This window comes from Corynebacterium sp. HMSC076G08, from assembly GCF_001811515.1.
Classification (GTDB): Bacteria; Actinomycetota; Actinomycetes; order Mycobacteriales; family Mycobacteriaceae; genus Corynebacterium; species Corynebacterium hiratae.
Genome location: NZ_KV805079.1, coordinates 1 through 54,925, shown reverse-complemented (window position 1 = coordinate 54,925; position 54,925 = coordinate 1). Strand labels below are relative to the sequence as shown.

Below are 54,925 nucleotides of genomic sequence, written 5' to 3'. Positions count from 1 at the left end.
CCGGCACCAGCTGATAGGCCACGAGCACCGAGATCGAGATGATGTTATTGACCACCGGCGCCCACGCACCCGGCCCGAAGATGTTCTTGGTGTTGAGCACCGCTTGGAAGAGCGCGAAGAGCCCGTAGAAGAAGATCTGCGGCAGCAGCAAATAGGCAAAGGAGGTGGCCTGCACGGCGTTGACCTTGCCGTCCTCCGGCAACATCATGCGCGTGAGCTGCGGGGCAAAGATGCAGGAGAGCACCGTGATCGTCGCCAGCAGGGAGAAGGCCAGCGTGAAGAGGCGGCGGACGAAGGCCTCGCCGCGGTCGGAGTCTTCCTTCTCCGCGCGCACGAGCACGGGCACGACGAGCGAGGTGAGCACCGCGCCCAGCACGATCTCCGTGATGAGGTTGGGCAGCTGGTTCGCAGTGGTGAAAGCGGAAGAAATGGCCGGGCCCAGCGAAGAGCCAATGAGCACGTTGCGGATGAAACCCGTGATGCGGGAGATCATCGTCGCGATGGCCATCGAACCGGTGGCGCGCACAACGGCGCGGTCGGAGTTCTCTTCGCCGGGGGACTCACTCGGGGCGGAGGCGGCCGAGCCTTTCAGCCCCGAACGGTCCTCGAGTTCGTCATCGACAGCAACGACGCCGCTCGGCGCGCGCTTTTCCGGGACCGGTGCCGGCGGCGAGGGCGTGATAATGCGTCGACGGGCACCGGACTTAGGTTCATGTGTCATTGAGAAAACTATCCGTGAGACTTCTTTTTCTTCCTCTTACCCAGCCGGAACAGTGCGGCAAGGACGAGGGCGAGCGCGGCGATTGCGCCGACTCCATAGACGCTAACGATACCGGCACGCGTCTGCACCGTAATATCGATGGGATCCGAAATGAGGTGCTCAGATGGTGTTGCTAGCCACAGGCGCAGCGACATCTGGTCAGCGTTGCTGGGCAGGTCAGCGGTCATGGACACGGTAATGGATCCCTTGGCCGGAATGTGAATCAAGTCCTGCGTGTTCAAGGTGGCGCCCTCGGGGGCGTCGTAGGCTAGGTGGGCGTCGACAGGCAGCGGTAGGCCATTCTCCGCCACGATGAGCAGCGGCGATGACTCCGAAACACGGGTGTAGACGTTGCCCGGCGGGATGAGGGAGACGGAGGCGCGGAGCTCACGCAGCATATCCGCGTTCTTCTCCAGCCGCGTGCGGCTCTGCTTCACCGAGGGCGTAAAGCCATGCAGGCTGGAGCGGTCGGTAGCGCTCAGCGCCGTGAGCAGATCGCGGCGCAGGGGTGCCGTGAAGTCGTAGCGCGTCATGGCGATGCCCGGATCGTTGACCATGATGGACATCAGTTCGTCGGTATAGCGCGCTTGCTGTGTCACCTGCGTGATTTCGGCGTCGTGAAAGGCCGCGGGATCCGGGTAGGGGCTGCCGGGAGTACCGCTGCCCTCCCCCACGTCTAGCGCGGTGACGGGGCGCGGCTGCAGGCGCCCAGAATCGAGGAGCCTCTGCGCGGTCTCCATCACCGCGCGCGCGGCGGCAGGGTCTTGGTAATTCGGCAGCTTGGCCACGGTCTCCTCTTGCGCAGACGCCACGCTTATCGACGCTCCCGCCGTCAGCGCCCGCGCCTGCTCGGAATCCATGGAAAAGTCATAGCGCAGCTCCGGGTTGGAGTACCCGGTGGTCTGCGGCTTCGAACCGGTCTGGGCCAACAGCGCGCCGAGGGAGGCATCAAAGGTGGCGGCCTCACCCGCCCACTCGGAATTATCGGCCACCAACAGCGGGACGGGTACTGCATGTTCGCTCGTTCCGGAAGCCGGCGCGGTCAGCTTGGTGCTGAGCGGTGCATCGAGAACGCGCTCGACGGTCGCCGCGCCCTGCTCGAAGGCCTCGTGCGTGAGCCACTCATTGCCCACTTTGGCCACAGCGTCGGTATCCGCGTTGGCCCATGGCATGAGCATGCGGCAGTCCACCTTCTTGAGCTTCTCTAGCCACGCGGCGGCGTCTTGGGCACCCGCGCCCGGTTCACCGCGATCGGAATCGGACTGGGTGAACCAGGAGTCGCGCAGGCGGGTGGGGCGTTTGGCGATAGATGGGCGGGTCTCGTTGACGGTGTAGCCGGCGGACATGCGGTCGGCGGCGTCGACAAGCGCGGGGTCCAAGGCCACGCAGCCGGAGCCGTGCAGATCATGCTTCAGGTAGGCATCGAGCAGCTGATCGAGGCGCCCGCCCGGCGAGAGCTGCTCTGCCAGCTGCTCGCTTTCTAAGATGAGCTCCTCGCCGCCGGTATCACCTGGAACCACGTCCACTTGGGCGGTGATGGGATAGACCAGGGAAAAGGAATGCTCGCCCTCCTCTTCGGCATCCGGCTCTTCTCCTTGGAAATCCAGGATCGTCCGCTCCTCCGCGAAACTGGCCGCTTGGCCGTCGCGGGTGCCGGTCAAGGTAAACAGGAGCGGGTACGCGCCGGGCTCCGTGATGGCCAGGGTCGAGTCCTCCCCCAGAGCGGTGGGCACCTTGACGGTGACGTCGCGGCTCTCCCCCGGTTGGAGCGTCCCTGCGCCGAGCGAGGCCCCATAATAAGGAAAGGATCCTGCGGCCAGCTCTTGGCGGGCCTGCGTAGTGGAGGTCACGGCAGTGCTGCGGCGGGAGGTGATCTGAAGATCATCAACGGCGCTCTCGGTTGGGTTGTGGATGCGCAGCTGCAGCTCCAGCGTCTCCCCTACCCGCGCCTCGCTCGCGCTGAGCAGGCTCAGCTCCAGCTCATCAGGTCCGCGGGAGCCGAGCCAGTAGTGGGAGTCGGTGATCCCAGTATCGAGGGTTTCCGCCTGGGCCACGGGGACGGTGCAGCCCACCGCCAAGGCCGCGATGGCCGCCGCTGCGCGCCAGCTCACCGCGGGGTCGCCTTTCCTTCGGCAGCTTCCTTTCGCGCGAGATCCGGAAGAAGGTCGTGGGCGATGCGCGCCAGCTTGCGCTCGTCGGCATAGGCCAGGTGCTCGATGAGCTCGGAGACCGGGATCCAGGACACCTCCGTGACCTCCGGGTCCTCGTCGTTCATGATGCCATCGACAAAACGCAGCAGGTGATGGTGCACGGTCTTGTGAATGCGCACGCCATCGGAGACGAACCAATAATCAATCATGCCCAGGTCCGCGAAGACCTCGCCGTGGATGCCGGTCTCCTCCCAGACCTCGCGCTCGGCGGTCAGCTCCTTAGCCTCGCCGTTTTCCACATGTCCCTTCGGCATGGACCACAGCAGGCGCCCGCGGCGGTCCAACCTGCCGATGAGCGCCACATAGATCTGTGAGAGGTCTACGTTGCCGTCCTCGTCGACGGCCTCCGCCAATCCGGACACGACGAGTCCGCCCGCGGACGTCTCATCCCGCGTGGTCATGCGGTTGGTGGACGTGCGCTGGGGGCGTCCCGTGCGGTGGTTCCGGTGGCCCGCGCCCCGCCGGCGGCGGCGCTTGGACCCTGGCGTGTTCTTAGTCATCCCTGCTAATCGTAGTAGACTTCGATCCGTGAATTTTCAGGACACTCAGCTAATCGGCGTTCTCGCCCGCGCGGACGCCACCGTCGCCCGGCTCAGTGGCCTCTTAAGCGGCCTGGTGGAACGCTTTGCGCTTCACGACGCCCCCCTCTACCTCGTCGGCGGCTCCGTCCGCGACGCGCTGCTCGGCCGCCTGGGCAACGACCTCGACTTCACCACTCCGGCCCGGCCCGACGTGGTCTATTCCATTCTTGAGGAGTGGGCGGAGACGGTGTGGGATACCGGCATTGACTTCGGCACGGTCTCGGCGGCCTATAAGGGCCAGCAGATCGAGATCACTACGTTCCGCTCAGATAGCTATGACGGGCAGTCCCGCAACCCCGAGGTCATGTACGGCGATACCCTCGAGGGCGATCTCGTGCGCCGCGATTTCAAGGTCAACGCCATGGCCATCGAGCTGCGGCCCGACGGCACCCGCGAATTCCACGATCCGATGGGCGGTCTCGAGGACTTGGCGAATCGCATCCTCGATACCCCGGATGCGCCGGAGATTTCCTTCCACGATGATCCTCTCCGCATGCTCCGTGCTGCGCGTTTTGCGGCGCAGTTGGAGTTTGACGTCGCCCAGCGCGTGCGCGATGCCATGACCAACATGGCGGGCGAAATCCAGCGCATCACCGTGGAGCGCGTGCAGGTGGAGCTCAACAAGCTCATCTGCGGTGTCGCGCCGTGGAAGGGTATTGACCTGCTCGTTGACTCCGGGATTGCTGATTATGTTTTTCCGGAGATCCCGGCGTTGCGCATGGCTCCCGACGAGCACGCGCAGCACAAGGACGTGTACGCGCACTCGCTGACCGTACTGCGCCAAGCCATGGAGCAGGAGGAAGACGGTCCCGATCTCATTCTTCGGTGGGCCGCCCTGCTCCATGACATTGGCAAGCCGGATACCCGCGATACCACCGACGGCAAGGTGAGCTTCCACCACCACGAGGTGGTGGGCGCGAAGCTCACCCGTAAGCGCCTGCGCAAGTTGAAGTTCCCCAAGGCCACGACCGAGGACATCGGCCAGCTGGTCTACCTCCACATGCGCTTTCATGGATTCGGGGATGGCCAGTGGACCGATTCCGCTGTGCGCCGCTACGTCACCGATGCCGGCGATCTCCTTCCGCGCCTGCACAAGCTCGTTCGCGCTGACTGCACCACCCGCAACGAACGCAAGGCCCGCCGCCTGCAGCGCACCTACGATCAGTTGGAGGAGCGCATCGCGGATATCGCCGCCAAGGAGGATCTCGCTCGCGTACGTCCCGACCTCGACGGCAATGAGATCATGGAGATCCTCGGCCTTGAGCCCGGCCCCGAGGTAGGCAAGGCCTGGTCTTATCTCAAGGAGCTGCGCCTGGAAGAAGGCCCGCTGGAGCGCGAGGTTGCTATTGCGAAGCTGCGCGAGTGGTGGAATTCTAGATAGGGATGTACGCAGACAGACTTTTCAACGCCCTCGAGCGCAACGATCCCGCCCCTGGCCAGCTCCTTGTGGCGGCGCCCGACACTCTCACGCCCCACTACAACCGTTCCGTCATTCTGATCACGGAGCAGCACGCCGGGCGTACGTATGGCGTGGATCTAACCAACCGCTCCGAGGTCGCCCTCTTCAACGTCATGCCGGAGTGGGTACCCGTAGCGGCCAAGCCGCAGGCCCTCTACATCGGCGGCCCGCACAACCAGCAAGCGGCCATCGGTGTGGCGCTGACCCGCCAGGGCGTGGACATTGAGAAAGAGCCTTCGCTGAATCGCCTCGCCCCGCGCGTGGCGCTCGTCGATCTGCGCGTGAGCCCGGAGGACGTCACCGATCTGGTGGAGGGCATGCGTTTCTTCGCCGGTTTCTTTGAGTGGGGCCCGGGCGAGCTGGATGAGGAAATTGACCGCGGCGAGTGGTACGTGGCCCCCGCCCTGCCCCAGGACGTGGTCTCCTCAGGCTCGACCGATACGTGGTCGGACGTGATGCGTCGCCAAGCCATGCCCTTGCCGCTGTTTGCGACCTTCCCGCGCTACATCGATGAAGATAATTAGAGCTCTTCGCCTCTCCCTGCGCTAACATCTCTGCCATGCGCGCGGAGATCATCAAGGCTATACGGACTTGCATCCCTATCGCCGTGGGGGTGGTGCCGCTGGGCCTCGCCTTCGGCGTGCTCATGGTTCAGACCGGCTTCGACTGGTGGTGGACCCCTATCTTTTCCATCGTTATTTACGCTGGCTCGATGGAGTTTCTTGCTATTTCCATGGTGACCGGCGGCGTGACGCCCGCCGTGGCTGCGCTCACTGGTTTCATGGTCAATTTCCGCCACATTTTTTATGGATTGACCTTCCCGCGTGATCAGATTTCTAGTCCCCTCGGCCGCGCCTATTCCACCTACGCGCTTACCGACGAATCCTATGCCGTCCTCTCCGCCTTTCCCCGAGACTCTCGCCCAAGCGGCGCCTTCGTCTTCACGGTGCAGTTTTACTGCCAAGTGCTGTGGGTCGGTTCCGGCATCATTGGCGCGGTGGCCGGTCAGGCAATCCCGCCCTCTGTGAAGGGACTGGAGTTCGCCCTCGTCGCGCTGTTCATCGTCCTTGCCATCGATTCCTTCCAGAACAACAAGGACTACTCGCTTCCGCTGTCTGCCGCGGTGCTCGGGATTCTCGCGGGCTTCTTGTTTCCTGGTCAGCTTCTTATGGTGGCGCTGTCCGCCTACTTTGTGTTGCTCGTGGTGCGCTACCTCTCCCCTCGCGTCGATAGCGCACTGATTCTGCGGAGGGAGGCGTCATGCCAGCCGGAGTAACCCTAGCCAGCATCTTCGCCGTGCTGATCCCCGTCGGGATTGTGACCGTCGTGCTGCGTTGGCTTCCCTTCGCCTTCGTGAAGGCCCTGAAGGGTAGCCAGTTCATCAGCATGCTCGGGTTCACCATGCCGGTCGGCGTGATGACAGTTCTGGTGGTCTATACCTTATTCGGTCAAGCCCGCGATACGGGAAGCATTGTTGCTCCCTTCGTAGCCGCCGCTGTGACCGCCGCGTTGCACCTTTGGCGCCGCAATTCCGGTCTTTCCATCTTCGGCGGGACGGCCTTCTACATGGTGCTGGTGAATCTCGTACTGTAGCGCGGGTGCTCTAAAAGTCGCCGAATAGCGCGATGGCCTCGGTCCACAGGGAGTGGAACTGGAAGGCGTCGATAAGCTCGGCGTCGATGTCGGGGAACGTGTCGTAGGTGTCAGGGTGCGGCACCACTTGCTGTGGGATGTTGGCGTCACCCACCGAGGCGGTCGGCGTTGCGGCGCCGACGATGGCGTCATTCGGCGCGAGGGCAATCATACGCAACATGGAGCAAGCCTCGTTGCTGATTTCCTCGAGTTCCGCGATGTGGATGGCGGTGCCGACCTCCGGGACAGTCATGGTGGTGCGAACGTAAAGCTTTTTCATGTGGTCTCACTCTACCCGCGAATAGCGAGCCGCCATAGACGCGCAGATCATCAATTGCACCTGGTGGTAGATCATGAGCGGGAGGATAAGGAGCCCCAAAGACGTGCCACCAGAGGCGAAGATCACCGAGGCCATGGGCAGACCCGTGGCGAGGGACTTTTTCGAACCGCAGAACTGGATGGCGATGGTGTCCTCCCTGTCGAAGCCCAGCTTTCTGCTCACCACTTTGGTCAGCCAGAGCATGAAGAAGACGAATGCAGTTGAGAACACAATCTGGAACAGAATCTGCCAGACGCTAATTGACGCCCATATCCCGTCCACCATTCCCTTCGAAAAGGCGGCATACACCACCATCGCGATGGAGCCGCGATCCACCACTTTGGTGGCTTTGCTGGCTGCGACTTTTCCTACCCATTTTCTGGTGAGTTGGCCGAGCATGAAAGGCAGAAGCAGAAGCACGGAAATCTCGAGGAAGACGGAGCTATCGATGTGGATGCCGTCGCCGGCCCCCATGAGGGTCATGACGAGTAACGGTGTGAGGACAACGCCGGCGAGGTTAGACACTGATGCGGAGACGATCGCTCCAGGAACGTTGCCGCGCGCGATGGACGTGAAGGCTACCGATGACTGGACCGTTGATGGAACTAGGGTGAGGTAAAGAATGCCCAGGTATAGATCGGTTGGGATGAAAGCCGTGAGTGGACGGAGTGCGAGACCGATGATCGGATACACCACGAAGGTAAAGACCAAAATGGTCAGATGGAGTTTCCAATGCTTGACGCCGTTGATTGCCTCGCGCGTCGACAGCCGGGCTCCGTAGAGAAAGAAGAGGACGGCAATTGCGATGTTCGTGAGGACGTCGAAGGTATCCGCAAAGCTGCCTCGCGCGGGAAGAACGATGGCGACCGCAACGGCGCAGAGGATGAGGACAATGAGGGGATCGAGTCTTTTGAGGCGCTCAAGCATATAACAGAGTGTAGACGCACCCCCACCGTTTCACGTGAAACATCGGTTTGAGCGAAGCGGCCCGAAGCTTCGACCGTGCGTTAGGCGGTGACGTTGCGTACCGTTCCCCCGTCATTCTCCACGCCGTACTCCGTGAGCGGTTTGGCGCTGGGACCGCCGGTCACTTCGCCGGTGCCGAGGTCAAAGCTGGAATAGTGGCTGGTGCAGGTGGCGGTCATGCCCTCGATTTTTGTAATGAGGGATCCCTGGTGCGGGCAGGTTTGGGAGTAAGCTTTGAACTCCCCTTCCGTGGGTTGAGCAAAGATCACTTTGTCCACGATGATGGCTGATCCAACGGGTATATCCGTCGCGGCTATTTCGGCGGTAGGTTCTTTGCCGCAGGCGGCGAGATAGGCACCAGCGAAGGTGGTGGCAGTACCGAGGAGGAAGAGGCGGCGGGAACACGTAGTCATGGTGCTTACTCTATCTGATCGGCGTGTTCCATAGTGTGAGGTATAGCGTTCTTAACTGAGTTTGCCATCCCACACAGGTAACTCTTCTTCCCTACTGCCGCTGAAATCGTAGGATCCGTACGATGTACCGACATCGCTATAGATGGTCCCTGGCGAAGCTACGTGTCGTCCGCCCCGTGAATCATTCGTGAAGGCATAGGTTGCCCCAGCGCCCAGAACGCTAATGCTGAGTGCGGCTGCGGCGATGATTCGGATTGCTCGGGTGTTAACGCTTTTCTTCATGCCATCCATAGTGCGCCGTAGGTTAAAGGTTGTCACGAGACGATGCCGGCTTCCCACGAAGTTGGCGTCGAGTTCCCAGTCATCTTTCAGACTGGGGTCTGCACACAAAGGGCCATTCCAATGGTGAGTATCGCCCACCATTGGAATGGCCTTTGGAATAATAATGTTAGTGACGAAACGCGAGCAATCAAGATGTCACTATAATAACGTCACTGTACGTTATTGATTGCTAGCGAGGATTGCTGTTATCGGCACGTTTTGCGGCAGCACGGGCCGCGGAGACGTCGACAGTCGGTGCCTCTCCCCCGCACCCACCGTCGCCACAGTTGCAGGATTCACCGCAACCCTCATCCTCTTTGTGGGCTTGATCCCAGAGATACGCCGCGCGGGCGCCCATATTGGAACCGACCGAGAGTGCGAGAACAGCTACGACGAACGTGAGTGCTGGGATCAACCACATCCAACCCTCGGCCCGCAGCGCGATGATTCCGCCAAACACTAAAGCGACGCCGGCGAGGAACCAGAACGGTCCTGCAACGGCGTGGGCATTATCCCAAGCTTCCTTAGTCTTGCGGATCTCCGCGAGGCGCAAACCGACGACGCTATTACCCGGGAGCTTCCGGAGCGAGGCTAGGCCGCCGACGACGATAAAGATGGCGGCCACGATGAGGAAGATGATTCCGACTACGAGCATGCCCATAGTCTATCCCGCCCCGTAGTTAGGGAGAAAGTCAGTTCAATTTATTCGCATGCTGCTGTAATATACATTTCGTGTCGCTTGGTAGATATTAAAGACTTTATTATCGAGCGAACTGATCAGCGTGGTAGCAACCATAGAAAAGATTCAATCATGACATTTAAGAGTGTTCTCGACTCTCTGTTGTTCAAGATTATCGTCGCGATAGTCTTGGGCATCATCGTTAGCCAGTTTGCCCCGGAATGGTTTGGCAGGGCTTTCGCAACCTATAACGGCCTGTTTTCAAACTTCCTCGGCTTCTTCATTCCAGTCCTTATCCTTGCGCTCGTGGCCCCGGCAATCGCAGGCCTTGGGCGTGGTGCCGGTAAGTGGTTGGGCATTACTGCGGGAATTGCCTACGGCTCGACTATCGTGGCAGGGCTTATCGCATACGGCTTGACCCAGGTCCTCTACCCCACTTTGCTGGCCGGACAAACGCTCAATACCGAGGTTTCTGACATCGATGCGGGAGCTCTCGAGCCGTACTTTACGGTTGAGATGCCAGCGCCTTTCGAAGTGATGACGGCGCTGCTGCTGTCCTTCTGTATCGGCGTAGCCATGACGACTGTGAAGTCGGACAATCTTTACACACTTACGAAGGAATTTGAGAACGTCGTTATCAAGGTCATTTGGGGTTTCGTGATCCCCCTTCTGCCGATCTACATCTTCGGTATGTTCCTCTCCTTGGGTATGAATGGAAATATCGGTACCGTGCTGATCGCCTTCACTAAGGTGCTTCTGCTCGCGGTTGTGATGACCTTGGTCTACCTGGTGCTGCAGTACATTATCGCTGGCGCGATTGCGGCCAAGAATCCATTCTCTGCACTGAAGAACATGGCTCCGGCGTACTTTACTGCGTTGGGTACGTCTTCCTCTGCGGCTACTATTCCGGTCACTCTCGACGCCGCACTGAAGAATGGAATCTCCAAGCCGGTGGCAGGTTTCGTGATTCCGCTTTGCGCGACGATTCACCTTTCTGGTTCGATGATCAAGCTCACCCTGTACGCTTTCGCGATCGTGTACATGGCTGATGGTATGGAAGCTGACCTTGGGAAGGCCCTTGGCTTCATCTTGCTGTTGGGCATCATGATGGTCGCTGCTCCTGGCGTTCCGGGTGGCGCGGTGATGGTCGCGGTCGGACTTCTGCAAGCGAATATGGGCTTTGATAACTCGATGGTCGCATTGATGATTGCCGCCTACATCGCTATTGACTCCGTGGGTACCGCCGCAAACGTTACAGGGGACGGCGCCATCGCCATGATCGTCGACCGCTTCGCGCGCGATAAGATTGAGGGCCTAGAGGCCGAGGCAGATGCCGAGGCTGCTGACGAAGAGCTCAGCAAGGCCTAAGTTTCACGTGAAACCCTGAAGCTTCTACTCCCCCTTTTCCGACATGATACCCGCGATGGATAGTTGGGCGAAGGGGGATTTTTCTTGCCCTAATTTCGGAGAGTGTGCGCAGCCGTGTAGGGGGCTAGTGGCCCGATGCGTAGACTGCGGTTCTGGCCGTGGCGGTTCGGGCCTAAGCCCCATTTTCTTGGGAGAGGGCTTGCGCTTTATTGTTAGAACAGGTATTCTATAGCTGGGTGTGGGGGAACGAATTGTTCCGCAAATTTAGGGGTGCAGCTACCCATGGCAACCACAGCACAATCATCTACGTCACTTCCCACTGCATACTTTTCCCACTCAAATCCGCGTGATCCTGAATGCATGGCTGGTCAGCTCATGCGCAGAATCGAGTACGAATTCTGGTCAGGCGTCCAACCACCACTCGATGAGGACTCCGATACCGCCTTTATGCGCATCGGGCAAAAGACCGGAAAATCTCCGGCTCACGTTGCGCGCAATGTCATGGCGCTGATCCGTCTTGATGAAATGCCGAAGCTGCGTGCCCTGCAGAAGGCGGACTGTTTACTGGACATGCAGATGCTAGTTGCTATCGATCAGGTGATGGCAAAGCTTGGCAATCCGACGGCGGCTGTTATAGCGGAAGTGGATGAGAAGCTATCCGTCTGGTTAACGCCGACCAAGCCGAATCAAGTCTTTCCCTCAGTAGAGAAGATACGGCGCAAGGTTCGAGACATCTGCAAGGTGCTCGATGACTCCGTATCCTTCCGTGACAAGCGCAAGAAGAATCGCTACTCTCTTCTCACCCGCGGGGAACGTGGGTTAATCGAGCTAGAAGTGGATAGCAACGTGGGTGTCGTCATCCACGAAACCATCAAGTTGGCAGCAAAGGAACATGGCGTCTCCATGGCCGATGCGCTGGTACTGCTCATTACCGGCAAGATCGAGCCAGAGGCGGGTAAGGTCGTCGTCCACGAATACAAGGCAAAAGACGTCGAGGGTGCGCCGGTCTATGTCCAAGGACATGGGTGGAACGGCGAGGGCGTTCCGGCTTCGAAGACCGTGAGGCGCGATTTCACCACTGCCCCGGAAGCTTGTCAGGGCTATCAGCCTTCAGAATTCACGCGAAAGTATGTCGAGGGCCGCGACGGTACGTGCCGGGCACCTGGTTGTAATCGTCCTGCATGGGCCTGCCAGTTGGATCACCGGATTAACTACGCGGATGGAGGCCCGACGCATCCGGATAACATGGTGGCCCTGTGCCAGCACCATCACAATATGAAGACCGACGGGCGGGCCTTTTACATCCTGGATCCCGTAACCGGCGATGTCGTGTGGCTGTACGAGGACGGAACCTGGGCGGTCACGGAAGCGACCGGCCCATTGGCACCAGCCTCGAAGGTGTGGGCCCGGACCATTGCGGAAGACGTCGTTGCTCACCGTCGCAAGATGCACGAAGCCGCGCAGGCTCTGAAGGTGGAAATGGATAACGGAACCATGGTCGAAGTATTCGACATGACTGATCCGACAGATCGCTACACGAATGGCGGAGAGGAGATTCCCTTCTAGGGAAGCGTTTCACGTGAAACGGCCCCCTTCCGCCCTGCCGCGCGTAGGCGCGGATTTTGACGGAAAGAGGCCGTTGTGATTTGAACTTAGCTAGGACTGCTTCTGCCTGGTGGCTGCCTTCATGGTGGAGACGAAGTCGGTGACCGCAGCGGCGAGAGTGTCGTTCGGGCGGTTGTCATCGTCGAGGTGGGCATCAACGACATTGGCCAGAGCGGAACCGGTGATTGCTCCCGCAGCGCCGGCAGCAATGGCGTCGGCAACGTGTTGCGGGGTGGAGATTCCAAAGCCAAGGAGAATCGGTGCACCTCCGAAACGTTTCACGTTTCCCACTACGTCAGCGAGCCCGCGGGTCTCCGACTCCTTCTCGGTGCCGGTAACACCGTCGCGGGAAATCGCGTAGATATAGCCCTTGGAATACTTCGCTACGCCCTCGAGGGTTTTCTCGGAGGCTTGTGCTGGTGCGATGAAAATAGGATCGATTCCTGCTTTGTCGGCTGCGGCGACGAAGGGGGCGCCTTCGCGAACAGGGATATCGGGAAGCAGGATGCTATCGGCGCCGGCCTCGTGAAACTCGGAATAGAAGGTCTCTAGCCCGCGGGTGAAGGGCACGTTGCCGTAGATAAGCATGCCGATGGGCAGGTCCGGGAATTCACTGCGGATCTGACGGATCTGCTCGATAGCGGAATCCACCGTTGCACCGCCGGCGAGCGCGCGAATGTGGGAGGCCTGGATCGTGGGACCGTCGGCGACAGGATCCGAGAACGGGACACCTAGCTCGAGAGCGTCGGCGCCACCGGCGACAGCCGCGCGGACGATGGTGAGGGCGGTCTCGGGATCGGGATCGCTGAGCATGATGAAAGGAACGAAAGCGCCTTCACCGCGTGCGGCGAGGGTGGAGAAGAGTTTCTCGTAACGGCTCATTACTTGTCCTCCGTGATCTTGAGTTCGGGGTGCTCGCTAAGGGTTCGGCGGACGTGGTCGATGTCCTTGTCGCCACGCCCAGACAGGGAAACGAGAATGGTGATGTCTTCATCCTTGCGCTTGAGGGCATAGGCCAATGCGTGCGAGGACTCGAGGGCGGGGATGATGCCCTCGCGGCGGCTGAGGAGCTGGAAGGCTTCGAGAGCTTCGGCGTCGGTGATGCCGACGTAGGTTGCGCGCCCCGTCTGAGCGAGGTGTGCGTGCTGTGGACCGACGCCCGGGTAGTCGAGGCCAGCGGAGATGGAATAGGATTCCTCAACCTGGCCGTCGGCATTGCGCATGAGATATGAGCGGGCGCCGTGGAGGATGCCGATGGTGCCGTTGTTGATGGTCGCGCCGTGGTGTCCGGAATCGAGTCCCTCTCCCCCGGGTTCCGCTCCAACGAGTTCGACGGATTCCTCATCGATGAAGTCAGCGAACATACCAATGGCGTTCGAGCCGCCGCCGACGCACGCGACGACGAGATCCGGCAAACCGCCGGTGCGCTCGATCATCTGGGCCTTGGCCTCTTCGGAAATCACCTTGTGGAACTCGCGAACGATCGTTGGGAAAGGATGCGGACCAGCCGCTGTGCCGAGGAGGTAGTGAGATTCGTGGAAGGTGGCGGTCCAGTCACGGAGAGCTTCGTTGACGGCATCCTTGAGCGTGCCGGAACCGGAATCAACCGGAACAACCTTCGCGCCCATCAGCTCCATTCGGTAGACGTTGGGCTGCTGCCTCTCGACGTCCTTCGCGCCCATGTAGATCACGCAGTCGAGGTCCAGCAGAGCACAGGCGAGGGCGGTCGCCGTGCCATGCTGTCCGGCGCCGGTCTCGGCGATGATGCGGGTCTTCCCCATCCGCTTGGCCAGGAGCGCCTGGCCGATCACCTGGTTGGTCTTGTGGGCACCGCCGTGGACGAGGTCTTCCCTCTTGAGGAAGATTCGTGCCTTGCCGCCGAGTTTTGTTGCTTCGGTCAAGGGGGTTGGACGGCCGAGGTAGTCGCGAAGGTAGCCGGCCAGTTCTTCGCGGAAGGTGGGATCGTTCTGGGCATCGACGAAGGCCTTCTCTAATTGGTCGAGTGCCGGAATGAGGGATTCGGGAACGAATTGTCCGCCAAACTCCCCGAAATAAGCGGGTAGGAGGGTCTCCCTGGTGTCCTGTTGGTTGGTCATAGTGTTCCTTTTAGCTAGGGCTTGGAGCAAAGCTTGGGGTGGGGGTTAATACGTAAAGTGACGAATCGTGTCGAAGGCCTTGGCGATGAGCGCCGTGTCCTTCCTGCCGTTAACCTCTACGCCTGAATTGATGTCGAGGCCAACGGTACCGACGCGGAGAGCATCCGGTAGGTTGTCGGGACTGAGGCCGCCAGCGAGTAGTGCCTTGTCTTTGACGCTGTCCGGAACTGTCGTCCAATCGAAGGATGTGCCGGTGCCGCCGGCGCCGGAGTCGAGGATGAGTTTGTCGGCGGCGTCGGCAAGCGCGGAGGCAAGGGCGGGGCCATGGGGCGCCGTCATGTCGATGGCGCGCCAGACCTGTCGCTCCCCCGCCACGGCGCGCACTGACTCAATGAGTTCGAGCTCAGCCTTGGTGCTTCCTTGGTAAGGCGCGTGGAGTTGTAGGGCGGCGATGTCGTCGAAGGCAAGCTCCTCCCAGCCGGAGGTGCGGCGAGAGACCGCGACGTAGTTGAGGTCGGGTTCGTGGGCGATGATGTCGAGCGCGGTTTCACGTGAAACATTGCGCGGGGACGCCTCCTCGAAGATGAATCCTCCGTAGACGGCACCGGCGGCACGGGCGGCCTGGGCCGCTGACCACGTCGTGAGGCCGCAGACCTTGTTTTGGCCATAGACTAGCTCACGTGCGGCCCGGTCGATATCGGGCGTGCCGGTGAGCTGGGAGCCAACGAGGAAGGCATTGGCATGAGAGCCCAGACGTCGAACGGTCTGGTTGTCGCGGATGCCCGACTCGGAGACGATGACCTTGCCAGAGGGAACGTGGTGCGAAAGGCGCTCGGAGCGAGTGAGATCGATGCTGAGGTCGTGGAGGTTTCGGTTGTTAATTCCGATCACGTCGATGCCAAAGGCAGTGGCGCGGGCGACCTCCTCCTCGGTAATGGCCTCGGTGAGGACATCGAGCCCAAGGGAATCCGCCAGCTGCTTGAGTTCCGCGTAGGTGTCGTCATCGACGATCGACATCATGAGCAGAATGGCGTCGGCGCCAAAATAGCGAGCGGCGTAGACCTGAATGGGGTCAACGATGAAGTCCTTGCACAGCACTGGCAGGTGCGTGGATAGAGCCACGGTCTGCAAGTGGTCGTAGTCGCCACCAAAACGATCCGGCTCGCACAGCACCGAAATGGCCGAAGCGTAGCGCGAGTACACCCGTGCGATGGCCCCGGGCTCGTAGTGTTCACGAATCAGCCCCAGCGACGGAGAGGCAGACTTGCACTCCATGATGAAGCGGTTGGTGCCGCGGAGCGCATCGTAGAAGGAGCGCTCCGAGCGCGGGAGGGCAGCTAAATCAACGTGCGCCAGGCGCTCACGGATTGCGGGCAGATGCGTGCGGCGCTTGGCGACGATCCCCTCAAGCACGGTCGGCAGAGCCATAGTTCGCCTCCTCGTGCTTCTTCAGCCATGCGGCCACGGTGCCATCCTTGATGAGCTGGTCGGCATGCGCGACGCCCTCTTGGATGGAGTCGGTCGTGCCATTGAGGTAGAACATCGCGCCGGTGGTCGCGGCGATCGCATCGTGGTGGGCGGGCTTGCCGGTGCCGGCGAAGACGGCGCGCAGGGCCTCGGCGTTTTCCTTGCCGTTGCCGCCGGCGAGGTCAGCTAGCTCGTGGCGGGAAATGCCGAGGTCCTCAGGGGTGAGTTCGTAGTGGGTTATGGTGCCGTCGCGAAGCTCCCAGACCTGGGTGGTGCCGTGGACAGCGATCTCATCGGTGCCGGCGCCGTGGACGACGAGCGCGCGCGTGCGGCCAAGATCCTTGAACACCTCAGCAATGAGCTGACCCTGTTCGGGGTTGGCGATGCCCATGATCTGGAACTCCGGGTGGCCTGGGCTGAGCAGCGGGCCCATGGTGTTGAAGAGAGTGGAGACGCCAAGGCCCTTGCGAACCGGTTGCACGTGGGCAACCGCCGGGTTGTACGCGGGGGCAAAGAGGAACGTGAAATTCGAGGCCTCGAGTTGGCGGACCGCGCGGTCCGGATCGAGATCAAGCGGGATGCCGAGGGCCTCAAGGACGTCCGCGGAGCCCGACTTGGAGGATACGGAGCGGTTGCCGTGCTTGACCATCTTGACCCCGCCGGCGGAGGCGACGAGGGATGCGCCGGTGGTGACGTTGATGGTGTTCGCGCCATCGCCACCGGTTCCCGCGGTATCCATGAGGCCCTTACCGGTAACCGGGAAGGGGCGGCCGGCGTTGAGGAAGGCGCGGGCGGCGCCGGCCACATCGGCGAAGGTTTCGCCGCGCGTACGGATGTGAGTAAGGAGGGCCGCGATATGGATGTCGTCATACTCCCCCACCGTCAGCGGGGTGAAGACCTCGATTGCTTGCTCGAGGGTCGGTTCGGGGATATCGAGGAATTCTTGCAGTGTCTTGAGAGCGTGGTTATTGGTCATTACTTGGCTCCTTCCATGGTGGGTAGAGAAGAAAGTTGTTCAATGCAGCGTTCGATCATGATGGGGCCGGTTGGAGTTAGCACCGACTCCGGGTGGAACTGCAGGCCGAGGGCCATGCCGTCGACGGTTTCTGCCGCCATCGTGACAGGGCCGATGGCGGTCTCCGTCTCCGCGAGGCTGCGCATCTGGGTGGGAATGCTCGCGCAGCCCAAGGAGTGATAGCGTGCAACAGGGACGAGGCGGCCCACGTAGTTCGGATTATCTGGCTCGGAATCAGTAGTGAGCCCTTGGAAGAGCGGGTGCTTCGCACCAGCGTCGGTTAGCGTCATGGGCACAGAGGAACCGTGGACTGGGCCGCAGGGCTCGACGGTGCCGCCGAAGTGCTCGAGCAGCGCCTGGAAACCCAGGCAGATGCCGAGGATAGGGATGCGGCCGAGGGAGGCGTCGATAAGCTGCATCATCGATCCGGCGTCGCGCGGATGGCCGGGGCCGGGCGAGAGAATGATGATGTCGGGTTCGGCGGCGAGGACCTCCTCCACCGGCACCGTATTACGGAAGACGGTGGTGTTATAGCCGGCGAGGGCGTCGACGAGGTTGTAGACGAAGGAATCGTGGTTATCAATGAGGACGACGTGCGGGTTCATCGGATGACCTCCAGGGATGCGTTGTGTGCCTGGGCGATAGCGCTGAGCACCGCGTAGGCCTTGTGGACCGTTTCATCGGCTTCGGATTGGGGGATGGAATCACGAACGACACCGGCGCCCGCCTGGACGACGGCCGTTCCATCCTTGACGTAGGCGGAACGGATGACGATGCAGTTATCCATGGATCCATCGCCGCGCAGGTAACCGATAGCTCCCCCGAAGGAGCCGCGGCGAGTGCCCTCGGTTTCGCGGATGAGCTCCATCGCGCGCAATTTCGGCGCGCCGGTCAGAGTGCCCATGTTCATGCAGGCACGGTAGGCGTCGAGGGCGTCGAAATCCTCGTGCAGCGTGGCGACGACGCGGGAGACCAAGTGCATCACGCGGGAGTAGCGGTCCACCTGGAGCAGATCAGCGACCTGGCGGGTGCCGGGGACGGCGACGCGGGCGAGGTCGTTGCGGGCCAGGTCCACCAGCATGATGTGCTCGGAGACCTCCTTGGAATCGGTGCGCATCTCGAGTTCATTGCGGATGTCCAGCTCGTGGGTCGCGCCGCGCGGGCGGGTGCCGGCGACCGGGTAGAGCTGTACCTGCCGGTCGGTGGCCGTGTACTTCAGGTTGGATTCCGGAGAGGCGCCGAAGAGCTCATGCTCGGTGCCGCGCAGGTAGAACATGTACGGCGAGGGGTTGGTCTCACGCAGCGTGCGGTAGGCAGCGAAGGCGTCGGGGCAGTCGAGGCTAAACGCCCGGGAAGGGACCACCTGATAAATATCGCCGGCGTGGACGTTGCCTTGGAGGCGCTCCACGTGGCGTCGAAAAGCAGCGTCGTCGATGGAGGCGCGCGCGGAGATCGTGGTGAGTGGCTGCGAGGGCTGGGGCGTGATGGGCTCGGTGCGGGCGGCGCGGTCGAGCTCCTCCTCGAGCGCCTGCTTGTCGACGCCCCACCCCTCGATCTTCGCGGTCTCCGTCAGGTGGTCCACGGTGAGAACGTGCTCGGCGACGAGAAACTCATAATCGGGGTATCCGTTGAGTCCGTCGGGAACCGGGGGTAGCTTCTCGAAGGTTTCGACGTAGTCGAAGGCGAAACCGCCGCCGATGAAGGGCAGTGATTCACTGGAATACAGTTGGCTGAATTGTAAGGTGCGCAGGATATCCGCGGTGGAGGTGGCGCGGAGGCGGGCGCGCTCATCGTGCTCGGTGGAGAGCTCGAAACTAAAGGTGGTGCTATCCTCACCGTCCTGGCTGATCCTGGAGCGGAAGTCTTGGCGAAGCTCGTCGAGGAGCAGCTGGCCAGCGGGCGTTAATGCGGTAGCGGTGACCGCTTGGCCGCGGCAGACGACTTTGAGCGCTGCCTTGGTGATCGCGATACACGTGAGGTTCTTCTTGGACTCAATGTCCGCTGATTCTAAGAGCAGGGAGTCCTGCGGCGTGGCGAGGGCATAAAAGAGCGCACTGGCGTCGGGTGTGTACCCGACCTCGCGTTTGGCTGTAAACGGCATACGGTGTCTTTCTTTAACGATGTTGTGTGCTGCCGCGAGCTTTTAAAGAGAGCAAAACGCCGAAAAGCCCGCAGCTGCGGGCCTTAAATATGGGAGAACAACGAGGCCCGCGGGTTACGCGCGCCACCACCAAAGGTTCGAAATGTTCTTCACATCACTGACTCTAACACCGATACCTTCTGCCGTACAGATAAATGTGAGCGGGTACCCCCGTGGGGTCTATGTGCTGCAGGGCCACAGCGAGCTGGGTGATGTAGGAAACATGCAGCTTAAGCATGTGATATAGGACTCTAAAACTGTCACAGTATAGCTTTTGGAGGGCTAAGAGTACCCCCGTGCGGGAAAAATATTCACAAAACTGCTGCTTAAACGCATGGAAAGAGGCTTAAATAACGGTCACAACAGTCACTCTAGAGTAGAAAAGGACCGTTATGTTCTCTAAAACTGCTGCTGCTCTCTCCGCTCTCGCTCTGAGCGCCGCCGCCCTCGTGGGGTGCTCCTCATCCTCGGACAACGCCGGCGGTGATTCCGGTGGTGGAGACTCCTACTCCATCGGTATCAACCAGCTGGTTCAGCACCCCTCGCTCGACGCCGCCGCGGAAGGTTTCCAGGAAGCCTTCGAGGAAGCGGGCGTGGACGTGGATTGGGACATCCAGAATGCCAATGGCGAACAGGGCACCGCGGTGTCCATCTCCCAGCAGATGGCAAATGCTAATCACGACCTCTACCTGGCAATCGCCACCCCGGCCGGCCAGGCCATGAGCAAGTCCATCAAGGACAAACCGCTTCTGTTCACCGCGGTGACGGACCCTGTGGAGGCGGAGCTGGTGGAGTCCCTGGATAAGCCGGGCAAGAATGTCACTGGTACCTCTGACGCCGCGCCCATCGAGGAGCAGGTTGAGCTGATTACCCAGCTGGTCCCAGACGCCAAGACCGTCGGCGTGGTCTACTCCTCCGCCGAGGTCAACTCCAAGGTGCAGGTGGAGCAGTTGACGGAGGCCGCTAAGCCGAAGGGTATTGAGGTGAAGTCGCAGACCGTAACCTCCGTGACGGAGATACCGCAGGCCGTAGAAGCGCTGGGCGATGTCGATGCCGTCTACGTGCCGACCGACAACATGGTTGTTTCCGGCATTTCTTCGCTCATCAAGGTAGCGAATGACAAGACCATCCCGGTCATCGCAGCGGACTCGGGTGCCGTTGAAGGTGGTGCTGCCGCCACCATCGGTATCGACTACAAGGAGCTGGGCCGCCAGACCGGTGAGATGGCGCTGCGCATCCTCCAGGACGGCGCAGACCCGGCCGAGACCCCGGTAGAAACCGCCTCTGAGTACACCTACGTCATTAACGAGGATGCCGTGAAGGCACAGGGCGTTGAGGTACCGAAGGAGATCATGGAGAAGGCTGAGACGCTGTGATTGGTGCACTCGAGCTAGGGCTCATCTATGCGGTCATGGCCGTGGGCGTCTACCTGACATTCCGCGTCCTTGACTTCCCGGACCTGACCGTCGATGGCTCCTTTACCACCGGGGCTGCGACGGCCGGCGTGCTCATTACGAATGGGGTTAATCCCTTTCTGGCATCGGCCGCGGGCTTTGTCACCGGCTTTATCGCCGGCTGCATCACGGGGCTTCTGCACACGAAAGGCCGCATCGACGGTTTGCTTGCGGGTATCCTCACCATGATTGGTCTGTGGTCCATCAACCTGCGCATCATGGGCAGCGCCAACGTTCCGTTGCTCTCCCAAGATTCGGTGTTTACCCCGCTGGATGCAGTAATGGGGTCGTGGGCCGGGGTGGGCTTGCTCGCCTTGGGTGCGGTGCTGCTCTGCCTGCTGATCGTGTGGTTCCTGTCCACGGACCTGGGACTTTCGCTGCGCGCAACAGGTGACAATCAGCAGATGATCACCTCCTTTGGCGTGTCCACCGATTTCACCAAGATCCTGACCCTGGCCCTGTCCAATGGCCTGGTGGGCCTGTGCGGTGCTCTCATCGCGCAGTACCAGGGCTTCGCCGACATTTCGATGGGTATCGGACTCATCCTGGTTGGTCTGGCATCCGTCATTCTGGGACAAGCGGTACTCCCCCAGTCGCGCTTGTGGATGGCCGTGGTGGCGGTGGCCTTGGGCTCTGTGATCTACCGTCTCATCATCTTCGCTGCGCTTCAGGTAGGCCTTAACCCGAATGACATGAAGCTCATCACGGCGCTGCTGGTTATTGTCGCTCTGCTGGTGCCGCGTATGACGAAGGTGCGCGGGAAGAGGAAGGCCTAGATCATGCTCAAAGTAGATAAGATTTCGAAGACCTTCTTCCCAGGTACGGTCAACGAACGCCGTGCGCTTCGCGACGTCTCCCTGGAACTTGCCTCCGGTGACTTTGTCACTGTCATCGGCTCTAACGGTGCGGGAAAGTCGACACTGCTGAACTCCGTTGCGGGCCGGCTCATCCCGGATTCGGGAAAGATCTCGATCGACGGCCAGGAGGTGACGAGCCAGCCGGAGCACAAGCGTGCAAGGAAGGTCGGGCGCGTCTTTCAGGACCCCATGGCGGGTACGGCACCAAACCTCACGATTGAGGAGAATCTCTCCTTGGCGTACCTGCGCGGCAAGAAGCGCGGCCTCGGCTTGGGTCTCAATTCCGCGCGCCGGGCCATCTTTGTGGAACAGCTGGAATCCCTCGAGCTCGGCCTAGAGAAGCGTCTGGGGACCAAGGTGGGGCTGCTCTCCGGCGGTCAGCGCCAGGCCCTCTCGTTGCTCATGGCCGGCTTTACTAACCCGAAGGTGATGCTTCTGGATGAGCACACAGCCGCCCTCGACCCGCAACGCGCGGAGCTGGTGACCACACTGACGAAGCGCATTGTGGAGCAAGGCCAGCTCACCACTCTGATGGTGACGCACAACATGGCGCAAGCGCTGCAAGTGGGAAACCGCCTCATCATGATGCATGAGGGTGAGATCATCTACTCCGCTGACGCCGAGCAGAAGGCGAAGCTCACAGTGGAGGATCTCATGGCGGAGTTCGCGAAGATTAAGGGAGCGACGTCCGATAGGACCCTCCTGCAGTAGAAGTCGAAGCGTGGTTGTTTCACGTGAAACCTAGGTGTTGCACTTGGCAGCACTTAGGTTTCTTTTTGTCCGTGGTGGCTTAGCGGCGGCATTGAAAGAGGGCCCAGCGTTGTGCTGAGCCCTCTTGGTTTTACGTGAAACCGGAACTAGGTGAGCTTGATGAGCGCGGAAGAGAAGTAGTCCTCGACGGCAGCTGGGTCATCCAGCGGAAGGACCGCTCCTACGTACTGGTCCGGGCGAACGATGACGACGGCACCGTCGCGGGAAATGCCGCGGGTGTGGAAGATATCCTTGTCTCCCGGCAGAGCATTGAAAACATTCTCCCAGTTCGGGATATTGAACTTGCCGTTGCGGGGCCGGAACAGGAGTGGAGCGTCGAGGATTTCGTACTCGTGGTGGTCCGTCTGCTGGTAGATGGCCTTCACGTCGAAGTAGGTGTTCTCGTCGGCGCCCTCAGGGGTGAACTTGGCGAGGATGGGGCCGACCTTCTCGGCCCACTCGCTGAGCTTCGAGGTTTCGCCGGCTTTGGGTGCATCAGCGAAGGCGTAGATGCGGTAGCGGCCGTCAGCGGTGTGCTGGTGGCCCAGGTGCTGGGGGTACGCGTCACAGCGGCGCAGAACCTCGTAGGACTTGAAACGCTTGCCCACCGGGAAGCCGACGGCCAGCTTCTGGTGCTCGGTGCTGCCGACGATGAGGTTTTCTTCGTACTGCGTCATCATGCCGGCGGCGAACTCCTCTGCGGAGACGTAGTACTTCTCGACTGCCTCGGGATCATCCAGCTCCTCGGTTGGGGTGGCCATGAGGGTCGACCATTCGCGGTCGAAGTTGATGAGGTTCTGCGCGGCTGGCTGGCGCTCGCCGTGGTAGGTGGCCAGGAGTTCCTTCGGCGCGCGGCCATCGAGGACGTGGCCGAGCTTCCACCCGATATTGAAGCCATCCTGCATGGAGACGTTCATGCCCTGGCCGGCCTTGGCGGAGTGGGTGTGGCAGGCGTCGCCGGTGAGGAAGACGCGCGGGTCCTCATCGTTGTTGTCGAAGGCATCGACGAGGCGGTGCCCCACCTCGTACACGGAGTGCCAAGCGACCATCTTGACGTCGATGAAGTAGGGCGAGTAGATCTCGTTTGCCTTCTCGATGATCTTCTCAATCGGGGTGGAGCGGACCTTGTGGTTGTCATCCTCGGGCACGACACCAAGGTCGACGTAGATGCGGCAGAGGTAACCGCCCTCACGCGGGATGTGCAGGATTGAGCCGGCCTGCGAGTGGATGGCACACTTGGTGCGCCAGTCCGGGAAGTCGGTATCGACGACAACGTCCATGACGCCCCATGCGTGATTGGCCTGGTCACCCTTGAGCGAGCAGCCAATGGACTTGCGGACGCGGGACTTCGCGCCATCGCAGCCCACGACGTACTTAGCGCGTACGTCGCGCGGGTTGCCGTCGACATCCTCGAGGTGCACCGTCACGGGGTATTCGCCCTCCCCTACCTCAAGGGAGACGAAGTTCCAGCCGTAATCCGGGGTGATTCGGCCGGGTGCTCGGCGTGCGTAGCGGGCGAAGTAGTCCAACACGCGAGCCTGGTTCACAATGAGGTGGGGGAACTCGGAGATTCCGTGTTCGTCGTCAATCGGACGGGCGCCGCGAACAATCTTGGAGCGGTCCTGCGGATCGGGGTTCCAGAAGGACATCTCGGTGATTTCATAGGCCTCTTCCGTGATTTCCTTGGCAAAGCCGAAGGCCTGGAAGGTTTCTACGGAACGGGACTGGATGCCGTCTGCCTGGCCCAACTCGAGGCGGTGGGGGCGGCGTTCAATGATGCGCGTGTTGACGTCGGGGAACATTGCTAGCTGTGCGGCTGCGATCATGCCGGCCGGGCCGGAGCCCACAATGAGGACGTCCATTTCATCGGGAAGCTCAGAGGCGCGATCGATGCCATACCCTGCGGGATCGTGCACGCGGGGATCTTCCGAAACGTAGCCGTTGTGGTGGAACTGCACTGTGGACTCCTTAGTCAGCGGGTTGTCGTGGTCGAGAACAAAAGCGAGTGATGGGGGTGGTAGCTACTCCCCCATCGCTCTGTGAGCTTTGCTCGTGGAGATGGTGACTCAGTTCAAGGCGTCTGGAGTATGTGAGCTGGGTCTTATTTTTAGAATCATATATGATGCGCGTCTTCTGCACAATGATCTGCGCACAGGACGTCGCCTAGCGCGGGCTGAAGATGAAGTGTCCCTGAGATTGCTCGGACTCGTGCTCTGCGCCGAGTGCGATTCCCTTGCGCTCGCGCAGGATGAAAGCGCAGATGAAGCCGACAATCGAGGCGGAGACGAGGTAGCCCGACACCGCGAAGGTGGTGCCGGTAGCCTCCACGAGCGACGCGGCGATCATGGGGGCGAAGGCGCCGCCCAACACCGAGCCGAGGGCATAAGTGATGGACACGCCGGTAGCGCGAATGGAGGCGGGGAAGAGCTCGGCGTACATCGCGGACTGTGCGCCATAGGTCAGGCCCAGGCCGACGGTCAGGAAAATGAGTGCGCCGTAGAGAAGCCCCAGGCTACCGGTGTTGACCAGCGGGAAAAGGGCGGCAGCGCCGATTCCCTGCAGGATGAATCCGATGAGGTAGGTGTTTCGGCGGCCGATGTAATCGGAGATGTATCCCGCGAACAAAGTCATCAATGCCCACGTGACCGCAGAGACGGTCACGGCGTTGAGGACGTCACCGCGGTCGAGGGCAACGAGGCCGTCGGGATCGGTGGCGTAGCGCTGAATATAGCCGCCCGTGGTCATGTAGCCGACGGTGCCGTTACCTGCAAAAACGAGGGCCGCGACCAGGACCAGCGGGGTGAAATTCTTGAAGAGCTTGCCAATGGGGTTGGTGGCCTCTTCCTCCTCGCGCTCTGCAATCTCTTCGAAGACTGGGGACTCGTCGACGCCCATGCGGATGAGGTAGCCCACCAGGATGAGAACGAAGGAGAGCAGGAAAGGTACGCGCCAGCCCCAGCTCATGAAGGCGTCGCCAGGCGCGATGGTGTTCATGATGGAGAGCACGCCGGAAGAAAGCAGCAGACCGGCAGGAACGCCGATCTGGGGGCCTGCGCCGTAGAGACCGCGCTTGTCATTCGGTGCGTGCTCCACAGCCATGAGTACGGCGGACCCCCACTCGCCACCTGCGGAGATGCCCTGAATAATGCGCAAGGTGATGAGGAGGATCGGCGCCCAGATTCCGGCGGTCTCGTAGGTGGGCAGAAGGCCGATGAGGGTGGTCGCACCACCCATGGCGAGGAGCGTGACCATGAGGACCACGCGGCGGCCGAAGCGGTCCGCGAAGTGTCCTGCCAGAAACGCGCCGACGGGTCGGAATAGGGAATAGGAAGGACAATCCCACGGTGAGGAAGGAAATGATGGTGGCTAGGCCACCCTCGAGCGGGCCGAACATGAGCTGGTTGAACACGAGTCCGGCCACTGCGGCATAGAGGAAGTAGTCGTACCACTCGATGGCGGTACCGATGGTAGTCGCGGCGACGACGCGGCGGCGTTCGGCCGTCGAAATTGCCGGCGTGACAGATGTGTGCGACATTCTGGTTCCTTTCGGCATGCGGTGTGCCATATATGGAAATGTGTGTGAGTTGAACCACTTGCGGTGGTGGTAGGGATAATATACGATCTGGGTAAGGATTTGTTCACAATTAAGGATTCTTCATGGCTGTACCTGAGTTCTTGCCGGTTAAACCGGGCAAAATGATCGCTGTCCATGTGGCCTTTGAGTCCCGCGCGGCGCAGCGCGGTCGCTGGCCCAAGACCCCGAGCTACTTCCTCAAGGCGACTAGCACGCTGGCTGAATCGGGCGGGGTTGTTGAACGCCCCGAGGGAACGGAGCTGCTGGCTTTTGAGGGAGAAATCGCGCTCATCATCGGAACCCCGGCCCGCAACGTATCGCTTGAGGATGCGTGGAAACACGTCGCCTACGTGACGGCTTCGAACGACATTGGTCTGTATGACTACAAGGTGCAGGACAAGGGCTCCAACACCCGCTCCAAATCCCGCGATGGATACACCCCCATCGGGCCGGAGCTTATCGACGCCCAAGGGATCGACCCCAAGGGTCTTCGCCTCCGCACCTGGGTCAATGGCGAGGTTGTTCAGGAGGGAACATCTTCTGATGAGGATCTCATCTTCCCGCTCGCACAGTTTGTGGCCGACCTATCCCAGCACATGACGCTGGAGACCGGTGACATCATCCTCACCGGCACCCCGGCCGGCTCCTCTGTCATTGAGCCTGGTGACGTTGTTGAGGTCGAGGTTGACGTGCCAGGTGGCGTGAGCTCCGGCAGGCTGAAGACTACCGTGAAGGAGGTCCCCGCCTCTTTCGATCCGCAGCTGGGCAACCTGCCCTACGTGGATGATAAGCAGCGCGAGGACGCCTACGGTGACCGCGAATCCGCCGGCCTTCCTCCTAAGGATGCGGTCGGCCTCGATCCCGAGCTCAAGGCGGCCTTGGAGAAGGCCCCGACCGCCGGCTTGTCCGCTCAGCTGCGCAAGCGCGGCATCAACCAGTCCGTGATCGAAGGCGTGTACCCGCAGGCTAAGGGAACCAAGATGGTGGGCGTTGCCCGCACCCTGCGCTTCGTGGCCGGCCGCGAGGACCTGTTCAAGTCCCACGGCGGTGGCCTCAACGAGCAGAAGAAAGTCTTCGACACCGTCAAGGAAGGCGAGGTCATCGTTATTGAGGCCCGCCAGGAATCCGGCTCAGGAACACTGGGTGACATTCTGGCACTGCGCGCCAAGGTACGTGGTGCAGCCGGCGTTGTCACTGATGGTGGCGTGCGTGACTACGAGGCTGTGAAGGAGATCGGCCTGCCCGTCTTCACCCAGGGCGCTCACCCCTGCGTGCTCGGCCGCAAGCATGTCCCGTGGGATAGCGATATCGCTGTTTCCTGCGGAAACGCCACCGTCCTCCCAGGTGACATCATCGTTGGTGATGATGACGGCGTCGTGGTCATCCCCCGCGATATCGCAGCCGAAGTCGCCGAAGGTGCCCTCGCCAAGGAGCACGAGGACGAATGGGTCGCTTCCCAGGTGGAGGAAGGCGCCAGCTTGGATGGGCTCTTCCCGCCGACCGGAGCGAACAAGGAAGCCTACATCGCTTTCCGTGATGGAAAGGCAGGTGGTCAATGACGCAAACCGCAGCACCAGCCGGGGAAAGTAAATCCCAACAAGCCTATAACTGGATAAGTGAAAGGATTCGGACTCGCGACTATGAGCCCGGGTATCGCCTCGTGTTGGCAACAATCGCGGATGAACTGGGGATCAGCGTAGTTCCCGTCCGCGAGGCTATTCGGCAACTCGAAGCGGAAGGGATGGTCACCTACGAACGCAACGTCGGTGCCAGCGTGACCACCTACAATCGCGAGGCCTACTACGAATCCATGGACATCGTGGCCACCGTGGAAGCCAATGCCACGGCCCAATCCGCCCCGTATCTCAACGCGGAGGATATTGCCCGGGCGCGAGAGATCAACCAGCGCATGCGGGAGCTCGATATCCACCACGATCCAGAAGAATTTACCCAGCTCAACAAAGAATTTCATAGCGTTCTCTTCTCCAAGTGCCCGAACGAGAGGTTGAAGGACTTGGTGGTGGACCAATGGAAGCAATTGGAATACCACCGCGTCTCGACCTTCCGCTACGTGCCGGAGAGAGCCCAAGAGTCAACGCGCGAGCACGAGCAATTGGTCAGCCTCATCGAGGCTGGCGCGGAACCCGCCTACATAGAAAAAGTGGCCAGGCAACACCGACTGTCCACCCTCAACACCTATCGCAAGAAAAACGATTAAGGAGTTCACAGCACTCATGGCTATTAACAACGATGCTGCTAAGCCCACCGACCTTCCAGAGAAGATTCTTCACTACATCAACGGCGAGTTTGTCCCGTCGATCGACGGCGATGAATTCGAGGTCTTGGATCCGGTAACCAATAAGACCTACATCAAGGCCGCCTCTGGCAAGCCGGAGGACATTGACAAGGCGGTCGCCGCCGCTAAGGACGCCTTCGAGAACGGCCCATGGTCCAAGGCGCTGCCGCGTGAGCGCGCCCGCGTCCTCAACAAGATCGCCGACATCGTCGAAAGCCGCGCAGACAAGCTCGCTGCTTGGGAATCCTTCGACTCCGGCTTGCCGATCACCCAGGCCAACGGTCAGGCCAAGCGCGCTGCGGAGAATTTCCGCTTCTTCGCTGACCTGATTGTCGCCCAGGCTGACGACGCCTACAAGGTACCGGGCCGCCAGATCAACTACGTCAACCGTAAGCCGATTGGCGTGGCGGGCCTGATTACCCCGTGGAACACCCCGTTCATGCTGGAGTCCTGGAAGCTGGCCCCGGCCATCGCCACCGGTAACTCCGTCGTCCTCAAGCCTGCTGAGTTCACTCCGCTGTCCGCACAGCTGTGGGCGGGCATCTTCGAGGAGGCTGGCCTGCCGAAGGGCGTCTTCAACCTGGTCAACGGCTTCGGCGAGGAAGGCTACGCCGGCGACCCGCTGGTTAAGCACCCGGACGTCCCGCTGATCTCCTTCACCGGTGAATCTCGCACCGGCCAGATCATTTTCGGCAACGCAGCCCCGCACCTCAAGGGCCTGTCGATGGAGCTGGGTGGCAAGTCCCCGGCCATCGTCTTCAGCGATGCCGACCTGGAGACCGCTATCGACGCCTGTATCTTCGGTGTCTTCTCCCTCAACGGTGAGCGTTGCACCGCTGGCTCCCGCATCCTGGTTCAGCGCGATATCTACGATGAGTTCGTGGAGCGCTACGCCGCCCAGGCTAAGCGCGTGAAGGTGGGTCTGCCCTCCGATCCGACCACCGAGGTCGGCGCCCTGGTCCACCCGGAGCACTACGAGAAGGTCACCTCCTACATCGAGATTGGCAAGCAGGAGGCCACCCTGGCCGCCGGCGGCGAGCGCCCGGAAGGCTTCGAGGAAGGCAACTTTGTCCAGCCGACCGTCTTCGTTGACGTCAAGCCGGACGCACGAATCTTCCAGGAAGAGATCTTCGGTCCCGTTGTTGCTATCACCCCGTTCGATACCGACGAAGAGGCACTCGAGCTGGCGAACAACACGAAGTATGGTCTTGCCGCCTATGTGTGGACCTCGGATCTGAAACGTGCCCACAACTTTGCCCAGAACGTTGAGGCCGGCATGGTGTGGCTCAACTCCAATAACGTCCGCGACCTGCGCACCCCCTTCGGCGGCGTTAAGGCTTCCGGCCTGGGCCACGAGGGCGGCTACCGCTCGATCGACTTCTACACCGACCAGCAGGCCGTCCACATCAACCTGGACAAGGTGCACAACCCGGTCTTTGGCAAGCAGGACCAGTAACGTCTGCATGCCCTCTCCACTCCCCCATTACTAATTCACACTAAGGAGCCATCATGGCTGACATTCAGGCCCCCGACATTCTGCGTTGCGCCTACATGGAGATCATCGTTACCGATCTCGCTGCATCCCGTAAGTTCTATGTTGACACCCTCGGTCTCGTCGTGACCGAGGAAAACGAGAACGAAATCTACCTGCGCACCTACGAGGAGTTCATCCACCACAACCTCGTGCTGCGTCAGGGCCCCGTCGCTGCCGTCGCTGCATTCTCCTTCCGCGTTCGTTCGCCGGAGGATCTGGACCTCGCCGAGGAGTTCTACAAGGCGCGTGGTTGCGAGGTTCGCCGTAACAAGGATGGCTTCGTCAAGGGCATCGGTGACTCCGTGCGTGTACAGGATCCGTTGGGATTCCCGTACGAGTTCTTTTACGAGGTTGAGCACCGTGAGCGTCTGGCCTGGGCATACGACGCCCACATCCCTGGTGCGCTCGTTCGCCTCGATCACTTCAACCAGATCACTCCGGACGTTACTGCCGCAGTGAAGTACATGGAAGAGCTCGGATTCCGCACCACCGAGGACATTCGCGATGAGGAAGGAACCGTTTACGCTGCATGGATGCGTCGTAAGCCGACGGTGCACGACACCGCCATGACCGGTGGCGATGGCCCGCGTATGCACCACATCGCCTTTGCTACCCATGAGAAGCACAACATCATCGCGATTTGTGACAAGCTGGGTGCGCTCCGCGAATCCGACCGCATTGAGCGCGGCCCGGGCCGCCACGGCGTCTCCAACGCCTACTACCTGTACCTGCGTGACCCGGATGGCCACCGCGTAGAGATCTACACCCAGGACTACTACACCGGCGACCCGGATAACCCGGTCGTGACCTGGGATGTCCACGATAACCAGCGCCGTGACTGGTGGGGAACCCCGGTTGTTCCGTCCTGGTACCGCGATGGCTCCACCGTCCTCGACCTGGATGGCAACCCGGTGCCGCTGGTCGCTCGCGAGGATGAGTCCGAGCTCGAGGCCACCATTGGTGCGGACGGCTTCTCCTACACCCGTAAGGAAGACTCGGAGGAGATGCCGGAGTGGAAGCAGGGCGAGTACAAGCTGGGTAACCAGCTCTAAAACGGCCTAAGCACTCAGGTTGATTAACGTGGTCCCGCGGCGTCGATAATGCGCACATAACGCGGGGCCGCGTTGTCGTTTCACGTGAAACCGCAACGTTTAACAACCATTACAACACCACAGTCACGTTCAATAACACAGTAAGGAGCGAAATACATGCTGGATGAGAAACAGCACATCGCTATCGCAGATGAATTGGCGCAAGCCGAAAAGGACCGGTCGATGGTCCCGCTGCTGACCGCCCGTTTCCCGGAGATGAGCATTGAGGACTCCTACGCGGTGCAGCGCGAGTGGGTGCGCCGCGGCATCGAAGACGGGCGCCGTCTCGTCGGTCGTAAGATTGGCCTGACCTCCAAGGTTATGCAGGAGGCCACGGGAATTACCGAACCGGACTACGGCGCAATCTTTGAAGACCAGGTTTATGAGAACGGCTCCACTATCGAGCACGCGCAGTTCTCCAACGTCCGCATCGAGGTTGAGCTGGCCTTCGTGCTCAAGGAGGAGCTAAAGGGGCCGAATTGCAGCATTTTCGACGTGCTGCGCGCTACTGAGTATGTCGTCCCTGCTCTAGAGATCCTCTCCTCCCGCATTGAGATGGAGGGACGCACCATTGTCGACACCATTTCGGATAACGCAGCCCTCGGCGCCATGATCTACGGCGGCAACCCGGTGGATCCCGCAGACGTCGACCTGCGCTGGGTGTCTGCATTGCTCTACCGCAACGAATCCATCGAAGATACGGGTGTGGCCGCGGCTGTGCTCAACCACCCGGCAATGGGCGTGGCTTGGCTTGCCAACAAGCTTCATGCGCACGGCGATAGCCTTGCCGCCGGCGACATCATCCTGGCCGGTTCCTTCACCAAGCCCATGTGGGTTGAACCGGGCGATACCGTCCATGCAGACTATGGAAAGTTGGGGTCCATCACATGCCGATTCCAGTAAAGCTGCCGCCCACTTTCGCGGACGTCCTAGAAAAGGCCGAGCAGCCGCTCGTTGGCGCCTGGATCTGTTCCGGCTCGGAGGCTGCAGCGGAGATCATCGCCTCGGCTGGCTTTAGCTGGACGCTGATCGACGGCGAACACTCGCCCTATGGCCTCGAAACCATCCTCTCTCTGCTGCGGGCTACCGACGCCTACGGCGTGACGCGCGTGGTCCGCGTGCCAGTAAACAACACGGCACTCATCAAACAGTACCTTGACCTGGGTGTACAAAACTTGATGGTGCCCATGATTGATACCGTCGAGGAAGCCGAGGCTGCCGTAGCAGCCATGCACTACCCTCCCCGCGGCGTGCGCGGCGTGGGCTCGGCGCTGGCCCGCTCCTCACGCTGGAACGGCGTGGAGAACTACCTCGCCAATGCCTCAGATACGGTGAGCCTCACGGTGCAGATTGAGTCTGCGACCGCGGTAGAGAACGTGGAAGAAATCGTGGCTCTTGACGGGGTGGACAACATCTTCGTCGGTCCCTCTGATCTGGCGGCCTCCATGGGGCTGCTGGGTCAGCAGACCCATCCGGATGTGATCGAGGCGGTTAATCACACATTTGAAGCCGTGCGCGCTTCCGGAAAGAAGGTAGGCGTCAACGCTTTCAACCTTGAACAGGCCCAGAAATACATAGCTTCCGGCGCATCATTTGCCCTGGTTGGGGCGGATGTTCAACTTCTTTCGGGTGCGGCACGCCAACTGGCAGACAAATTCCATTTGGGAGGGTAAAAAAGAACCATGAGTGAAAACAACAAGGTCAATATTGACGAGCTGCTGGCCAAGGTTCCGACTGGCTTGCTGATTAACGGTGAGTGGGTAGACGCCTCCGATGGATCCACTTTCGACGTGGAAAACCCGGCAACCGGTGAAGTTATCGCCACCCTTGCCTCCGCTACTTCTGAGGATGCGAAGAAGGCTTTGGACGCCGCCTGCGCCGTGCAGGATGAGTGGGCACGCACGTCCACCCGCGAGCGCTCCAACCTGCTGCGCCGTGCTTTTGACCTGGTGCAGGAGCGCAAGGACGAGTTCGCTGCGCTGATGACCCTGGAGATGGGCAAGCCGCTGGCAGAGTCCTACGGTGAGGTTACTTACGGCGCTGAGTACCTGCGTTGGTTCAGCGAGGAGGCCGTTCGTGACTACGGCCGTACCCTGCCGGCGCCGGAGGGCACCCTGCGCATGGTGACCCGTCGTAAGCCGGTGGGCCCGTGCTTGCTTATCACTCCGTGGAACTTCCCGCTGGCCATGGCTACCCGTAAGATTGCACCGGCCATCGCCGCTGGTTGCACCATGGTGGTGAAGCCGGCCAAGCTGACGCCGCTGACCACCCAGTACTTCGCACAGACCATGATTGATGCTGGCGTTCCGGCTGGCGTGGTCAACGTGGTCTCCGGTAAGTCTGCGTCTGCTATCTCCGAGCCGATCATGGCGGATTCTCGTCTGCGCAAGGTTTCCTTCACCGGCTCCACCCCGGTGGGCAAGACTCTGCTCAAGGCAGCTGCGGACAACGTCCTGCGCACCTCGATGGAGCTGGGCGGCAACGCTCCGTTCATCGTCTTTGAGGACGCCGACATTGACCAGGCCGTCGAGGGCGCAATGGGCGCCAAGATGCGCAACATCGGTGAGGCCTGCACCGCCGCCAACCGCTTCATCGTTCACGAGTCCATCGCTGATGAGTTCGCGGAGAAGTTCGCCAAGCGCATCGGTGAGCTCAAGGTGGGCAACGGCCTCGACGAGGGCGTTACCTGTGGTCCGCTCGTGGAGCAGAAGGCGCTGGATAACATCACCGCGCTTGTCGACGATGCCGTGGCCAAGGGCGCCAAGGCTATCGTCGGTGGCAAGCCGGGTGAGGGCAAGGGTTACTTCTACTCCCCCACTGTTCTGACGAACGTTCCTCGTGATGCCCGCGTGGCACAGGAGGAGATCTTCGGCCCGATTGCTCCGATCCTGACCTTCTCCGATGAGAAGGAAGCAATTGAGATTGCTAACGACACCGAGTACGGATTGGCCTCCTACGTGTTTACCGAGGATTCGGACCGCATGTGGCGCATCGGTGACGGCCTCGAGTTCGGCCTCATGGGCTTCAACGCCGGCGTCATCTCCAACGCCGCTGCCCCATTCGGTGGCGTGAAGCAGTCCGGCATGGGCCGCGAGGGCGGCGCTGAGGGCCTGGACGAGTACACCTCGCTGCAGTACATCGCTATGCGCGACCCGTACGCGAATGCATAAATAGTGCATTAAATTCGCTGATAATGATGCTGGCACCTCCTTTGTGAGAGGTGCCAGCATTGTCTTTTATGCCAAACTTGCCGGTGCTATTCGCTGGCCGCTGCTCGGTACGCACTCGGTGACTTGTGGTACTCCGCCTTGAAGATGCGTGACAGGTGCGAGGGATCGTGCAGGCCATAGCGGGCGCTGATGTGGCTGATCGATTCCTCGGAGTGCCGCGGGTCCACGAGTTCTCTGCGGATGTGCTCTAGGCGCCTCGTTCGGATGTAGCTGCCTACGGAGAGGCCCTGTTCGGAGAACTTGGCGTGGAGGTGGCGTACCGATACGAAGAGTGCTTGGGCGATGGTGCTCGGGCCTAGGTCCGGGTCGCCCAAGTGCTTCTCGATGTAGGCGGTGGCCTGGTTGAACAGGAGTGTGCCTGCAGAGGGTTCGTCGGCGACGTCGGAGGCCAAGACTGACACCAGCATGGTCAGCGCCGAGCGGACTAGGGCCGTGGCATGCGGGCCCTTCAATAGGTCCAGGTTCTTGGCAAGCTGTTCAAAGAGGGGCACGGCCACCGCGCCGAGGCCGTGTGAGCGTGAGATCGGATTCGCGGTGAGGCGTTGGATCTGCGCGGGTGAGATGTCGAGGAAGCTCTGTGGGAAGTGAACAATGAGGGTGTTTTGTTCCTCCGGATAGCGCAGGGTGTAGGGCCGCTGGGTGACGTATAGCGCTAGGTCCCCCGGGCGAAGCTCGCAGGTTCGCCCGTCCTGGCTCATGGTTGAGGAGCCTGTGATCTGCAAACTGAGCTTGCAAAAAGGGACCTCGTCGGTGGAAACCTTGTATCGGTTCACGGTGTGCGGGGAGGTGTGCATGTCGAAGAGGGATATGTCCCCCACCTTCGTGGAGCGCAGCGTGGCGTGAAAGGAAGAGGGGTCTTCGGCGTCCACGTCGAGTTGTCCAAAAGAATCGGATGACGCGGTGCGCCACGACGCGATATCGAAATGTTCAACGGCGGAGGAAGACATAACTGGAATCATATCGTGAGAACTGGCACATTTTTGGACAAATTGTGTGCACTCAGAGTCAAGCCTGTAGATGTGGTGCAGGTAACATCCTAAACAAAAGTAACTTTTGGGCTTTGCTCGCGGGGCCCTCGACTTCCCTGAAGGAGATCTCATGACTCAGTTCGCCACGTACGCTGATCTGCTCAACGCCATCACGGACGAGAATGGACGTGACATCCTCAACCCCGCCACCGGTGAGGTCGTTGGCCGCGCCCCAGAAAACACCGTAGAGGACCTCAACGCTGCAGTTGAGACCGCACGCGCGGCACAAAAGGACTTTGCCAAGCTGAGCGACGAAGAGCGTTGCGAGCTGCTCACCAAGGCTGCGGCTGCGGTGGAGGCCAATGCCGAAGCGCTGGTGGAGCTGCTCTCCCGTGAGCAGGGCAAGCCGCTCAACGGCCCGAACGCCCGCTTCGAGGTCGGTGCCTGCTCCGGCTGGCTGAATGCCACCGCCTCCTTCGAGCACCCCAACTACACCGCCGTTGATGATGACATCACCGCCACCGTCAACTACCGCCCACTCGGCGTCGTCGGTGCTATTGGCCCGTGGAACTGGCCGATGATGATTACTATCTGGCAGATTGCGCCGGCGCTGCGCATGGGCAACGCGGTCGTCGTCAAGCCCTCCGAGTACACCCCGCTCTCCGTATTGGGCCTGCTCAAGGTTGTGAACTCCGTGCTGCCGGAGGGTGTCCTCCAAGTCGTTAGCGGCGCCGGTGAGGTTGGCGCGGCGCTGACTACCCACGAGGGCGTCGACAAGATCATGTTCACCGGTTCTACCGCCACCGGCAAGAAGATCGTGGAGGCCAGCGCGGACAACCTCACCCGCCTCACGCTGGAGCTTGGCGGTAATGATGCGGGCATCGTACTGGATGATGCCGACCCGAAGGAGATCGCAGGCGACCTTTTCTGGGGTGCCTTCATCAACACCGGTCAGACCTGTGCGGCGATGAAGCGCGTGTACGTGCCGGAGTCGCTGTACGACGCCGTCTGCGAAGCCCTCGTCGAGGTGGCCAAGGTCTCCCCGATGGGCGTGGGCTTGGAAGAGGAGAACGTGCTCGGCCCGCTGCAGAACAAGCAGCAGTTCGACATCGTGGACAAGCTTGTCAACGCCGCCAAGGACTCCGGTGCCCGCGTGCTGCTGGGCGGTGACCCGGACTATGACGCGCCGGGCTACTTCTACCCCGCCACCCTGGTGGCAGACATCGACCCGAACAACCCGCTGGTCGTCGAGGAGCAGTTCGGTCCGGCACTGCCGATTATCAAGTACACCGACCTCGACTGGGCCATCGAGCAGGCCAACAAGCTGGACGTGGGCTTGGGCTCCTCCGTGTGGTCCTCCAACCGCGAGCGCGCTCTGGACGTCGCCGCGCAGCTGGAGGCTGGCACCACCTGGATCAACAGCCACGGTGCCGTGGATCCGCGTGTGCCTTTCGGCGGTATCAAGTCCTCCGGCTACGGCGTGGAGTTCGGCACCGAGGGCCTCAAGGGCCTGGCGTACCCGCAGATTATCAACGGCTAAAACCGCCGTGGCGCTGCTATTCTTAGCGCCATGAGCACCGCCAAAGTCCCGGAGATCGAGTACGCAGCCTTCGACGCCATGAAGGAGGTTGCGTCCTCGCTGAAAGCTGCCTACCTCACTAGGGCCGCTGAAGCAGGCAACGACGTTGAATCGCAATGGTGGATTCGCCAGAACTGGCTGGTAGAGGACATGGTTGGCGAGGTTGATGCAACTGACATCGAAGCCATCCGATCCGCTGCGGCTCTCTTTGCGCAGCGGCTTGAAGCCCTCTCCTCCGAGCACAAAGCGGCATAGCCTATGCTTTCTGCCGCTGACTTCCCCGTTGATCCGCAGGTTATGGAGCAACGGCTAAAGACTCTGCAAGCCAGCTATTTCGGCCGATCGAATGCTCATGGTCCGGCTGTTCCAGAGGTCATTTATGTGGCGGGGCAGCCAGCGTCAGGCAAATCAACGGCCATTGAATCGGTAAAGAACGGTCACGCGGTCCTTGATTCCGATGAGATTCGGAAGCTGCACCCCGCCCTCGACGAGATTGTGGAGCGCGATCCCTTACGCATGGACGTACTCACCAATGGGCCGGTGCCCTATTGGATGTCCTCGCTGATTGAGTATGGCCGTCAGCACGGGCACTCCCTCATCATTGAGAACACGCTGTCCAACCCGGAATTCATCGCGGGTGAGATAGCCAAGTTTCGGTCTGCGGGTTTCCGCGTGAAGGTCGTGGGCCTGGCGGTGGCGCAGGAGGTCTCCAGGCTGGGCGTGGTCCAGCGCTACCTGGAGGCGCAGCGTGTGAGCCGCTACCCGCGCTGGACCAATGAGGTTTCCCATACGTCGGGCTTTAAAGCCATCGTCCCAGGGCTTCAAGCGATTGCCCCGCTTGTCGACGACCTCGAGATCCGCACCCGCGACGGCCGTACCTTGAGCGGCATCGAGGATATTGAAGCCGAGCGCGCAACCTGGTTCGACTCCCCCGCTGTTCGGGCCGACTGGCTGGCCCGTTTCGACAGCTGTGACTTGAGTGGGCTTGAAGCTGAGAAGCTCACGCAAAACCTCGTGGCTGATGCAGAGCTTATCCGCAAGCTTTAAGGCTGTGCCCGTGGAACTGCGCGCCCGGTAGGCGGTGAGAGCTTCGTGTCAAAGCGGCTGCTGGCGAGCTGGCGGTCTGCGAGGTCTAGCAGGCTGAGGATGTCGTCTGCGTGGAGTTTAGATTCAACGTGTGATCGACCGCCGATTATCGGGCACGCTGGACTTCAGTTCATCTGTGGTCGAGCGGCCCAGGCGTTGACATTGCATTGCTGCTCGGTGTGGTCGCCCGCAGCCCGAGCGAGTGTCTCGCTCCGGCTGCGATCGCTGTGATGCCGGTCCATGACTGGACATCGCACTGGCCTCTGCTGTCGTCGCTGACGGCGACGACGGTGCCGTCTTCGTGTAAGCCGACGGTGTGTAGGTAGCCGGCAAAGACCCCGGACACGTGTGTCCACCGGGCGACGTCGGTCTGCCCTCGCTGATTGTTGCCAGTTGCGAGGGCTGTGCCGTCGCGTCGAACTGCGATTGTGTGCCAGTCGCCGCATCCGATCTCAGTTGACCATGATCTCGCTGTAGATTGTCCTACGTGGGGGGCATGTGGTGGAGTAAAGATTTTCGACCTGACATCTGGCCGCAAGACAGGAAGGAGCCCGGGACCGGGAGTACGATGCCTAATGATCCTCTCAACCTCGACAAGGCCGGCGAGTGGGCTGGCGTGTGGTGGCTGCCGGAAGCCCCTAGCGAGAAGGTCCCGGGTGTCCTACGGTACGACCCGGAAGATGGTCTCTCTCTGTCGCTGATCGGCACCTTCGAGGATCGGATCTTGACGACGGACTCGTCTGGATGGACTGCTGTTCACGAAGGAACCCGCACCTGGGAAGTCATGCACGGTGTGGCCGAGCTCAGGGAGATCACACTGCTTGGCTGTGTTCCTAGGAGCACCAGAAGGACCATGGGTGCGCGAGTGGCGAGCCCTGATAAGCAGACCGTGACCGCGACGGTCGCCATCATCGGCGCGCATGTCAGCGGTGACGCGGATCCGGCGTTCGCTAGGGCAGAAGTCTCAGTCGAGGATCTGAGTCTCTGGGCGGCGTCTTCTGTGTTCGAAGGATCCCTCGGGGCTCCCGACGGCAAGATCGATGGGACCGGGCGTATCTCGGTGAAGCCGGTCGAGGCGCAATCGGTCGTGGTCGACGACACTGAGTATCGCCTTCAGCACACGCACACGCTTCCATTCTTCGACCAGCGCAAGGGAGGAAGCGTCGGACGTATGCGGGACACGGTGTCCATCTGCGTCGTGCCAGCCGAACCATTCTCTCTGAGTGTTGCTCTGCAGGAGGCGAGCCTGGTGCAGGACCTGATCTCCCTGGCGACGCATCGCGCGGCCGGAGTGATCTGGCTCCGACTGGAAGTTGCCGGGACCGAGTCGCACTTCCCTGATGGCCGCCCGCTGCCGCGCCGACGTGCCGATGTGCTCTACTCACCGGCCGCGCTTGGAAAACACGACGCGAAAGTCGTCGATCACCACCGAATGTTCTTCACCTGCGGCTCGATCCCATTTGAGGAGGTCATGCCCCGATGGTGCGAGGCCCATGGCCGCCTGGAGGCAGCGACAAACATGATCTTGGGCTTGCGCTACGCACCGGCCCGTTTTGTTGAGAACAATCTTCTGACGGCAGTCGATGCTGCCGAGGTGTTGCACCGCAACCTCCGCATCGACGAGAAACCGTTCCCCAACGCGGAGTTCAGGGCGATGCGAGAGGCGATGCTGGCGCAGGTTCCCGATGAGCACCGAAACAGGTTCAAGGGGGCGATCCGCAACGACCCGACCCTCCGTGATCGGCTCCATGCCCTCGCCGCGCGACCCGATCAGGAAGCGATCGCACAGCTCTTACCGGATGTCGACCATTGGGCGAAGTGGACGACGCGCGCCCGCAATGACCTCGCGCACGAGGGCAGAACGCCCAACCATTCCATCGAGGAGCTGATCGCCGTCGTCGAGGTGACGACCGCGGTCGTAATCCTCAACGTCTTGCACGAGCTCGGGTTGCCGGCGGAGCGGCAGCGAGAGATCGTGCGGGAGCACCCGCAACTGAGGGCTACGTTCCGTACCGCTGCCGAATGGCTGGTTCCCTCACCAAACCCTTAGGTGCACTGCGATAGCCGCTACTTCGGAACCTCCGTGACGCTGCTGCCCGGTCGTTTAGTGCGAGACGCGTGTAAGCCTGCTCTATCGCTCGTTCGTTGAGTGCGTCATGGCGGGCGGGCGAGACGACCGGCTGTAAGTGGTGGCAGCGCGTCAGTGCCGCCTGGTGCGGCGGTGAGACGGGAGAATGTCGTCGGCCCTTAAGAACGCGGTGGAGTTCCGCTTCAATGTCAAAGCTCCATGTCGACGTGCTGCCGGGCCCGTTTCCCCCGGAAGCATGTCTGAGACCGTCATGACGCCTGAGACGCTTGCCCTACGCGGGATTCTCGTTGCGCGTCTTGACTAGTTCCAGGTGCTCATCGATCGGTACGGCGCGACCAACCCGAAGTTGTTCGGGTCCGTCGCGCGCGGCACCGCGTCTGCAGGATCGGACATCGACATCCTCGTCGGGATGGACCCTGCGGAGGGACGTCTCCTGATGCGTGCGTCTGGTCTGCTCGAGGAGAGTCGCGCTCTGTTCGGGCGCGATGGCATCGACGTGTTTCCTGCCCAGTTGCTCAGGCACCCGGTATCCGCTTCGACGCTCGCCGAGGCGGTGCCGCTGTGAGTCGCAGTCCGGCGAAGCCGTGAACCATCTTCCCGATGAGATCACCGGCGCGCACCCTGAGATCGTCTGGCCTCAGATTCGGGATTTCCGCAACATCCTGGTGCACCAGTATTTCGGCGTCGACATCGACGTGGTCCGCGATATCGTCGATACTCATCTGCCTCCTCTTGCCTAGGCGCTGCGGTGCCACATCTCTGCTAACTGACGGCGCGGCTCCAAAGGTTATTCGGCTACGGAACGTGGTCGAGTTTAAGTTCAATGTTAGCTAAGGGCCTTATTAAAAGCGTTTGGCAACACGCGCTCCTATTTACCTTCGTATCTCGCGAGACGCTGACGTGGATGGCCTCACCATCGACCGGCAGCGTCAGGACTGTGAAGCCATTGCAAAGCAGCGTGGCTTGGACGTTGGACATAGGACATAACTACGTCGATCAGTCCATTTCCGCGTCAAAGAAGAATGTGGCTCGCCCCGACTACGACGCCATGGTGGCATCCTTTGAACGCGGCGAAATCGACGCGATCATCTGCTGGGACCTCGAACTACCCGCCCCACGTCGATGGGTAGTCCGATCAGTCGGACAAAACTACTCCCGCACCACAGCGTAATAAGGGGTGCACCTTAAAAACATCCGGAGGTGGGGGTAACTCCCCCTCGTTGCCCAGAGACAAAATACGCCAGTGGCGTCTGTACGACGAGCCGAAGGTAGGACAAATTCCAATCCAGAGAGGTCTTGCACTGTTGCGGTGCGGTTGTCTTCTTTCTCACCGTATTGGACCCTGCGAAATTAATTGGATACGATAGGCCCATGTTGATTTCAGGTTCCGTTTTCATGCGGCCGCTCACCAGCCGCTAAGGCGGTTTTCTCCCTCCCGCAGGTTAGAAACCGCTCCGGTCCTTTAGCCGGGCGGCTATTTGTCATGCCCGGCTCCGTTTCAACTCCAAGGAGCACACCTGATGTCTGCATACGGATACGGCCGTCACGAGCATGGCCAAAATTTTCTCACAGACCACAAGATCATCAACTCCATCGTCGATCTTGTGAAACAAACCTCCGGCCCCATCATTGAGATCGGGCCAGGAAGCGGTGCCCTCACTCACCCGATGGCCCACTTGGGGAGGGCGATAACGGCAGTTGAGGTAGACGCAAAACTAGCTGCCAAACTCACAAAAAAGACCGCCTCGGCGGCGGTCGAAGTGGTCCATGATGATTTCCTTAACTTCCGGTTACCCGCCACTCCCTGCGTCATTGTGGGAAACATTCCCTTTCACCTCACCACTGCCATTCTTCGAAAGTTGTTGCATGCGCCGGCATGGACTGACGCTGTACTCCTCATGCAGTGGGAAGTCGCTCGCCGCCGGGCCGGGGTAGGTGCAAGCACGATGATGACGGCTCAGTGGTCCCCATGGTTCACGTTTCACCTTGGTTCCCGAGTACCAAGGTCTGCTTTCCGGCCACAGCCAAACGTTGACGGGGGGATCTTAGTGATCCGCCGGGTGGGTGACCCGAAGATTCCGATAGAGCAGCGCAAAGCCTTTCAGGCGATGGTGCACACCGTTTTCACTGCCCGGGGACGCGGGATAGGGGAAATTCTCCGAAGGGCAGGGTTGTTTTCATCACGTTCAGAGACACAATCATGGTTGCGCTCGCGAGGAATCGACCCCGCGACCCTACCTCCCAGATTGCACACCAGCGACTGGATCGATCTCTTCCAGGTGACTGGTTCCTCTCTACCTCACCATCGGCCCATTTCACCATCGGGAAGTAGTCAACGACCTCCTCAACGGAAAAATCGAGGCCGGCGGCGGTAATCCCCCCACCACCAAAACCGAAATCCACCAGTAGTAGTGAACGACCCATGTTCGTCTACCGTGAGCCGCGTTATGGCAGTGACGTGTTCTCGTCGGGCACAGTCATAGTTCCCGGCGTTGCCAGCGACAGGGTTCTACACCCAGCAGCGGGACCGATCAAAATCACCCGCACGGGGAACGACCCTGCTGGTGGTTTCGATTTTGATGAAAGCGAGGAGACATAGCCCCTCGCCAACTCCCCGTAGCTGGCGAACAGTAGCTCCTGGCGCTGGCGCTCGTTGGTGAGTTTGCGTGCCACATCGAAAGCCTTATCGACTTCCCGGTCCAAGTTGTTGTGAGCCTTGAGCAGAATTGGGTCCATCGATAACGGGTTGTAGTGCTCCGCGAGTGACCGCTGGGGGTGCCGCTCGCGTGCCCGCAGCACCAACTGTCCAGCGTCGATGATTCGCTGCTGCGCCTTCTCATCTAGTTCACACAGAGCTGGTCCGCAGTTGTAGCTCCCGATGTACTCCGAAAAACGGAAAAAATAAATAGTGGGGATACATCAACCTTCCACTTTCCATTCTTCCGGCTCAGAGTATTGAGGGGTCTGGGACCGGGTCCGTAAACCCTTTATGTTTTTCGCGCACAGCGGTTTTTAGCGACGCACCCTATAGGTTTTCCGCAGAACTTATATGTGTTTCTGTGCACCCCATATGTTGTCTGTTTTAGCGGTATTTCGTTGTTAATTCCGCACGCGCGCATCAAATGGTTATTTATCGACGACACTCCGTCGAGTTCAAGTTCAACGTGTAACGCGAGGCGTTAATGACGTTTCGCGTTATTGGGGGTAGGTTGAAGAGCGCTGTCTCTAACTCGGGTTTTCGTTCGGCCTCGGTCCATTCCGCTACCTCGTGTGAAGAATCTGCAAGCGGTATCGAACCGTTGAACTATTAGGTTCCCCCACAGTTCCCGTGCCTGCACGCATCGAGAAGGACCAGGTGGTGAACTCGAATGACTCGCCTGGTCCAACGTGTGTGCGCTCGGCGCGTGGTTTAACCCTTATAAGACTTGCCGGTCACAGCCTCAGCGTTTCGCTCGTGCAGCCCGCAGGCCGTTCAAGATCACGATGACTTCGGCGACTTCGTGTACCAACACGACGGCGGCCAAGCCCAGTACACCGCTGATCGCCAGTGGCATCAACACGATGATGATGGCCAGAGACAGCACGATGTTTTGGTTGATGATCCTGCTGCCTCGGCGGGCGTGCTGCAGCGCCTGCGGGATCAGCCGGAGGTCGTGGCCAGTGAAGGCGACGTCAGCGGACTCGATCGCGGCGTCAGAGCCGGTTGCTCCCATCGCAATGCCCACCGTTGCGCCCGCCAGTGCCGGCGCGTCGTTGATGCCGTCGCCGATCATCGCCGTCGGCGTCTTGGAGGAGAGTTCGGCGACGATGCTTGCCTTGTCCTCCGGTCGCAGCTCGGCGCGCACGTCGTCGATTCCGGCGATTTCAGCCAGCGCCCGGGCGGTGCGAGTGTTATCGCCGGTGAGCATGCTCACTTCCACGTCGTTGTCGTGCAGGGACTGCACGGCATCGGGCACCTCGGGCCGCAACTCGTCGCGCACCCCGATCGCCCCGGCGAGAGCGTCATCGACGGTGACTAGGACGCAGGTCTGGCCTTCGGACTCCATGCGCTCAACGTCCGCCTTCAGTGGCCCGGCGTCGATCCATCGGGGGCTGCCGACCAGCACCCGTCGGCCTTCGACGGTGCCGCCGATGCCATGACCGGCTTCCTCGCTGATATCCAAGGCGGTGGGCGCTTCGGGCTCCGCTGCCACGATCGCCGCGGCGAGGGGGTGCGTCGATTGCTGCTCAACCGCCGCCGCGAAGGAAAGCACCTGCGCCCGATCGAATCCGTCTGCCGGGACCACTCCGGTAACCTCGGGCTGGTTGCGGGTAAGGGTTCCGGTCTTGTCTACCGCTAGGTGACGGATGCCGCCGAGTCGCTCGAACGCCGCGCCGGACTTGATGACTACTCCGAACTGGCTGGCCGCGCCGATCGCGGCCACGACCGTCAGCGGCACGGAGATTGCCAGCGCGCACGGCGACGCTGCGACCAGGACCACCAGCGCACGGGTGATCCAAGTCTCGGGGTCGCCCAACAGCGAGCCGATCACGCCGACCAGCACCGCCAGGATCATCACCCCGGGCACTAGGGGTTGGGCAATTCGGTCGGCGATCCGGGCGCGGTCACCCTTCTCCGCCTGCGCCTGCTCGACGAGGTCGACGAGTGTGGTCAGCGAGTTGTCCGTTCCAGCTGCGGTCGTCTCGACCTCCAGCACACCGGCGGAGTTGATCGCTCCCGCGGGTACCTCGTCGCCGGGCGCAACCTCCTCCGGAATGGATTCTCCGGTGATCGCTGAGGTGTCAAGGCTGGAGCGTCCGGACCGAATGATGCCGTCCGTGGCGATCCGCTCCCCGGGGCGTACGACCATTAGCTCGCCAACCTCAAGGTCCTTCGCAGCGACCTCGGCCGTCGTACCGTCGCGCAGCACGGTCGCGGTTTGCGGTACCAGCTTCAACAGTGCCCGCAGTCCGCCTTGGGCCCGGTCCATCGCCTTGTCTTCAAGCGCCTCGGCGATCGAGTACAGGAACGCCAGCGCCGCGGCCTCTCCGACGAAACCAAGGATCACCGCGCCGACCGCGCTGATCGTCATAAGCAAGCCAATGCCGAGCTTGCGCTTCGTGACAAGGTTCCGGATCGCTCCAGGTGCGAACGTGTAAGCGCCCAACAGCAGGCCAAGCCAATACAGTACCGTTGCGGGCGTCTCCAAGTCGGACCAGTCCAGCGCCAGTCCTGTAATGAGGGCTACGCCGGAGAAGATCGGTAGCAGTAGCTCGGGGTCCTTCCACCATGGCCGATCGAGCTCTTCGATCTCCGTGGCGGGTTCGTGTTCGCATCCACATGCTGAACTCATGCGTCCGTTCCTTTCTCGCCGCAGCCGGGCACCGAGCACTCGGTGTCGATGCAGGGGGCATTCTCGTCGACGGCCAGCGTCGCGTTGACCAGCGCTTCGAGCGCCGCCGCGAGGTGCGGATCGGCAATTTCGTAGCGGGTCTTACGGCCCTCCGGCTCAGCGACGACGATGCCACAATCGCGTAGGCAGGACAGGTGGTTCGAGACGTTCGAGCGGGTCAGATCCAAGCTTTGCGAAATCTCGGCCGGGTAGCCCGGACCGTCGAGTAGGGTCATCAGGATTCGGGAACGCGTCGGATCAGCCATGGCCCGGCCGAGCCGGTTCATGACGTCGAGGCGCGAAGCAATAGTCAGCATGTGCTGAACAATACAACGTGTGTTGAACTATTCAAAATGCACTGAACTGACGGTTCCGCGAAGGTCCTGCGACCTGCAGGAATTAGTCGATGGGATAGCAGATGACTGATCCTTTGTGGTTCGGCTGCCACCCAACGCGGGAGCGACGTGATCGGCGGGGTCAGTTCAGCATTCGAATCAACGACCAGTGGCGGATCTGTTTTCGGTGGTCCGCCGCGGGGCCAGAGGAGGTTGAGATCGTTGACTACCACTGACAAGCTCCCTCCGGTTCACCCCGGTGAGATCCTCATGGAGGACTTTCTCAAGGAAATGGGGATCACCCAGCACAAGCTCGCCGTCTCCATTGGCGTTCCGCCCCGCCGGATCAACGAGATTGTCCACGGAAAGCGGGCTGTAACCGCGGACACTGCTCTTCGCTTGGCTAAGTTCTTCGGAATGAGCCCCCAGTTCTGGCTCGGGTTACAGGCTCAATATGACTTGGACGTGGCGGAAGACAAGATCCTCTCGGAAATCGAGCGGATTCAACCGGTCCAAGCTGTCTCAGCGTAGCGGTTACCCGAACCAGGTCCGTCAGCGTGAGGATATGCACGCGGATGGTTCGAACTAGGAAATTTGGGGCTGCCGTCGCGTGGACTTGAGTTCCGAGCGCCGCTTTTTCGCTTCGAGACGGCGTCGCACCGAGCTCTGCGTCGGCTTGGTCCTGCGCCGCGGGGGAGGAAGCGGAGCGAGCGCCTCACGCAAGAGGGCGGCCATGCGCTCTCGCGCCTCGGTGCGGTTACGGACCTGCGAGCGCTGCGTCGACGCGCTCACGGTGAGCACTGTGCCGTCCAGGCGGTGTTCGAGGTTGTGAAGGACGCGGCGACGCTGGGCGTCGGAAAGCGATGAGCACGTAGCGATATCGACGGAAAGCTGCACTTTGCTGTCCGTAGTATTGACGCCTTGGCCACCTGGTCCCGACGACTTCGCGAACCGCTCCGTCAGGTCGGCGGCGACGATGACCAGACCCCCGGGGATCCCTGGGCCAGGCGCGATGGTCAGGTCGTTCATACCGCCCAGCTTAGTTAGAGTTGCTTCCGGATCAGACCCGCCGTGCGAGATCAGGGTAGTGTACGACCACTCCGTCACCGTCGACCTCCAACTCGACGTCGACTCCCCGTGTTCCGCTTTCGTATCGGACAGTTTCAGCATCGACGGAGCTGTAGTACTGGTCTGATGCGATCACCTGGAGGGACGGCATATCAATCCAAGCCATGATCAGTTGCGTTTTCGGAACCTGAGTCTCAAGCAGCGTCAAGCGACGAATAGGCATTGTGTTGGTGAGAGGGCACAGACCGAGATCGCAATCGAGTGCGGCTTTCAGGTCGGCTGACTGGACGATACCGGGGGAGGGCAGATCTTCAGGCTGGGCACCCTCTTCATTGGTTTCCGCCGACCACACGCCTTGCTCGGACCTAAACAGCTCGAGGCTTCGCCCCCATCCGTCGCCTTCAACGTTCACCGTCACACGTTCGGTCACCCAGTTCTCCGCGGCGCGCAGCTCCCACGTGGCCTCGTATCCATCGCCGTATTGCACTCCGGAAGCGGTCAAACCGGCTCCTAAAAAATGAACTGCGGCCTCGTTCCGGATGAGGGGAGTCTCGACATGCTCCCACTTATACGTGCGCTCCATGGTGAGGATTTTACCACGCTTGATGGTGCGAAAAGGCAGGTAGCTTTCGATTTGGACCACGTATCGAGGACGAGGCTTACCGGCAGAATGGTGTATTCAGTAGGTTCGCGACGCAGAAGAATCCCATGAATGAGAGCACGGCCCACACGGCCGTTGCCATCTGCAAATGGGTGAATCGTTTTGAATTGAGCGTGAGCAATCGCGGCTTGGATAAGAGCACCGTGCGAAGCGCCATCGAGGTAAAGACATAAGTCGTCTACGAGGTCATGGACTAGACGTGGGGGCGCTGGGATGAACTCGGCCCCAAAGAGTGTGTGGTTACTTCCACCAATCCAGTTTTGAATAGTGCGGAGACCAGTGGGGATAGAGCCCTTCTCCCCCATCAACTCTCTTTGGAGCTTTTCAAGAAGGCCGATGGAGATGTTGGTTCGGTGGCAAAGCTCTTCTCAATGGAACACAGAACGGTGAGGTTACGCGCAACCTCTTCCGCGCTTTCCTTAAAGCCGCGGACTTCCTCCTTTTGGGCGAGTTCCGCGAGGACAACCTTGTCGACGTTGGGCGCAATACCTTCAATGCGTGAGGAAGAAATCGCCTCAGAACGCATGAGCAGGCGGGCCACAGACTCCAACTGGCCTGAAGCCGCATGGCGGTTGAGCCCCAAAATATCTCGCTTGATACGCGCTGCCCGGCTGGTGCGCTTTGGGGAAAGTCCATGCCGTACTTACAAGATGGTCAGGGACATAGGCCTGAAAAGGACCTTCAGCCTTATCACGCCGGGGAATGCCGGAGCCTGATTCGGGGATCCAGCTCTCGGTAACGTAGTGGGGCATGTAGAGGCTATCCATTCGTCAAACCCCAATGAGTGGTTGGATAACTCTTATCCAACCACTCATTGGGGTTTAGGTGCTAGATAACTCTTAAACATTCGGGCTTTAAGGCTGAAATGTAGCCTCAATGAGAATGCCAATGACAATCCCATCTGACCGGCCGCGCTGACCTCGGCCAAATCCCCAGACCTCGATCCCGAAACCTCCTGGTGGGTGGTGGGGCGTCGCCAAGCGCTTGGCGACGCCGACCTGAGGTTTCGGGTTTCAGGTCTGGGGAAATGCAGTGGAGGCTGGAAACGCCGAAGCCCGTCGCCCAAGTCAACTGCGCAATGAGTACATCAATGACAACCTCAATGAGAATTTTGTCATTGAAGCGCTCAATGTTAGCTATGGCGGCTATAGCTGCACCGCGCAGTGTTGGAGGTGGAGGAGAAGGAATGCAGTTAGTCGCGGGGCTGCAGGCGCTTAACCAGCTGCTCGTGGTGGACTGGGGCGAGGCAGCCGGCGTCCACGACGCGCCGGGCTAGCTCTTTGTCCCCCATCTTGGCTGCGAAGGCCATGCCCATGGTGATGTCGTGGTCGGGGCGGCCGATAAGTGTAATCTCATCGCCAGGTTTGATGCGGCCAGGCTCGATGATGCGCAGGTAGGAACCGCAATCACCGCGCTCCGTGAAGGACTTGAGCCAGCCGGGCTCGTCCATCCAGCCGGAGAAGGTGGCGCAGGGCGTGCGCGGGATGGAGACCTCGAGCACGCACTCCCCCACCTGAATGCGCTGGTTGATGAGCATATTCGGCCAGGAAATCCCCTCAGTAGTGAGGTTCTCCCCGAAGTAGCCATCACGCAGCACGCGGTTAAGCGTGCCCTCCCAGTAATCGAGCTCCTCACGGGCCACCGCATACACGGCCTTCTCAGCGCCGCCGTGGTGGGCGTGGTCACCGATGGAATCCCCCACCACGCCGGAGCCGTCACCGTAGTTGGGCCCGGGTATTTCCAGATCCAGGAAGGGGCGTGGCTGCTTATCGATGCCCGTGTACTCGTGCCGCCCGTGCGGCTCGGGGCGGCGGACAGCGACGTTCGTGGAGATAACCTTCATGCTCACCTATTGTGGCACACCTCACGCGCTCACATGTCGCGATCGTGGAAGAGCGCCTCCGCAGTCACGAGGTCGTAGAAGAAGAGGCGGGGGGCGAGGGGAAGGACGTCGGCAAGCATGGGCATGTCCTCCTTGAGCAGGGGGCTTTCCATGATGATGTCATTCGCCGCAGCGCGGGAGGCTAGGGCGAAGGCATAGGAAATATAGGGCATCCAGGCCGCTGCATTGAGCTCGTCGGCGGTGTTTCCGCTGGCAAAGGCGCCCAACGCGATGAGGGTGTGGTTGACGGACATGTCAACGCCCGCGTTTTGCACCAGCGAGGCCAGTGCCGTGGCGTCCTTGCGCAGGTGCTCGATGGTGCCCAGCGCATCGAGGGCGCCGTTGTTGGCAAAGCACTCGCGCAGCGCGGCGACGCGGCCGGCCTCCCCCATCAGATCATCGACGGGCGGTGTGGGGCTGTGAATGGTCGCAGCATTGAGCAGCATCGGGCGGGTCAGGCCATCGGCGCCGGTCTCGCGCACGGCGGTGAGCTCTGGGTTCTCGCTGGCTGAAGGATCGAGGAGAAGATCCAGGTAGCTATCGGCGCTGGACTCGGCGGTGGGCTCCAGCGGCGAGTGGAACAAGCGCGTGCGCGCGAGCGAGCGGGCTTGTTGGTTCACGCTGACGCCGGTGCGTGCCAGGGCATGGAGTGCGTCCTCCGGTTGGGCGCGTAGGCGGTCAATCGTGCTGTCGAACATCGCTTGCAGTTTGGGGTTGGGGCTGCGCTGGGAGAGCACGTGGAGCGCGCGGAAGGTGCCCCACAGCTGTTCCGGAGTCCAGTCCTTTGAGGCCAGAGCTGCGGGCGAGCCTTCCGGCGTGATCACGATGGAGGCGCTGGAGGGGCGTGCTGGGGCGGCGAGGTTGGAGGAGGCGCGGAGTTCGCGGACGTCGACAAGCAGCGAGCCATGCTCAGCAAGCTCCGCGGGCAGTTCAAACCCCTCTTCGGTGGGCGTGAGTTGGGTGGGCGCTACGGTGGGCTCGGCCAATGGCCAGGCCCAACCCACTAAATCTGCCTGCGGTTCTGCGTTCTGTTCGATGATAATCTCATCGCCGTTGAGCAGACCACGGCTGACGAAGGGGGACTTGCGGACGGTGGCTAGCGCCGCATAGATGAGGCTGGTGGAGGCGGATGCTTCGTACTCGACGATGCGCCGCTCCAAGCTGCGGGCCTGGTGAGCCTCGCGCTCCCCCGCCGGGAGGGAATCCAGGTAGTCCTCGTAGGACAGCGTGGACCACATGAGGAAGAGCTCAGCCGTTGGTTGCTTGCGCACGGCGTTGGCCAGCGCGGCGTTGGGTACGGCGAGGCTGGTGACCGCCTGCGTCGTCTTTGAGGTGCGCGCCAGTTCCTTGATCTTCTGCCGGCCGTCGATGGTGACGAACTTCGCCAGCGGCAGTGGGCGCGGCGAGTGGACGGTGAACATGTCATCCTGATCGAGCTGGCCGGCGAAAATAACCGGTTTATCGGAGTGCTCAGTGGGTTCCAAGCCGATGCGCTTGACGCGGCTAAACAAGGCCTCGGGCCAAACATCGAATTCCAGCTCATAGCCGGCGTCACTGGCCACCACCTCGCGGCGCGAGACCTCGGTGTCCTCGAGGGTGCGAAGGCCCTTCTCCAGCGCGATGGGCTTCTTTGGCGGAGAGGCCAACGTGTAGCTGAAGGCCGAGTGCGCGCCCAAGGCATCGATGATGCGGAAATCCATGCCGCGCGGACCATCGTTGGTCGCACGCATGTGGAGGCCCTCGGCGAGGGAGATGAAGCGGACGTCGACAAGCTGCTCGTCGTGCCACAGCGACACCTTGTAGCGGCCCACCCACGGGTCTTCGTAGAGGTCACCCGGGAAAGGTTCGGCGATGCCCGGCTCGAAGGTCTGTTCAGAAATCTCCTCCTGCTCGCCGCCGAGGGGCGCGTAGGTGAGATCGATACGCCACTCCCCTTCCGCGATGAGGTGCACGCGTGGGGACTGAGTAAAAATCGGCTCGTTATCGAGTCCGCAGGCGTTGGGAAGGACGGCGACGTCAAAGCCCCACTCAAAATCGCTGTGCTTGGCGACGTCCACCGGTTCCCTCTGCGGCACCGTCACCCGGTCCGGCAGCGGGCCCACTTCCCAGCCGGCCCAGATGCCGAGCGGCTCAGCGGCCTCGAGCGTGCCCTGCGGCGCGATGAGCGTCGTGCGGTCGTAGACGATGAAAGGAGCGTCCTCCGTAATGCCCGTGAAGGTGGTGGGCTCGATGAGCTCCTCCTCGCCGTCGCGCAGAGTCACAATGATGCGAGTAAAGGGGCCGGGAATGCCTACTTCAAGCGGCTCGTCGGTGGCGAATTCACGCAGCGTGTGCGGGCGATCAATGAAATGCGATTGGACGACCCAGCGGGGATCGGTGAGTTCTGCTTCCGGGAAGGTGGCGGGCAGCTGAAGCGTGAGAATATTGCTGCCGCGACGCAGGGACAGCCGGGGGCCCTGCTCGATGTACTCGCTGGCTACCAGGGGCGTAGTTGGAAGTGAATAAATCTCCGCGCTCATTTTCCTCATCATAGGACACAGCGGGGTGCGGTTGCCATGTGGCTGGTAGAGGGCTTAACTGTCCTAGAAGTAGGACAGGTGTCCTAAGCATAGGACAAATGGCTATAGTGGGGGCTATGGACCCACTACAACTCCTCAAGAAAAGCCCGCTGAGCCTTAGTGAAATCTCGCGGCGCTCGGGAGTATCGCGAAATACGCTCAATCTGTGGTTGCGTGGGGCAGCTCAACCGAGTTTGGCAGGGTTGGACAAGGTAATGCGCGTGCTTGGGTATGAGGTTTCCGTATCGGTGCATCGCATGAGTGACGCCGCCGCCGCGACAGCCGTCCGAGTTCTCTTGGGGGAGCTCAGCAGCGAAGAACCAGACGTTAAAAGGTGGATTGACCGCTTCGTGCAATGGGGCGATGCTCCGGGCGACGACGGTGACTATCAGACGCTCATTGAACGGGGCGCATGGGCGTCCAATCCCTATGGCCGCCACGGGGCTCTTCATTTTTTACCGGCGAATCCCATAACGCTTGCCTCAGCGGTTGATGCGAATGAGCAACCATGGGCGATGTCGGGTGCTTTTGCAGCTCAACGCAGCCCGGCGCAAAGCGCCAGGGGAGGAGAAAAGCCTCGGTCGACGTTGATTTGGTGCACAAATCCAGCAGACATAGTGCCCTCGTTGCCCACTCGGATTCACTCGAGTGCTGAGCCTGTATCCGGAGGAATCACCCTCGTGCCTGTCGCTGGTGAAGAGCTCACCGGCGCAACGAATGAAGCAGGAATACACTACGTATCACCGCATCAGCTTGCCATTGATGTGTGCGCAGAAAACTACGTCGGAGGGGCATAGTTGATGAGAAGAGCAACGAGCCGAGTGAGCTGGGAACACCATGAGCGGCCGCACGTTTCGGAGTTAGGGACCAACCGTGCGTTATTTCGATTAACCAAGCAACTTCCTGACTTGGTGTGGAACGCTGCCGCGCTGGAAGGAAACACTTTCACTCTCCCGGAAGTTCGAACCCTGCTAGATGGCATCACTGTGGGTGGAAAGGCGCTTGCTGAACAGCAACAGATCTTGGACTTGTCAGAAGCTTTCAACCTGCTCCATGAGCTGGTCCTCAAAGAGGAATGTGCGGTGGATAAAGCCACCAGTAACGCACTCCATGCCGTGCTAGCAAGGAACGAGGCCCTGGACGCTGGTCTTTTCCGTGGTGAAGGCCATGTGGAGGGAGATGGCGGTGGAGTGCGGCTCATGGATGGCGGGTTCATCCCTTTCGACTCTGCTGATGAATTGGGTGAAGCTCATGCCGATTTGCTGGTCTCCCTTCAAGGGCTTGAAAACCCAGTCGAGCAAGCGTTGGCCTATTTCTGCTCTGCCACGCGTAGCCAGTTTTACTTCGATGGAAACAAGCGAACCGCACGGCTTGTGGCGTCAGGCCTCTTGATGAGCAATGGCTACGCAGCACTTAATATCCCTAATGCGAGAAGGCTGGAATTCAACCTTGCCCTCGATGAACTGTTCCGATCCGATGACGCTACGACCTTGATGGACTTCCTGTATGACTGCCTAGAGGAGTCCTCCCAGTAAGCGCAGTAGGCCCTCCGCTTCCGAAGCGGAGGGCCTACGTGGGGGCTGAATGCTCAGCGCATCCTTTAGTGCATAGTGCTGTAGTGCTTAGCGGAACATCTTCTGCAGAGCGGAGAAGTCAGCCTTGACCACGCCGACAGACTGCAGGAATGCGGCGATGGCGCCGAGCAGGGCAGCCACAACGCCTGCGCCCAAGAAGCCGGCGCCGACGGGGTGGCGTGGCTAAAAGGAACAGAGTTGACGACACCAGCGGACTTGTTGTGGTCAATTGCCTGCTCGGAGATTTCTTCAGGGAGTGGCCGTATGGGGACTTGCCCAGAACACTGTTGACGTCGGCAAGCACTGCGTGGACACCATAAAACGACAAACGGTGAACCCCAGGAGGTGGGATTCACCGTGGTGAGTGAATGGGCAGATTATGCCATCTGCAGCGTGGTCACGCAGGTACCGCCTTCGTCAGAGGTATCCAGGGGAACCTCGCCGGTCTTGCCGTCCTGCTCGATGGTGATGGTGCCCTTCTTGTCGGCCGGCAGCCAGTAGCCAATGAAGCCGTTGTCGAACGTCGTGGTGTCTTCGTTGACTAGCTCATTTCCTTCGTCATCCGTGATGGTGACGTGGATGTCTTCCTGGCTGAGCTCACCGGTGCAGGTGGTCAGGGAGTGGTTGAAGCAGTCGTGCGTACGGGAGAGGTACGGCGCAATAGAGAGGTAGAACTTGTCCTCCGGCAGCGGCAGGGAGGCCTGACCCTGTTCAGTAGCGAGGATGAGCTCGTTCGGGCGCACGGATGCGAGGAGATCGCTATTGCGCTCGTCCTTGGACTGGCGGTCCAGCTTGTCCACGATTTCCTGGCCATCCAACCCTTCGAGATCGAACTCGGCGAGGATCTCCTCGGCAGGCACCTGTTGGATGTCGGTGCTGGAAGCGGCGCTTTTCGAGGCTTCACTCGGTACGGGGCTGTCAGTAGAGCAAGAGGACAGGGTGATGGCTGCGGCGCAGGCAGTGGTGAGGGCGATGAGGCGTTTCATAAGTCTTCCGAATGGGTCCGATTGTGTTTACTCAAGCCTATACCCCACCCGGGTATCTATCAATGGAATGAGAGAAGGATCATCTTTTCGTGCTACGCAGGTTAAACTCTCCCCTATGTCTGATACTTCGGCCGCAACTCTGCCGCCCTGCCCCGAATGCTCCTCTGAGTACACCTACGAGATGCCGCCGCTTATCGTCTGCCCGGAGTGTGCGCACGAGTTCTCCGCCGACTCTGCTGATGCTTCGGCCTCGGAAGGAAGCGAACCGACCATCGTCGACTCCGTGGGCAACGCGCTTGCTGACGGCGACACGGTCACCATCACCAAAACCCTCAAGGTCAAGGGCGCGCAGCAGCCACTGAAGGCCGGCACCAAGGTGCGCGGCATCCGCTTGAACTTCGACGCCGGCACCGGCCAGGAAGACCACAACATTGATTGCCGGATTGATGGTTTTGGCGCGATGAAGCTGAAGCCTGCTGTGGTGAAGAAGGTTTAGTAGTGAAGACGATGTAGGGCTACCCCAGGACTTTTACTGGTCCCGACTTGGGTCATGGGGTGGGTGAGCACCGACTTGCTTGAGACCGCTGCCTTTTGTCAGACGCCTCCTGCAGGTCGATGGAGGCGCGCAGACGTTGCGCGCTGCGAGGGGAGCAAAGAAGGTAATCCGGCCCTTCCGGTTTTAGAGTGCGTTGATTTTGTCCTGTAGTTGTCCGGAGTGGATTAGGCATCGCAAGATGTAGTGGTTGAGGTTTTTAAATCCTAGGGCGATGCCGCGTAGGTGTTCGAGTCTGCCGTTGATTGCCTCAACGGGGCCGTTGGATGCGCCGATATCAAAGTAGGCGAGCACGTCTTTGCGTCGACGCCATAGGGTGCGTCCCAGTTGGGCGAGTTCTTCTAAGCCTTTTGGTAGTCCCCTTTACGCAGGGTGTGGATGATGCGTTCCATGAGCT

The 54,925-nt window shown here is 60.7% G+C and carries 54 protein-coding genes and 3 pseudogenes (1 of these 57 cut by a window edge); 29 read left to right on the top strand and 28 right to left on the bottom strand.

Annotation, left to right across the window (positions count from 1 at the left end):
• The 3 genes in view from murJ to HMPREF2806_RS10270 are tightly spaced (at most 8 nt apart) and all read right to left on the bottom strand, a layout consistent with a single transcriptional unit that may run on beyond the window.
• On the bottom strand, positions 1–721 hold the 5' end (the start) of the coding sequence (gene murJ, locus HMPREF2806_RS10280; protein WP_070517648.1) for a murein biosynthesis integral membrane protein MurJ. It extends 2,522 nt beyond the left edge of the window; only the first 721 of its 3,243 coding nucleotides appear in the window; its start codon is at positions 719–721; its stop codon lies off the left edge, out of view.
• An 8-nt stretch (positions 722–729) separates the two neighbouring features.
• Complete coding sequence (locus HMPREF2806_RS10275) at positions 730–2,871, bottom strand: hypothetical protein (RefSeq protein ID WP_070517647.1); 2,142 nt, start codon at positions 2,869–2,871, stop codon at positions 730–732.
• On the bottom strand, positions 2,868–3,470 hold the full coding sequence (locus HMPREF2806_RS10270; protein WP_046648718.1) for an NUDIX hydrolase: 603 nt from the start codon (positions 3,468–3,470) through the stop codon (positions 2,868–2,870). The genes HMPREF2806_RS10275 and HMPREF2806_RS10270 overlap by 4 nt, the downstream gene beginning before the upstream one ends.
• 28 nt (positions 3,471–3,498) lie before the next feature.
• On the opposite strand from HMPREF2806_RS10270, the gene HMPREF2806_RS10265 reads away from it, so the two are divergent.
• The 4 genes from HMPREF2806_RS10265 to HMPREF2806_RS10250 are packed head-to-tail and all read left to right on the top strand — an operon-like array spanning position 3,499 to position 6,603.
• Positions 3,499–4,932 carry a CCA tRNA nucleotidyltransferase gene (locus tag HMPREF2806_RS10265; RefSeq protein ID WP_070517646.1) on the top strand — a complete coding sequence of 478 codons (1,434 nt, stop codon included), beginning with the start codon at positions 3,499–3,501 and terminating at the stop codon, positions 4,930–4,932.
• Between the two features lie 2 nt (positions 4,933–4,934).
• Positions 4,935–5,534, top strand: a complete 600-nt coding sequence (locus tag HMPREF2806_RS10260; RefSeq protein ID WP_070512915.1) for a YqgE/AlgH family protein — start codon at positions 4,935–4,937, stop codon at positions 5,532–5,534.
• A gap of 35 nt (positions 5,535–5,569) precedes the next feature.
• On the top strand, positions 5,570–6,286 hold the full coding sequence (locus tag HMPREF2806_RS10255) for an AzlC family ABC transporter permease (RefSeq protein WP_070517645.1): 717 nt from the start codon (positions 5,570–5,572) through the stop codon (positions 6,284–6,286).
• Complete coding sequence (locus tag HMPREF2806_RS10250) at positions 6,271–6,603, top strand: branched-chain amino acid transporter permease (RefSeq protein ID WP_070517644.1); 333 nt, start codon at positions 6,271–6,273, stop codon at positions 6,601–6,603. The genes HMPREF2806_RS10255 and HMPREF2806_RS10250 overlap by 16 nt, the downstream gene beginning before the upstream one ends.
• A gap of 10 nt (positions 6,604–6,613) precedes the next feature.
• Here the strand turns inward: HMPREF2806_RS10250 and HMPREF2806_RS10245 are convergent, their stop codons facing one another.
• The 4 genes from HMPREF2806_RS10245 to HMPREF2806_RS10230 all read right to left on the bottom strand — a co-directional run bounded on the left by HMPREF2806_RS10245 (position 6,614) and on the right by HMPREF2806_RS10230 (position 9,316).
• The gene (locus HMPREF2806_RS10245; RefSeq protein WP_049155610.1) at positions 6,614–6,922 is read right to left on the bottom strand and encodes a hypothetical protein; all 309 of its coding nucleotides are present in this window, start codon (positions 6,920–6,922) and stop codon (positions 6,614–6,616) included.
• A 6-nt stretch (positions 6,923–6,928) separates the two neighbouring features.
• On the bottom strand, positions 6,929–7,888 hold the full coding sequence (locus tag HMPREF2806_RS10240; RefSeq protein ID WP_070517643.1) for a bile acid:sodium symporter family protein: 960 nt from the start codon (positions 7,886–7,888) through the stop codon (positions 6,929–6,931).
• 80 nt (positions 7,889–7,968) lie between these two features.
• Entirely contained in the window at positions 7,969–8,340 is a 372-nt protein-coding gene (locus HMPREF2806_RS10235; RefSeq protein WP_049155608.1) for a Rieske (2Fe-2S) protein, read from the bottom strand.
• 511 nt (positions 8,341–8,851) lie between these two features.
• Positions 8,852–9,316 carry an SdpI family protein gene (locus HMPREF2806_RS10230; protein ID WP_070517670.1) on the bottom strand — a complete coding sequence of 155 codons (465 nt, stop codon included), beginning with the start codon at positions 9,314–9,316 and terminating at the stop codon, positions 8,852–8,854.
• A gap of 156 nt (positions 9,317–9,472) precedes the next feature.
• On the opposite strand from HMPREF2806_RS10230, the gene HMPREF2806_RS10225 reads away from it, so the two are divergent.
• Both HMPREF2806_RS10225 and HMPREF2806_RS10220 read left to right on the top strand, forming a co-directional pair.
• Positions 9,473–10,708, top strand: a complete 1,236-nt coding sequence (locus tag HMPREF2806_RS10225; protein ID WP_070517642.1) for a dicarboxylate/amino acid:cation symporter — start codon at positions 9,473–9,475, stop codon at positions 10,706–10,708.
• Positions 10,709–11,068: 360 nt separating this feature from the next.
• Positions 11,069–12,274, top strand: coding sequence for an HNH endonuclease signature motif containing protein (locus tag HMPREF2806_RS10220; protein WP_232745422.1), 1,206 nt, complete (start codon positions 11,069–11,071; stop codon positions 12,272–12,274).
• Between the two features lie 90 nt (positions 12,275–12,364).
• Here HMPREF2806_RS10220 and trpA read toward each other — a convergent pair whose 3' ends face one another.
• Genes trpA through HMPREF2806_RS10190 form a run of 6 tightly spaced genes read right to left on the bottom strand, consistent with a single transcriptional unit; the run spans position 12,365 to position 18,992 of the window.
• Complete coding sequence (gene trpA, locus HMPREF2806_RS10215) at positions 12,365–13,195, bottom strand: tryptophan synthase subunit alpha (protein WP_070517640.1); 831 nt, start codon at positions 13,193–13,195, stop codon at positions 12,365–12,367.
• Entirely contained in the window at positions 13,195–14,409 is a 1,215-nt protein-coding gene (trpB, locus tag HMPREF2806_RS10210; protein WP_049155597.1) for a tryptophan synthase subunit beta, read from the bottom strand. Before trpB ends, trpA begins: the two co-directional genes overlap by 1 nt.
• Positions 14,410–14,454: 45 nt before the next feature.
• Positions 14,455–15,837: a bifunctional indole-3-glycerol-phosphate synthase TrpC/phosphoribosylanthranilate isomerase TrpF gene (gene trpCF / locus HMPREF2806_RS10205; RefSeq protein ID WP_070517639.1), complete on the bottom strand. Its 1,383-nt coding sequence runs from the start codon at positions 15,835–15,837 to the stop codon at positions 14,455–14,457.
• Complete coding sequence (gene trpD, locus HMPREF2806_RS10200) at positions 15,815–16,852, bottom strand: anthranilate phosphoribosyltransferase (protein WP_070517638.1); 1,038 nt, start codon at positions 16,850–16,852, stop codon at positions 15,815–15,817. Before trpD ends, trpCF begins: the two co-directional genes overlap by 23 nt.
• Positions 16,852–17,496, bottom strand: a complete 645-nt coding sequence (locus HMPREF2806_RS10195) for an anthranilate synthase component II (RefSeq protein WP_070517637.1) — start codon at positions 17,494–17,496, stop codon at positions 16,852–16,854. The genes trpD and HMPREF2806_RS10195 overlap by 1 nt, the downstream gene beginning before the upstream one ends.
• A complete protein-coding gene (locus tag HMPREF2806_RS10190; protein ID WP_070517636.1) occupies positions 17,493–18,992 on the bottom strand; it encodes an anthranilate synthase component 1 in 1,500 nt (499 codons plus the stop codon). Before HMPREF2806_RS10190 ends, HMPREF2806_RS10195 begins: the two co-directional genes overlap by 4 nt.
• 431 nt (positions 18,993–19,423) lie before the next feature.
• Between HMPREF2806_RS10190 and HMPREF2806_RS10185 the strand changes: the two genes are divergently transcribed.
• The 3 genes from HMPREF2806_RS10185 to HMPREF2806_RS10175 are packed head-to-tail and all read left to right on the top strand — an operon-like array spanning position 19,424 to position 22,053.
• Positions 19,424–20,407 (top strand): ABC transporter substrate-binding protein, encoded by a 984-nt coding sequence (locus HMPREF2806_RS10185; protein ID WP_070517635.1) that lies wholly within the window; start codon positions 19,424–19,426, stop codon positions 20,405–20,407.
• The gene (locus HMPREF2806_RS10180; protein ID WP_046648734.1) at positions 20,404–21,261 is read left to right on the top strand and encodes an ABC transporter permease; all 858 of its coding nucleotides are present in this window, start codon (positions 20,404–20,406) and stop codon (positions 21,259–21,261) included. Before HMPREF2806_RS10185 ends, HMPREF2806_RS10180 begins: the two co-directional genes overlap by 4 nt.
• A 3-nt stretch (positions 21,262–21,264) precedes the next feature.
• Complete coding sequence (locus HMPREF2806_RS10175; RefSeq protein ID WP_070512969.1) at positions 21,265–22,053, top strand: ABC transporter ATP-binding protein; 789 nt, start codon at positions 21,265–21,267, stop codon at positions 22,051–22,053.
• A 146-nt stretch (positions 22,054–22,199) separates the two neighbouring features.
• Here HMPREF2806_RS10175 and HMPREF2806_RS10170 read toward each other — a convergent pair whose 3' ends face one another.
• Positions 22,200–24,050: an FAD-binding monooxygenase gene (locus HMPREF2806_RS10170; protein WP_070517634.1), complete on the bottom strand. Its 1,851-nt coding sequence runs from the start codon at positions 24,048–24,050 to the stop codon at positions 22,200–22,202.
• Positions 24,051–24,255: 205 nt separating this feature from the next.
• Positions 24,256–25,627: pseudogene (locus HMPREF2806_RS10165) on the bottom strand (MFS transporter).
• Positions 25,628–25,749: 122 nt separating this feature from the next.
• Here HMPREF2806_RS10165 and HMPREF2806_RS10160 point away from each other — a divergent pair.
• The 7 genes from HMPREF2806_RS10160 (at position 25,750) to HMPREF2806_RS10130 (ending at position 33,757) form a co-directional block, all read left to right on the top strand.
• On the top strand, positions 25,750–27,225 hold the full coding sequence (locus HMPREF2806_RS10160; RefSeq protein ID WP_070517633.1) for a fumarylacetoacetate hydrolase family protein: 1,476 nt from the start codon (positions 25,750–25,752) through the stop codon (positions 27,223–27,225).
• Positions 27,222–27,884: a GntR family transcriptional regulator gene (locus HMPREF2806_RS10155; RefSeq protein WP_070517632.1), complete on the top strand. Its 663-nt coding sequence runs from the start codon at positions 27,222–27,224 to the stop codon at positions 27,882–27,884. Before HMPREF2806_RS10160 ends, HMPREF2806_RS10155 begins: the two co-directional genes overlap by 4 nt.
• Positions 27,885–27,900: 16 nt before the next feature.
• The gene (hpaE, locus tag HMPREF2806_RS10150; protein WP_070512973.1) at positions 27,901–29,418 is read left to right on the top strand and encodes a 5-carboxymethyl-2-hydroxymuconate semialdehyde dehydrogenase; all 1,518 of its coding nucleotides are present in this window, start codon (positions 27,901–27,903) and stop codon (positions 29,416–29,418) included.
• 53 nt (positions 29,419–29,471) lie between these two features.
• Complete coding sequence (gene hpaD, locus HMPREF2806_RS10145) at positions 29,472–30,548, top strand: 3,4-dihydroxyphenylacetate 2,3-dioxygenase (protein ID WP_070517631.1); 1,077 nt, start codon at positions 29,472–29,474, stop codon at positions 30,546–30,548.
• A 156-nt stretch (positions 30,549–30,704) separates the two neighbouring features.
• Positions 30,705–31,490, top strand: coding sequence for a 2-oxo-hept-4-ene-1,7-dioate hydratase (hpaH, locus tag HMPREF2806_RS10140; protein WP_046648741.1), 786 nt, complete (start codon positions 30,705–30,707; stop codon positions 31,488–31,490).
• Entirely contained in the window at positions 31,475–32,260 is a 786-nt protein-coding gene (locus tag HMPREF2806_RS10135) for an HpcH/HpaI aldolase family protein (RefSeq protein WP_070512979.1), read from the top strand. The genes hpaH and HMPREF2806_RS10135 overlap by 16 nt, the downstream gene beginning before the upstream one ends.
• A gap of 9 nt (positions 32,261–32,269) precedes the next feature.
• Positions 32,270–33,757 (top strand): NAD-dependent succinate-semialdehyde dehydrogenase, encoded by a 1,488-nt coding sequence (locus tag HMPREF2806_RS10130; RefSeq protein WP_070512982.1) that lies wholly within the window; start codon positions 32,270–32,272, stop codon positions 33,755–33,757.
• 86 nt (positions 33,758–33,843) lie between these two features.
• On the opposite strand, the gene HMPREF2806_RS10125 is transcribed toward HMPREF2806_RS10130, so the two are convergent.
• Positions 33,844–34,764 (bottom strand): AraC-like ligand-binding domain-containing protein, encoded by a 921-nt coding sequence (locus tag HMPREF2806_RS10125; protein WP_070512985.1) that lies wholly within the window; start codon positions 34,762–34,764, stop codon positions 33,844–33,846.
• Positions 34,765–34,915: 151 nt separating this feature from the next.
• Between HMPREF2806_RS10125 and HMPREF2806_RS10120 the strand changes: the two genes are divergently transcribed.
• From HMPREF2806_RS10120 to HMPREF2806_RS10110, 3 genes are read left to right on the top strand one after another with little or no spacing between them, the layout of a single operon-like run.
• Positions 34,916–36,325: an aldehyde dehydrogenase family protein gene (locus HMPREF2806_RS10120; RefSeq protein ID WP_070517630.1), complete on the top strand. Its 1,410-nt coding sequence runs from the start codon at positions 34,916–34,918 to the stop codon at positions 36,323–36,325.
• Between the two features lie 30 nt (positions 36,326–36,355).
• Positions 36,356–36,619: a hypothetical protein gene (locus tag HMPREF2806_RS10115; RefSeq protein ID WP_070444618.1), complete on the top strand. Its 264-nt coding sequence runs from the start codon at positions 36,356–36,358 to the stop codon at positions 36,617–36,619.
• A 3-nt stretch (positions 36,620–36,622) separates the two neighbouring features.
• Positions 36,623–37,411 carry a zeta toxin family protein gene (locus HMPREF2806_RS10110; protein WP_070512990.1) on the top strand — a complete coding sequence of 263 codons (789 nt, stop codon included), beginning with the start codon at positions 36,623–36,625 and terminating at the stop codon, positions 37,409–37,411.
• 169 nt (positions 37,412–37,580) lie between these two features.
• On the opposite strand, the gene HMPREF2806_RS13220 is transcribed toward HMPREF2806_RS10110, so the two are convergent.
• Positions 37,581–37,988 carry an RCC1 domain-containing protein gene (locus HMPREF2806_RS13220; protein ID WP_232745421.1) on the bottom strand — a complete coding sequence of 136 codons (408 nt, stop codon included), beginning with the start codon at positions 37,986–37,988 and terminating at the stop codon, positions 37,581–37,583.
• A gap of 30 nt (positions 37,989–38,018) precedes the next feature.
• On the opposite strand from HMPREF2806_RS13220, the gene HMPREF2806_RS10105 reads away from it, so the two are divergent.
• The 5 genes from HMPREF2806_RS10105 to erm all read left to right on the top strand — a co-directional run bounded on the left by HMPREF2806_RS10105 (position 38,019) and on the right by erm (position 41,914).
• A complete protein-coding gene (locus HMPREF2806_RS10105; protein ID WP_070512995.1) occupies positions 38,019–39,500 on the top strand; it encodes an ApeA N-terminal domain 1-containing protein in 1,482 nt (493 codons plus the stop codon).
• A gap of 349 nt (positions 39,501–39,849) precedes the next feature.
• Complete coding sequence (locus tag HMPREF2806_RS13895; protein ID WP_232745419.1) at positions 39,850–40,104, top strand: nucleotidyltransferase family protein; 255 nt, start codon at positions 39,850–39,852, stop codon at positions 40,102–40,104.
• Positions 40,025–40,279: a HepT-like ribonuclease domain-containing protein gene (locus HMPREF2806_RS13975; protein ID WP_081636726.1), complete on the top strand. Its 255-nt coding sequence runs from the start codon at positions 40,025–40,027 to the stop codon at positions 40,277–40,279. The genes HMPREF2806_RS13895 and HMPREF2806_RS13975 overlap by 80 nt, the downstream gene beginning before the upstream one ends.
• A 197-nt stretch (positions 40,280–40,476) precedes the next feature.
• Complete coding sequence (locus tag HMPREF2806_RS10090; RefSeq protein ID WP_224784272.1) at positions 40,477–40,710, top strand: recombinase family protein; 234 nt, start codon at positions 40,477–40,479, stop codon at positions 40,708–40,710.
• A gap of 349 nt (positions 40,711–41,059) precedes the next feature.
• Entirely contained in the window at positions 41,060–41,914 is an 855-nt protein-coding gene (gene erm / locus HMPREF2806_RS10085) for a 23S ribosomal RNA methyltransferase Erm (RefSeq protein WP_070517629.1), read from the top strand.
• Between the two features lie 70 nt (positions 41,915–41,984).
• Here erm and HMPREF2806_RS14070 read toward each other — a convergent pair whose 3' ends face one another.
• From HMPREF2806_RS14070 to HMPREF2806_RS10070, 3 genes are all read right to left on the bottom strand, one after another.
• Positions 41,985–42,338, bottom strand: a complete 354-nt coding sequence (locus tag HMPREF2806_RS14070) for a type IIL restriction-modification enzyme MmeI (protein ID WP_016423158.1) — start codon at positions 42,336–42,338, stop codon at positions 41,985–41,987.
• A gap of 641 nt (positions 42,339–42,979) precedes the next feature.
• Positions 42,980–44,872: a heavy metal translocating P-type ATPase gene (locus HMPREF2806_RS10075; protein ID WP_016423157.1), complete on the bottom strand. Its 1,893-nt coding sequence runs from the start codon at positions 44,870–44,872 to the stop codon at positions 42,980–42,982.
• A complete protein-coding gene (locus HMPREF2806_RS10070) occupies positions 44,869–45,228 on the bottom strand; it encodes a Cd(II)/Pb(II)-sensing metalloregulatory transcriptional regulator CmtR (RefSeq protein WP_005530797.1) in 360 nt (119 codons plus the stop codon). Before HMPREF2806_RS10070 ends, HMPREF2806_RS10075 begins: the two co-directional genes overlap by 4 nt.
• Before the next feature lie 149 nt (positions 45,229–45,377).
• On the opposite strand from HMPREF2806_RS10070, the pseudogene HMPREF2806_RS13210 reads away from it, so the two are divergent.
• A pseudogene (locus HMPREF2806_RS13210) lies at positions 45,378–45,482 on the top strand (type II toxin-antitoxin system RelE/ParE family toxin); the annotation flags it as partial.
• The gene (locus HMPREF2806_RS10065; protein ID WP_083279048.1) at positions 45,469–45,777 is read left to right on the top strand and encodes a HigA family addiction module antitoxin; all 309 of its coding nucleotides are present in this window, start codon (positions 45,469–45,471) and stop codon (positions 45,775–45,777) included. The pseudogene HMPREF2806_RS13210 and the gene HMPREF2806_RS10065, both read left to right, overlap by 14 nt.
• Positions 45,778–45,831: 54 nt before the next feature.
• Here HMPREF2806_RS10065 and arfB read toward each other — a convergent pair whose 3' ends face one another.
• The 6 genes from arfB to HMPREF2806_RS10040 all read right to left on the bottom strand — a co-directional run bounded on the left by arfB (position 45,832) and on the right by HMPREF2806_RS10040 (position 51,376).
• Positions 45,832–46,275, bottom strand: coding sequence for an alternative ribosome rescue aminoacyl-tRNA hydrolase ArfB (gene arfB, locus HMPREF2806_RS10060; protein ID WP_070517628.1), 444 nt, complete (start codon positions 46,273–46,275; stop codon positions 45,832–45,834).
• A 31-nt stretch (positions 46,276–46,306) separates the two neighbouring features.
• Positions 46,307–46,897, bottom strand: a complete 591-nt coding sequence (locus tag HMPREF2806_RS10055; protein WP_198531135.1) for a putative glycolipid-binding domain-containing protein — start codon at positions 46,895–46,897, stop codon at positions 46,307–46,309.
• The gene (locus tag HMPREF2806_RS13885) at positions 46,825–47,280 is read right to left on the bottom strand and encodes a Fic family protein (RefSeq protein WP_118779529.1); all 456 of its coding nucleotides are present in this window, start codon (positions 47,278–47,280) and stop codon (positions 46,825–46,827) included. The genes HMPREF2806_RS10055 and HMPREF2806_RS13885 overlap by 73 nt, the downstream gene beginning before the upstream one ends.
• Positions 47,280–47,516 (bottom strand): Fic/DOC family N-terminal domain-containing protein, encoded by a 237-nt coding sequence (locus HMPREF2806_RS13880; RefSeq protein WP_232745418.1) that lies wholly within the window; start codon positions 47,514–47,516, stop codon positions 47,280–47,282. Before HMPREF2806_RS13880 ends, HMPREF2806_RS13885 begins: the two co-directional genes overlap by 1 nt.
• Positions 47,517–48,167: 651 nt before the next feature.
• The gene (locus tag HMPREF2806_RS10045) at positions 48,168–48,818 is read right to left on the bottom strand and encodes an MOSC domain-containing protein (RefSeq protein ID WP_070517626.1); all 651 of its coding nucleotides are present in this window, start codon (positions 48,816–48,818) and stop codon (positions 48,168–48,170) included.
• A gap of 29 nt (positions 48,819–48,847) precedes the next feature.
• The gene (locus tag HMPREF2806_RS10040; RefSeq protein ID WP_070517625.1) at positions 48,848–51,376 is read right to left on the bottom strand and encodes a hypothetical protein; all 2,529 of its coding nucleotides are present in this window, start codon (positions 51,374–51,376) and stop codon (positions 48,848–48,850) included.
• Positions 51,377–51,474: 98 nt separating this feature from the next.
• Here HMPREF2806_RS10040 and HMPREF2806_RS10035 point away from each other — a divergent pair, with 98 nt between their 5' ends.
• On the top strand, positions 51,475–52,212 hold the full coding sequence (locus HMPREF2806_RS10035) for a helix-turn-helix domain-containing protein (protein ID WP_070517624.1): 738 nt from the start codon (positions 51,475–51,477) through the stop codon (positions 52,210–52,212).
• Positions 52,213–52,236: 24 nt separating this feature from the next.
• Entirely contained in the window at positions 52,237–52,950 is a 714-nt protein-coding gene (locus HMPREF2806_RS10030) for a Fic family protein (RefSeq protein WP_232745414.1), read from the top strand.
• A gap of 416 nt (positions 52,951–53,366) precedes the next feature.
• On the opposite strand, the gene HMPREF2806_RS10025 is transcribed toward HMPREF2806_RS10030, so the two are convergent.
• Positions 53,367–53,975, bottom strand: a complete 609-nt coding sequence (locus HMPREF2806_RS10025) for a CueP family metal-binding protein (RefSeq protein WP_070517622.1) — start codon at positions 53,973–53,975, stop codon at positions 53,367–53,369.
• A gap of 115 nt (positions 53,976–54,090) precedes the next feature.
• On the opposite strand from HMPREF2806_RS10025, the gene HMPREF2806_RS10020 reads away from it, so the two are divergent.
• Complete coding sequence (locus HMPREF2806_RS10020) at positions 54,091–54,471, top strand: zinc ribbon domain-containing protein YjdM (RefSeq protein ID WP_049154826.1); 381 nt, start codon at positions 54,091–54,093, stop codon at positions 54,469–54,471.
• A gap of 183 nt (positions 54,472–54,654) precedes the next feature.
• Here the strand turns inward: HMPREF2806_RS10020 and HMPREF2806_RS10015 are convergent.
• Positions 54,655–54,885, bottom strand: a pseudogene (locus tag HMPREF2806_RS10015) (transposase); the annotation flags it as partial.
• Between the last annotated feature and the right edge of the window lie 40 nt (positions 54,886–54,925).

What these genes read in the sequence shown, in the direction of transcription:
- HMPREF2806_RS10270 (WP_046648718.1), bottom strand. Translation starts at nt 3,470, where the DNA reads ATGACTAAGAACACGCCAGGGTCCAAGCGCCGCCGCCGGCGGGGCGCG.
- HMPREF2806_RS10260 (WP_070512915.1), top strand. Translation starts at nt 4,935, where the DNA reads ATGTACGCAGACAGACTTTTCAACGCCCTCGAGCGCAACGATCCCGCC.
- HMPREF2806_RS10255 (WP_070517645.1), top strand. Translation starts at nt 5,570, where the DNA reads ATGCGCGCGGAGATCATCAAGGCTATACGGACTTGCATCCCTATCGCC.
- HMPREF2806_RS10250 (WP_070517644.1), top strand. Translation starts at nt 6,271, where the DNA reads ATGCCAGCCGGAGTAACCCTAGCCAGCATCTTCGCCGTGCTGATCCCC.
- HMPREF2806_RS10245 (WP_049155610.1), bottom strand. Translation starts at nt 6,922, where the DNA reads ATGAAAAAGCTTTACGTTCGCACCACCATGACTGTCCCGGAGGTCGGC.
- HMPREF2806_RS10240 (WP_070517643.1), bottom strand. Translation starts at nt 7,888, where the DNA reads ATGCTTGAGCGCCTCAAAAGACTCGATCCCCTCATTGTCCTCATCCTC.
- HMPREF2806_RS10235 (WP_049155608.1), bottom strand. Translation starts at nt 8,340, where the DNA reads ATGACTACGTGTTCCCGCCGCCTCTTCCTCCTCGGTACTGCCACCACC.
- HMPREF2806_RS10230 (WP_070517670.1), bottom strand. Translation starts at nt 9,316, where the DNA reads ATGCTCGTAGTCGGAATCATCTTCCTCATCGTGGCCGCCATCTTTATC.
- HMPREF2806_RS10225 (WP_070517642.1), top strand. Translation starts at nt 9,473, where the DNA reads ATGACATTTAAGAGTGTTCTCGACTCTCTGTTGTTCAAGATTATCGTC.
- HMPREF2806_RS10220 (WP_232745422.1), top strand. Translation starts at nt 11,069, where the DNA reads ATGGCTGGTCAGCTCATGCGCAGAATCGAGTACGAATTCTGGTCAGGC.
- trpA (WP_070517640.1), bottom strand. Translation starts at nt 13,195, where the DNA reads ATGAGCCGTTACGAGAAACTCTTCTCCACCCTCGCCGCACGCGGTGAA.
- trpB (WP_049155597.1), bottom strand. Translation starts at nt 14,409, where the DNA reads ATGACCAACCAACAGGACACCAGGGAGACCCTCCTACCCGCTTATTTC.
- trpCF (WP_070517639.1), bottom strand. Translation starts at nt 15,837, where the DNA reads ATGGCTCTGCCGACCGTGCTTGAGGGGATCGTCGCCAAGCGCCGCACG.
- trpD (WP_070517638.1), bottom strand. Translation starts at nt 16,852, where the DNA reads ATGACCAATAACCACGCTCTCAAGACACTGCAAGAATTCCTCGATATC.
- HMPREF2806_RS10195 (WP_070517637.1), bottom strand. Translation starts at nt 17,496, where the DNA reads ATGAACCCGCACGTCGTCCTCATTGATAACCACGATTCCTTCGTCTAC.
- HMPREF2806_RS10190 (WP_070517636.1), bottom strand. Translation starts at nt 18,992, where the DNA reads ATGCCGTTTACAGCCAAACGCGAGGTCGGGTACACACCCGACGCCAGT.
- HMPREF2806_RS10185 (WP_070517635.1), top strand. Translation starts at nt 19,424, where the DNA reads ATGTTCTCTAAAACTGCTGCTGCTCTCTCCGCTCTCGCTCTGAGCGCC.
- HMPREF2806_RS10175 (WP_070512969.1), top strand. Translation starts at nt 21,265, where the DNA reads ATGCTCAAAGTAGATAAGATTTCGAAGACCTTCTTCCCAGGTACGGTC.
- HMPREF2806_RS10160 (WP_070517633.1), top strand. Translation starts at nt 25,750, where the DNA reads ATGGCTGTACCTGAGTTCTTGCCGGTTAAACCGGGCAAAATGATCGCT.
- HMPREF2806_RS10155 (WP_070517632.1), top strand. Translation starts at nt 27,222, where the DNA reads ATGACGCAAACCGCAGCACCAGCCGGGGAAAGTAAATCCCAACAAGCC.
- hpaE (WP_070512973.1), top strand. Translation starts at nt 27,901, where the DNA reads ATGGCTATTAACAACGATGCTGCTAAGCCCACCGACCTTCCAGAGAAG.
- hpaD (WP_070517631.1), top strand. Translation starts at nt 29,472, where the DNA reads ATGGCTGACATTCAGGCCCCCGACATTCTGCGTTGCGCCTACATGGAG.
- hpaH (WP_046648741.1), top strand. Translation starts at nt 30,705, where the DNA reads ATGCTGGATGAGAAACAGCACATCGCTATCGCAGATGAATTGGCGCAA.
- HMPREF2806_RS10135 (WP_070512979.1), top strand. Translation starts at nt 31,475, where the DNA reads ATGCCGATTCCAGTAAAGCTGCCGCCCACTTTCGCGGACGTCCTAGAA.
- HMPREF2806_RS10130 (WP_070512982.1), top strand. Translation starts at nt 32,270, where the DNA reads ATGAGTGAAAACAACAAGGTCAATATTGACGAGCTGCTGGCCAAGGTT.
- HMPREF2806_RS10125 (WP_070512985.1), bottom strand. Translation starts at nt 34,764, where the DNA reads ATGTCTTCCTCCGCCGTTGAACATTTCGATATCGCGTCGTGGCGCACC.
- HMPREF2806_RS10120 (WP_070517630.1), top strand. Translation starts at nt 34,916, where the DNA reads ATGACTCAGTTCGCCACGTACGCTGATCTGCTCAACGCCATCACGGAC.
- HMPREF2806_RS10115 (WP_070444618.1), top strand. Translation starts at nt 36,356, where the DNA reads ATGAGCACCGCCAAAGTCCCGGAGATCGAGTACGCAGCCTTCGACGCC.
- HMPREF2806_RS10110 (WP_070512990.1), top strand. Translation starts at nt 36,623, where the DNA reads ATGCTTTCTGCCGCTGACTTCCCCGTTGATCCGCAGGTTATGGAGCAA.
- HMPREF2806_RS10105 (WP_070512995.1), top strand. Translation starts at nt 38,019, where the DNA reads ATGCCTAATGATCCTCTCAACCTCGACAAGGCCGGCGAGTGGGCTGGC.
- HMPREF2806_RS13975 (WP_081636726.1), top strand. Translation starts at nt 40,025, where the DNA reads ATGGCATCGACGTGTTTCCTGCCCAGTTGCTCAGGCACCCGGTATCCG.
- erm (WP_070517629.1), top strand. Translation starts at nt 41,060, where the DNA reads ATGTCTGCATACGGATACGGCCGTCACGAGCATGGCCAAAATTTTCTC.
- HMPREF2806_RS10075 (WP_016423157.1), bottom strand. Translation starts at nt 44,872, where the DNA reads ATGAGTTCAGCATGTGGATGCGAACACGAACCCGCCACGGAGATCGAA.
- HMPREF2806_RS10070 (WP_005530797.1), bottom strand. Translation starts at nt 45,228, where the DNA reads ATGCTGACTATTGCTTCGCGCCTCGACGTCATGAACCGGCTCGGCCGG.
- arfB (WP_070517628.1), bottom strand. Translation starts at nt 46,275, where the DNA reads ATGAACGACCTGACCATCGCGCCTGGCCCAGGGATCCCCGGGGGTCTG.
- HMPREF2806_RS10055 (WP_198531135.1), bottom strand. Translation starts at nt 46,897, where the DNA reads ATGGAGCGCACGTATAAGTGGGAGCATGTCGAGACTCCCCTCATCCGG.
- HMPREF2806_RS13885 (WP_118779529.1), bottom strand. Translation starts at nt 47,280, where the DNA reads ATGGGGGAGAAGGGCTCTATCCCCACTGGTCTCCGCACTATTCAAAAC.
- HMPREF2806_RS10045 (WP_070517626.1), bottom strand. Translation starts at nt 48,818, where the DNA reads ATGAAGGTTATCTCCACGAACGTCGCTGTCCGCCGCCCCGAGCCGCAC.
- HMPREF2806_RS10040 (WP_070517625.1), bottom strand. Translation starts at nt 51,376, where the DNA reads ATGAGCGCGGAGATTTATTCACTTCCAACTACGCCCCTGGTAGCCAGC.
- HMPREF2806_RS10035 (WP_070517624.1), top strand. Translation starts at nt 51,475, where the DNA reads ATGGCTATAGTGGGGGCTATGGACCCACTACAACTCCTCAAGAAAAGC.
- HMPREF2806_RS10025 (WP_070517622.1), bottom strand. Translation starts at nt 53,975, where the DNA reads ATGAAACGCCTCATCGCCCTCACCACTGCCTGCGCCGCAGCCATCACC.
- HMPREF2806_RS10020 (WP_049154826.1), top strand. Translation starts at nt 54,091, where the DNA reads ATGTCTGATACTTCGGCCGCAACTCTGCCGCCCTGCCCCGAATGCTCC.